Genomic DNA, 46,449 nt, shown 5'->3' with positions numbered 1-46,449 from the left:
ATTCACTTCTTAAACAACGTTTGGCTGCACTCTCTGCTGCCGAGCATTTGCAAAGTATTGTTGGTATTCGCCGTGGTCTGGAGCGTGAGTGTTTGCGCATTCAACCCAATGGCACTCTGGCTGCTACGTCGCATCAAGCGGCCTTAGGGTCTGCTTTAACACATCCGCTGATTACTACGGACTTTTCCGAGACGCTGCTTGAGTTTATCACTCCGGTTTCAACCGATATTGATACTACCTTGGCGCAGTTAGCCGATGTGCATACCTTTACGCTCAAGCAATTGGCGGCTGAGCGTCTATGGCCGCTGAGTATGCCATGTTACATAGCACATGAAGATGAAATTCAGCTGGCGCAGTATGGTAGTTCGAATGTCGGCCGGATGAAAACCCTTTATCGTCAGGGCTTAAAACGTCGCTATGGCAGCATGATGCAAGCGATAAGCGGGGTGCATTTTAATTTTTCGTTCCCAACGGGTTTTTGGCCACACTTCGCCACAATTTCTGGTCGGACAGCTGCTGATCAGGCTTTTATTTCGGAGCAGTATCTGGCGCTGGTACGCAACTACAAACGTATGGCCTGGCTGATTGTGTATCTGTTTGGTGCCTCGCCCGCTCTGTGCGGCTCTTTTATCAAAGGCCGGGAAACCAGGTACCCATTTCAGCCGCTTGGTAAGGGGACCTTGTATTTGCCTTATGCCACCTCGCTGCGGATGAGTGATTTAGGCTATACCAACAGCGCGCAGTCACGGCTTAAGGTCACTTACAACTCGCTGGATGAATACATAGCGGGCTTGCATCAGGCTATTACTATGCCATCTGAGGAGTACGCCAGCATTCCTTGTGATGCCAAACAGGGCTATCAGCAGCTGAACAGCAACATTTTGCAGATTGAAAACGAATTTTATTCCACCATCCGACCTAAGCGCACCACCGAAAGTGGCGAGCGACCAACCTGCGCGTTGGCTGCACGCGGGGTCGAGTACATCGAAGTACGGGCACTGGATGTCAATCCGTTCAGTCCGGTCGGTATCAGTGCCGAGCAAATGCGCTTCTTGGATGTATTTTTGTGCTATTGCCTGCTGCAAGACAGCCCGGATTTAAGTCATGAAGAGCAGTTGGTCACCGAGCAAAACCTGAAAAAAGTGGTCACTGATGGCCGCCGGCAGAATCTGGAGTTATTGCAGCAGGGCCAGCCACGGCTGATGCAGGATTGGGCCGAGGAGATTTTTGCCGATTTAACCGATGTTGCTGCTTGGCTGGATCAGGCTCATGGCGATAGCAGCTATCAGGATAGTATCCGCAGCTTTTATGTAAGCCTGCTGGACCCGGCTAACACCTATTCTGGCCGTTTACTTGGCGAACTGCTTAGCAGTGGGCAGGACAACGGGCCTTATGCATTGGCATTGGCCGAGCAGTACCGTGGGCAGTTGTTGGCGCGAAGCTATCAGTATTACGATGAACAGAGCTTGCAGGCGATGGCTAAAGAGTCGCATCAGCAGCAAGCTGCGGTGGAGGCGGCCGATACCTTAAGCTTCGAGCAGTACCTGGACGACTATTTTGCGCCTAAGCCGTGTTCATTGGAAAGTGAGCACTAAAAAAAAGCGGTCACCAGGAGAGGGGTGACCGCGATATAGGATTGAAATCCAGGGAAACGTAAAACTTGATTTGCATCCTTGCACTTTGTTAGAAGCGAAGGGATTTATAAAGTTCAGATGAATACAAAAATTTTTTTAATCGGTAGTACTTTTTCTGCAGCGTTGTTGCTGACAGGTTGCAGTACCCCGCCACCGCAAAATAGCAGCAACATCTGTGATATTTTTAAAGAGCATCGCTCCTGGTACAAAGCGGCTGCCAATACCCGCGATAAATGGGGGGTGCCTATTCATGTGCCGATGAGCATGATGTTTCAGGAAAGTAGTTTCCGGCATAATGCCCGGCCACCGATGCGCTACTTTTTAGGTTTTATCCCTTATGGCCGTGCCAGCTCGGCTTATGGCTATTCCCAGGCAAAAACCGAGACCTGGGCCGATTACCAGCGCGAAACCAATCGTCGTTTTGCCAGTCGTAGCAACTTTGCCGATGCCATCGACTTTATGGGCTGGTACATGGATAAAAGCCATCGCATCAATGGTGTTTCCAAGTGGGATGCTTACAACCAGTATTTGAATTACCACGAAGGATGGGGGGGGTATCAGCGCGGTACCTATCGTAATAAAACCTGGTTGATATCAGTGGCGCGGCGGGTTGATGACCGTGCTCAGATGTATGCAACTCAGTTGGCCAGCTGCGAGAAAGAGTTGCAACGGGGCTGGTTCCGCCGTTTGATTGGCTTTTAAATTGGCTTGACCGCAGCTGTTAAACTGGCTGCGGGAGCTGCACTTAGTGTTCGCGCCGTTTTTTCGATAGTGGAAACAGACGGATGGTTTTGATCATGTTGTCCTGTACCTCGACAATTTCCATTTTATAACCCGCCAGCCTGAGACTCAGACTACCTTGAGGAATTTCTTCTAAATACTCCAGCACCAGGCCATTTAAAGTTTTGGGGCCATTGGTCGGGAAATTCAGTTGTAACTCGCGGTTGAGATCGCGCAGGTTAATACCGCCTTCCACCAGCACAGTGCCATCCGGCTGAGCGATGATTTCCTCGTGATTGTCATCGATGATATCGGTGGTGAAGTCACCAACTACTTCTTCCAGAATATCCTCCAGCGTCACCAGCCCCTGGATATCACCGTACTCGTCCACCACCAGTCCGATACGCTCTTTAGAAGCCTGGAACTTAAGCAACTGAGTGCTCAGCTGTGTGCCTTCCGGTATGTAGTAAATATCTCGTACAGCGCGTAATAAGGTGGCTTTGGTGAGCTGTTTTTTTAGCAGAGGGCGCACCAAGTCGCGGGTATTGAGAAAGCCGAGCGCATCATCAATGGTATCGCGGTACAGCAGCAAACGGCTGTGCGGTGAGTTGGCGAGCTGTCGTACCAGTTGCTTCCAGTCATCATTTACATCCAGGCCGCTGATTTCATTGCGTGGGATCATGATATCTTCCACCGTGGCGTGCTCCAGATCCAACACACCGACCAGCATGCTCTGGTGCTGCTCTGGGATCAGAGCGCCAGCTTCATGCACCACTGTACGTAACTCTTCGGCACTTAAGCTGTTGCCTTTGTGCTGCTCGGCGCTGATGCCAAATAGCTTTAAAAAGGTGTTGGTGACTTGATTCACCAGCCAAACCATAGGGTACAGCACTTTTAGTAATGGCTTTAAAATCACCGAGCTCGGAAAAGCCACCCGCTCCGGGTGCAAGGCTGCCAGGGTTTTCGGGGTGACTTCAGCAAATACCAGGATCACCAGCGTCAGGCCAAAGGTCGCAATAGCAATGCCGATATCACCAAACAACCGCAAGCCAATAACCGTCGCGATGGCTGATGCCGCGATATTGACCAGGTTATTACCAATCAGTATCAGGCCAATCAGCCGGTCTGGCCGCTTTAACAGCTGGCTGACGCGCAGTGCGCCTTTGTTTTTTTCATTCGCCAGATGCTTCAGGCGGTACGGATTCACCGACATCATGCCGGTTTCAGAGCCAGAGAAGTACGCGGAGATAAAAATAAGTACACCAAGAATAATAAATAAGGTACTGGTTGCTATCGCGTCCAAATCTGGGTTACCTGTGTGGCCTAAGGGAGTGTGATTGCATAGTATGTACGGTGCGCTGGCAGATGTAAAACATCAAAAAGCACCACTTAACAGCACTTCCCGCACAAAGCGACTGCCAAAGTAAGCCAGCGTCAGCAGCAGACTGGCTACCAGTGTCAGGCTGATGGCGGTTTTCCCCCGCCAGCCCAACCGGGCATGGCCCCAGCTCAGCAGGGCAAACAGTACAAAAGCCAGCAAACTGAGCACATTTTTGTGCAGGTTTTGTTTGCCAAGCCAGTCGCTGGTAAATAGGGCACCACTCAGTAGGGTGATGCCAAGCAGTACGGTGCCAATCAGCAATAAACGGAACTGCAGGACTTCGGCTTGCATCAGCGGTGGCAATTGCGAGGTCATGCTCAGCGCTTTGTGTTTTAGTTTGTAGCTGATGTAGCTGACTTGCACACTGTACAAGGTCGCCAGAATTAAAATCACATAAGCAATAAAAGCCACCAGGATATGCAGTAATAACAGCGGGTTTTGATCAATCTGTAGTAGCTGGGTGCCTTGTGGCAGTAGCAATACAGCCAGTTGCACCAGAGCAGCACAGCCATAGACCACAGGTAGCAGCAGCACTAAAGGAGAGCGAAGAGCAGTCAGCGTCACTGCCATAGTAATCAACCAGCTGACTAAAGAGCTGACATTAAGCAGACTGAAGTTCTGGCCATCGCTGGTAAATAAAGCGGCCGATAAGGAAATCGCATGCAGAGCCAGGCCTAGACAGGCCGCGCTGAAGGTGAGCTTAAGCGCCGGTCCGGCCGGGTGAAATAAACGGCTGAGAATAGTGCCTGCCGCCAGTGCATAAGCCAGCATGGCAAATAATGGCAACAACAGCGAATGCATGCAAAACTTTCCCTGAATTACAGTCAGATAGCCATTGTATTGCAACTTGTGCTGAATACCAATGCCTAATTGGCTCTGTGGCTGACGCCGCTGCTGGACTCAGGTATACTGAGAGCAAGCAACGCAATCTGGATGGACACCATGTTTGAGAATTTATCAGACCGCCTGACCCGCACGCTGAAAAACATCAGTGGTCGCGGGCGTCTGACCGAAGACAATATTAAAGACACTCTGCGCGAAGTGCGGATGGCACTACTGGAAGCCGATGTGGCATTGCCGGTGGTACGTGACTTTGTGGCGCAGGTCAAAGAAAAAGCCGTTGGTCTGGAAGTGAGCAAAAGCCTGACCCCTGGCCAGGAATTTATCAAAATTGTCCGCAAGGCATTGGAAGATGCCATGGGCGAGGCCAACGAAGAGTTGGCGCTGAATACCCAGCCACCAGCAGTGGTTTTAATGGCGGGTTTGCAAGGGGCCGGTAAAACCACTTCAGTGGCAAAGCTGGCGCGTTTTTTAACCGAGCGCAAAAAGAAAAAAGTATTGGTGGTCAGTGCCGACGTCTATCGGCCGGCAGCGATTAAGCAGTTGGAAACGCTGGCCAAAGAGGTTGGGGTAGAATGTTTCCCAAGCGATGCATCGCAACAACCAGTCGCCATTGTGAATGCCGCTATTGCTCATGCCCGTACCCGCTTGTTTGATGTGCTGTTGGTGGATACCGCCGGTCGCCTGCACATTGATGATGCCATGATGCAGGAAATTCAGGCGCTGCATGCCGCGGTTAAGCCGATTGAGACTTTGTTTGTGGTTGATGCCATGACTGGTCAGGATGCGGCCAACACCGCCAAAGCCTTTAACGATGCTTTGCCTCTGACCGGGGTGATCCTGACCAAGGCTGACGGTGATGCCCGCGGTGGTGCGGCCTTATCCATCCGTCACATTACCGGCAAACCGATTAAATTTATTGGTATGGGCGAGAAAGTCGATGCGCTCGAGCCATTCCATCCGGATCGGGTAGCGTCCCGCATTCTGGGCATGGGCGATGTGCTGAGCCTGATCGAGGAAATCGAGCAAAAAGTCGATAAAGACAAAGCGGCCAAAGTGGCGCAGAAGATGATGAAAGGCAAAGGCTTTAGCCTGGAAGACTTTCGTGATCAGTTGGGCCAGATGCGCAATATGGGCGGCATGATGTCGATGATGGATAAATTGCCTGGTATGAAGAACCTGCCTGCTAATGTCGCCGGCCAGATGGACGATAAACAGTTTATCCGGATGGAGGCCATCATCAACTCGATGACGCCAAAAGAGCGCCAGTTTCCGGATCTGATTAAAGGCTCGCGGAAAAAACGTATTGCCGCCGGTTCGGGCACCCAGGTGCAGGACGTCAATAAGATGCTGAAGCAGTTTACCCAAATGCAGAAGATGATGAAGCAGATGTCGGGCAAGGGTGGCATGATGAAGATGATGCGTGGCCTTGGCGGCAAGTTGCCACCTGGGATGCTGCCGCCCCGATAAGCCGCGAAACTCCTTGCAATCGGGGCAAAAATCCGTACAATGCACCAGCCCTCCGAACCGTCGGAGGTGTTGTTATTTTTTAAAACCTGAACGAAAACTTAGAGGACGGTATGGTAACTATTCGTTTACAACGTGGTGGCGCGAAAAAGCGTCCTTTTTACCAAGTTGTGGTTGCGGACAGCCGTTTTTCCCGTGATGGCCGTTTTATTGAGCGTGTTGGTTTCTTCAACCCAATCGCCAGCGGCACGGAAGAAAAACTGCGTCTGGACCTGGAACGCGTCGAGCATTGGGTTGCACAAGGTGCATCTTTGAGCGAGCGTGTTGCTAATCTGGTAAAAACAGCTAAGAAAGCTGCGGCTTAATTTAGCACTGTCTGTGGAGTTGTCGCTTGAGTTCGAACGATGAACTAATTCTGGTTGGCAAATTTGGTGCGGTGTACGGCATCAATGGCTGGCTGAAAGTGAACAGCTATACGGATTTCCCGGAAGGGATTTTTGATTATACACCCTGGGTAGTCAGTGTTCAGGGGCGTCAACAACAAATGCAGGTTACCAGCTGGAAACGCCATAGCAATGGTTTGATTGCCAAGCTGGAAGGGATCTCGGACCGTGATCAGGCGCAGCGTCTGGTCAATGCCGATATTGCCGTACCAACCAGTGTATTGCCAGCGCTTGGCGAGGGTGATTACTACTGGAAAGACCTGATGGGTCTGGCGGTGGTGAATGAAGCAGGCTATCACCTCGGTGAGGTCAGCGACATGATGGAAACCGGTTCCAACGATGTGCTGGTGGTGAAAGCCAACCGCACCGATGCATTTGGTAAGAAAGAACGGTTGCTGCCTTTTTTAACCAATACGGTCATTAAAGACATTAACCTGACTGAGCGACGTATTGTCGTCGACTGGGATCCCGCGTTTTAATGCCGGAATCATGCAAGCTTTGGGTCGGGGTTATTTCCTTGTTCCCAGAGATGTTTCAGGCAATTACGCAGTATGGGGTGACCGGACGGGCTTTGCGCCATGGGCTCATTGATGTGCAGTGCTGGAATCCGCGGGATTTTACCACGGATAAACACCGCACCGTCGATGACCGACCTTATGGTGGCGGACCTGGCATGTTGATGATGGTACAGCCACTCACCGACGCTATCCGCGCTGCTAAAGCAGCAGCTGGGGGCAAGGTGCACACCATCTACCTTTCGCCGCAAGGACGGAAGCTGGATCAACAAGGTGTGCAAGAGTTGGCACAGCATAGCAAGCTATTGCTGGTTGCAGGGCGCTACGAAGGCATTGACGAGCGCGTAATAGAAACCGAAATCGACGAAGAATGGTCGATAGGGGATTACGTGTTAAGCGGGGGCGAGTTACCGGCCATGACATTGATTGATGCAGTGTCACGCTTGGTGCCTGGCGTGCTTGGGCATGATTTATCGGCAGAGCAGGATTCGTTTGCATCCGGTTTGCTGGATTGTCCGCACTACACCCGGCCCGAAGTGTTGGCAAACAAAGAGGTACCGCCGGTTTTACTGAGTGGTCACCACGAGAAAGTCAGACGCTGGCGTCTGAAACAGGCCCTGGGTAGGACCTGGTTACGACGGCCAGATATGTTAAATTCCCTGGCTCTGACTGAGGAGCAGCAACAGTTACTGGCAGAGTTCCAACAGGAACACCAGACGCTGCAGCAGAAAGACAGTTAACTCCAGGTAAAGAGAGATTGTTATGAGCAAAGTAAGCCAAAACATCATCAAGCAGCTTGAAGATGAGCAACTGAAGCAGGACGTACCTGCTTTTGCCCCGGGTGATACCGTGGTGGTTCAGGTACGTGTTAAAGAAGGCGAGAAAACCCGTCTTCAGGCCTACGAAGGTGTCGTGATTGCCAAGCGCAACCGCGGTCTGCACTCTTCTTTCACCGTGCGTAAAGTATCAAACGGTGAAGGGGTTGAGCGTGTGTTCCAGACACACAGCCCGTTGGTAGAAGGCATCACCGTTAAGCGTCGCGGTGCGGTACGTCGTGCCAAACTGTACTACTTACGCGATCGTTCAGGTAAATCAGCGCGTATCCGCGAAAAGCTTAACTAAGCACTTTTTGCTGTACTCAAAAAGGCTGGCCTGCAAAGGCCGGCCTTTTTTGTGGGCGCCATCCAGAGTAGACACCGCTTCGGGCCAGCCGATTTTTGGTGCAGCAGGCTTGCGTCGCCGACATGGCTCTGGCACTGTATTGCTATGCAAGCACCTCTTCCCACCCCACAACTACATTTATTGCAAGGCCAGTTGGAAACCATGCTGCTGCAAAGCAGTGGCACTGTTACTGAGCAGCAGCTGTTGCAGCGTCTGGGCTTGCAGCTAACTAATGCACCTTCGGATCCGCAGTATGCGTTGTTTCAGCGCCATTTTGTGCTGCAGCATTTATTGTATTGCATTCAGCAGCAATGGCTGGTCGATGAAGTGGCCTGGTTGGACATTGGTCTGGCGAAAGTCGAGCTTTTACCATGGCTGGATCAGCAACTGTCGGCACAGGATCAAGGTCGGGCTCAGTACTATCTGGACTGGCAGAACTTCTACCAGATGGATGCTGCCACTCTGGCGCAGCAATTGGATGATTTCTGGCAGCAGTTTGCCAACCAGGCTGTGGTCTCAGCGCCGATGTTCAGCCGACAGCAAGCTTGTGAATTGTTGCAGCTCAATTGGCCTTGCCAGCTGGCAGTCTTAAAGCGGCAATACCGAACCCTGGCGCTGAAGCATCATCCGGATCGTGGTGGGGATGCCGAACACTTTGTCCGGATCCGGCTGGCCTATCAGCAGCTTAAAACTGCTTTGCGTTAAATCGGCCTTCTTGCCTTCCGTATGTACACTAATCATTACGATTTTATTTTTAGGCTCTCCCTGTGAAAGCCTTGCAAATAATGGCTTTTATGGGGTTGAACTTAACTTCCTATCTGGGTACACTGCCCACTATGTAATTAATTAAATACAAAGTGTACTTTTAAGTTTACGGGTGGTTGGGTCTGCTCCGATGAGACGGCATCAGCAGCCAACCTGCCATACACTTAGAGGTGCTTTTTAGGAGCTTTGACTATGACCACCCGTGTAGATGATCTGCGCATCGCCGCAGAAAGACCTTTAAGTCCGCCCAATGTGTTGAAACAAGCCTTGCCGCTATCCGAGCAAGGAGCTGTCTTTGTGCAGCAGTCACGCCAGATCATTGCCGATATTATTCATGGTCGTGATCCCAGATTGTTGGTGGTGACCGGCCCTTGTTCTATCCATGATCCTGTATCCGCGATCGAATACGCTGAGCGCTTAAAAGAGTTGCAGCAGCGGTACAGTGATAGTCTGTACATCGTCATGCGGGTTTACTTTGAAAAACCGCGCACCACTGTTGGCTGGAAAGGTTTTATCAATGATCCCCATCTGAACGATTCCTTTGATTTGGAAACCGGTCTGACCTGGGGGCGTGAGTTGCTGCTGAAGCTGATAGATATGGAGCTGCCAACCGCTACTGAGGCGCTGGATCCAATCAGCCCGCAGTACATGTCGGATCTTATTTGCTGGGCTGCCATTGGTGCCCGTACTGTCGAATCGCAGACCCACCGCGAAATGGCCAGTGGCCTGTCGATGCCGGTTGGTTTTAAAAATGGTACCGATGGCAATCTTGGTATTGCCTTAAATGCACTGCAATCGGCGGCCAGCCCGCATCGCTTTATTGGTATGAACCAGCGCGGTGAAGTGGCCCTGGTCGAAACCCAGGGCAACCCGGATGGCCATATCATTTTGCGGGGTGGAAAAAAGCCAAACTATGATGCAGCCAGTATTGCTGAGGCGGTTACGGCTTTGAATAAACTGGATTTGGCTACCGCCATAGTGGTGGATTGCAGTCATGGCAACTCCAATAAAGATCACAACCGTCAGGGACTGGTTGCCAAAGAAGTGATTGCTCAGCGCCAGGCAGGTAATGCCGCCATTATTGGTATTATGCTGGAAAGTCATTTACATGCCGGGCGGCAGGACATCGTGAATGGCAAAGCACCTTTGTATGGTGTGTCAGTTACCGATGCCTGCATTGATTGGGAGACCACGGCTGAGTTATTGGCGGACTGTCATCTAAGCATGCAATCGCTGGTGGCTGCGGCATGAGTCAGACGCCAGAGCAACAGGCACTCACGCCGTTGCGTCAGCAGATTGATGCCATTGATACCGAGCTGGTGCAGCTGTTGGCCCGTCGCGCTCAGGTGACCGCCGAGGTAGGGCGGGTTAAACAGCAGTTTGGTTTACCTGTTTATATGCCAGCGCGCGAGCAGGCCTTATTGCAAGCAAGGCGAGAGCAAGCGCAGCAGCATGGCTTGTCAGCCGAGCTGATCGAGGACGTATTGCGCCGGGTGATGCGTGAATCCTATCAGACCCAGGAGCACAGCTTTGTTTGTTGCCGGCCAGGCGGAGGCAAAGTGGTGGTGGTCGGCGGCGCCGGCGCTCTTGGCAGCCGCTTTGTTAGCTTGTTTCAGCGCTCTGGCTATCAGGTTGAGGTGCTGGAAGCCGACGATTGGCCTAAGGCACCACAGCTATGCCAGGACGCAGCCCTGGTCCTGTTGGCAACGCCTATTACCCTAACGTGTCAGCTGATTGAGCTGTTACCTGAATTGCCAGCCGATTGCCTGCTGGCTGATATCACCAGCATTAAGCAACAACCGCTGGCTTGTATGCTGGCAAAGCATGCTGGTCCAGTGCTGGGGCTGCACCCGATGTTTGGTCCTGATGTCAGTAATCTGGTGAAGCAGGTGATTGTAGTGTGTGGCGGCCGCTTTGCGGAGCGCTCGGACTGGCTGCGTCAGCAACTGGTGGTCTGGGGCGCTGAATTGGTTGAGCAAAGTGCCGAAGTACACGATGAACGTATGCAGCTGATCCAGGGCATGCGTCACTTTACGTCCTTGGTGTATGGCGTGCATCTGGCTGAAGAAAACGCTGAGCTCAGCGAGTTGCTTGCGCTAAGCTCGCCAATATACCGGTTGGAGCTGGCGATGATAGGCCGTTTGTTTGCGCAAAATGCCGAGCTTTATGCCGATATCATGCTGTCTTCGGTTCAAACATCGGAGTTGCTTGAGCGCTACTTACAGCGTTTTTCGCAGGTGCTGAGTCTGGTACAAAGCGCCGATAAATCGGCGCTGATGGCCGAGTTTAATAAAGGCAAGGCCTATTTCGGTGAGCTGGCCGGCCAGTTCCTGGATGAAAGCCGGCAATTGCTGCAAAAAGCAACCGATGGCAGAAGCTAAGCTTATCAGGCTTAGATGTCTGTCAGTTGGTAAAAGTCACGGATCACGCGCCAGGCTTGTTCTGGCGTATCAACAAAGCTAATCAGTTTCAGATCGCTTGAACTGATAACTCCGGTCTCGACCAGCAAATCAAAGTTGATCAAGCGCCGCCAAAAGGCTTCATCGTACAACACCACAGGCACCGCTTCGGCCTTTTTGGTCTGCAGTAAGGTCAGGGTTTCAAACAACTCATCCAGAGTACCAAAGCCACCAGGAAAAGCCACCAGAGCACGAGCTCGCTGTAAAAAGTGCATCTTGCGAATGGCAAAGTAGTGAAACTGAAAGCAAAACTCCGGCGTAATATAGGGGTTGGGATGCTGCTCTTTTGGCAGCACAATGTTCAGACCAATGCTGGCACTGCCTGCTTCCATCGCACCTCTGTTAGCAGCTTCCATAATACCGGGGCCTCCGCCACTGATAATGGTTAACTTTTCTTGTGGCTTGCGTTGGCTGTGCTCAGCGACCAGATAGGCAAAATCCCGCGATGCCTGGTAGTAACGGCTATTGTTCAGATCGCGCTTGGCCTGTTGTACACGCTGTTGCAGCTTCTGGTCTGTAGGTGTGGCGTTAAGGGCGATTTCTGCTTGCTCAAGCGCATGCCTGGCATCTTCCGGAGCCAGAAAGCGGGCACTGCCAAACACCACCAGAGTAGCATCAATACCGTGCTGCTCAAGCACCAGTTGTGGTTTCAAGTATTCCAGCTGTAACCGTACATGACGCAATTCATCCTGCAACAAAAAGTTGTGATCGGCAAAAGCCAGGCGGTAGGAGGCATGATCCTGCAATTGACTAATGGCATCTACGGAATCCTGTGCACTATTAAAATGACGCCGATGCAACCCATTGTGGTGGTGATTGGACATAATGACTCCTGATAAGTGGTTGTTTTTCAAGCAAGCAAATACCCTAAAGAATGCGACCTGCTTTGATTTAAACTAAGATTAACGTGCATTGAGTTGTGTCACAATGATGCAATCACAACCAAAAGGATTGTAGCAGCCAGATGATGACCGATGGATTAATGGCGCTAGGCGCCCTTGGCCTTATTTTGCTGGGCATGGAATGGATGACACTCGGCCTGAAAAAAGCAGCTGGCAATAACCTGGTTACAGGCTTGCAGCGCTGGACCGGGAAGCCGTTCCATGGCTTGCTGATTGGAACGGGTGCCACTGTGGCGGTGCAGTCATCCACCGCGGTGACCGTCACCACGATTGGCTTTGTCAATGCCAACTTGCTGTCGTTGCGCAATGCTGCCTATGTGATTTACGGCAGCAATGTTGGCACTTCCTTTACCGGCTGGTTTGTTGCCCTGGTAGGACTGCAATTTAAAATTGATGCACTGGCACTGCCGCTGATTGGCATTGGGATCTTATTAAAGTCATTTGTGAAGCAACGGGGTTGGCAAGGCAGTGGTCAGGGCTTGGCTGGTTTTGGCTTGATGTTTTTGGGCATTGGCCTGTTAAAAGACAGCTTTGATGCGGCTTTTGTGAATATTGAGTTTGGCTGGTTGGTGCAGCTTGGCATCCTTGGCATCCTGTTGGCAGTGCTATTAGGGACCTTACTTACCACCATTATGCAGGCATCAGCGGCGGTGATCGCGCTGGTGATTACCGCCGTTGCCAGTGGCGTAGTGCCACTGAGTCTGGGTGCTGCTTTTGTCATTGGTGCCAACCTTGGTACCACCTCCACCGCTTTATTATCCGCTTTAACTGCCACAGCTAAAGCCAAGCGGTTGGCCATGCTGCATTTGATTTTTAATGTGCTTACCGCTGTAGTGGCCTTATTGCTGCTACAGCCTTTACTTTGGCTGTTGCTGTGGTTGCAGCACCAGTTGTTTGATGTACACCATGCGGCTTTTAGTCTGGCCTTGTTTCATACCTTGTTTAACCTGCTTGGTGTGTTGCTGATGTGGCCGATCAGTGATCGGTTGGTGCTGTGGTTAAATGGTCGTTTTCGTCGTCAGCCCAGTGACCGTTTGCGGATGCTGGATCAGTCCAGTTTGGCCATACCAGCGCTTGCACTTAAAACTCTGACCATGGAACAGCAGCAGGTGTTGCAGCAGTTATGCCGCTTGGCTGGTAGCATGGATCGTAAACCCGTGGAGCAGTCCGTGCTGGATGAGCTGCGTCAATCGCAACGTACCATTGCTCAGTTCAGCAGTCAGCTAGGCCAGCAGCCGCTGCAATCGGGTGAGTCCGATTTATTGAATGCGTTGGCAAAAAGTCAGCTGAGGGTCGAGCTCTTGTTGCAAATGCTGCCTCAGCTGGAACATCGCTTTGAGCATGACCGAGCCGGCATTCGGTTAGAGGCTGAGTTCTGGCGTCAATTGGCTACCTTGAATTTACCCGCTGGTGCCGGACAGATCTCTGGATTGTATCGCGAGATCAGTCGGTGGCGGGTTGAACAGAAACAACAGTTGGTAGCACCTGAGCAGTTAAATGCTGCTTTGCATAGTGGGCAGGGCGGAGAGTGGTTGCTGCGGCTGGCTGAGCTGCGCCGCTTTGATCATCACCTCACTAAGGCGATGTTGGGGGTAGCCCAGATCCAGCAACACTACGAGCGGCAGCAAGCGGCTGTCCCCACTGAAACAGAATCAGGAGAACTTCATGCCAGTTAATGCGCAACTCACTTTTATCGGCGGAGCCGGACAAGTCACCGGCTCTTGCTATTTGGTGGATTTAAACGATAAAAAAATACTGCTTGATTGCGGCATGGTGCAAGGCAGCGATCAAATCCGCGAGTGGCACAAGTTCCGTTTTCAGTTTCGGCCAAAAGATATTGATGCGGTGATTTTATCCCATGCTCATATTGATCACAGTGGCTTGTTGCCCTTACTGGTTGCCAAAGGCTTTCATGGCAAAATTTACTGCACCAAGGGCACCGCTGAGTTACTGCCGGTCCTGTTAAAAGACTCGGTGCATTTGTATTTGAAAGATCTGGAGTGGAAAAACAAACGAGCTGCGCGGGCCGGTAAAAAGGAAATACAACCGGTGATGCAGTTGAGCGATGCCGAACGGGTGGTGGATTTATGCGAACCTCAACCCTACAACAAACGGCTGGTGCCGATGCCGGGTATGGAACTGGAGTTTAACGATGCCGGTCATATTCTCGGCTCGGCCATTGTGCAGCTATGGCTAAAAGGCAAGCAAGGCATGCGGCACCTGGTATTCTCCGGTGATCTGGGCAATCCTGCCACTGTGCTGATGCACGATCCGGCGCAGATTGATCACGCCGATGTGGTACTGATGGAAAGTACCTATGGCGATCGCAATCATCAGGATGTGGAGCACACGGTAGCGGAGTTTGCGGCTGCGCTCGACGCCGCCTACGATGCGGGCGGCAATGTCTATATTCCAGCTTTTGCTTTGGGCCGTTCGCAGGAAATTTTGTACTATCTCGGTGTTTTGTATCATCAGGGCAAGCTAAAACAAAAAGTGGTGTTTTTAGACAGCCCAATGGCGATCAGCATCACTGAAATTTATGACCGCTTCTTTCACAGTATGGACCCAGATGATACCCGCATTCTGAAGCAGCAAAATGTGCGCGATCTTGCCTCTTTCCTGCCTATTCTGAAACTATCGGAAACGGTGGAAGACTCCATGGCCATCAACCGCTTTAAACAAGGGGCTATCATTATTGCCGGCAGTGGCATGTGCAATGGCGGCCGCATCGTTCACCACTTTAAGCACAACTTATGGAAAAACTCCAATCATCTGATTTTTGTTGGCTTTCAGGCACAGGGCACTTTGGGACGACGGCTGGTCGATGGAGAGCAGCGCATCAAGCTGTTTGGTCAGGATATTGTCGTTAAGGCCAAAGTACACACCATAGGGGGCTTTTCCGCCCATGCCGGCCAAAGTGAACTGTTGCAGTGGGCTAAGGCCATTGGTGGCCAGCCAAAGTTCTGGTTGGTGCATGGTGAAAGTAAGGCACAGCAGGTGTTGCAGCAGGAAATGGCTGCACAGGGTTTGGAAGTCGACATAGCGACGCAAGGACAACAAATCAGCCTTTAATGGAAACGGCAGGTTGTCCGATTTAAACGATGAAATATTTATGACGCTATTGCCAAAGTCGTTTGGGCTGGTTATTATGTGCGCACTTCGAAAGGCAAGACATCCGAAAGGGTGATCACGCAAAGCTTCAGATCTAACGGAAACGCAGTTTCCCATGATAGCTGGGCTGCCATTAAGCGTCGTCCTGACCTTAATGTGAACTGCAACAGCAGTAGTCATATCGACCTTTCGCAAGCACAAGCTAATCACCATTCAATGATGAATGGATTCTGACTAATTACTGTTTTGGAGCCAGAAAATGAAATTGAAATTTGTAGCTTTAGCGTCTGTTCTTGCAGCCACTGGTGTGTTCAGCTCACAGGCCCAGGCCGATCAACAGCTTGCTGTTTCTATCTGCTCATACGTTGCAGCGGATAGTCGCAACGATTTACGTAAAACTTTGAGTGATCACCGTCTGCGCCTGCGCAACGTCTACGACGGTATCCTGTGTGATGGCTTGCCACTGGTGCGTCACGCCATTCGCCACAACGCGAACGACACTGCGGATTTTATCATCCGTCAGTTGCCAGGTAGCCAAGTTGCTTCTTCTGGTGATATTGAATGGGCAGAAAGCAATGGTTTCTCTGGCTCACCGGTCATTGAAGCTATCCGCGCCCGTGCCAATAGCTAATTTTTGAATTCACCCTCCCTGTTTATTTAAGGCGCCTGATTGGCGCCTTTTTTTATACCCAAGTAATCGCAAGATGCGAGCTTCAAAGTCGCTGGGTGCCTTGCATTGAAAGCGACCAGCGGCTCCCGCTGATATCCGCATCTATATTGCAGCTTACGCCGGTACTTGCGTTGGCTGAATATCTTCACTGGGATAACAGCCCAGTACCTTGATAAACTTGGTAATACGGTTTAATTCTTCCAGCGCCCGGGTCATGGCATAATCGTTGGCATTGGCCAGCACATCGACGTAAAACATCTCTTCCCATGGGTTGCCTGGAATTGGTCGTGATTCTAATTTAGCCATGCTGATACCATGACGTTTTAATACCGTTAATGCATCCACCAGCGCTCCCGGTTGTTGCCCGGTAAACATAATGAAGGTGGTTTTGGCAGGAATGGCTTTGGCAACGGTCACTGCTTTGCGGGCGACTACGATAAAGCGACTGACATTGTCCTTTTGATTGGCCAGATCGCGTGCCAGAACTTCCAGGCCATAAATTTTACCGCCAGCTTCACCGCCAATAGCAACGATGGTTGGATCTTGCTTTTGCTGGACGCGCTGAAAAGCATCGGATGAGCTATCGCAATACTCGACCTTGATATTGGTAAGCCCAAGCAGGAACTGACTGCATTGAGCAATAACCTGGGGGTGTGCACAAATCTGGCGAATTTGATTCAGTGGCGCGCCTGACAAACCCAGCACACAGTGATCGATTGGATGCGTGAGCTCACCGACAATGGATAAACGGGTGTGTTGCAGCAAGTCATAGACTTCGTTGATGCTCCCCGAGGAGGTATTCTCAATCGGTAATACTGCATAATCGGCATGGCCGGTTTCAACCGCCTTGATGATCTCGTTAAAACTGTCGCAGCCAATATCAATGATTTGCTCTGCCCGGCGGGTAAAGTATTTTTGGGTAGCCCAGTAACTGTAAGAGCCCTGACCACCAAGATACGCTACTTTGACTGAGGGTCCCTGCATGCCACGGAGCTCGCCTTGTAGTTTGGCTTGCTGCTGTAGTACGGAGTCTTCGATGATCACATGAAACAAGCGGGTAACGTAGTGGGCATCCAGCTCTAATGCTTTGCCGCTCTCAATCAACCGTAGCAATAGCTCTTCTTCGCGCTGTTGATCACGGATGGGTTTATTCTGGCTGATCTTTGCTTCGGCAACCGCCAAAGCCAGTTTGCGGCGCTTTGCCAGCAATTGCAGCAACTCCTGATCAGTATGTTGGATTTGTTGTCGTACTTCAGTTAGTTCCATGACGGATCATCCTCGTTGCATTGTTGTTATTTGATAGCAAAAAAAAACCTCCCGTCGGGGGAGGTTTTTGGTGTTCTGCACGCGCGCAACACTACCTCCCAGGTCGGGTGGTAAAAAAACGAAAAAAGAGTGCGTTGGCATGATAGCGTTTCATTCTGTTTTTTTATCAGTCTGGATGGCTAAAGTCAACTGCTAATGTGCTGGTCGCAGCAGCAAACGGTATTTTTCCGGACCAGGCAGAAAAGCTAACTCCTGTTCGTGCAGCCAATAGTGATGATCGGCCCGATAAAATGGCGACAGCGGATGACCGGACTGACCCGTTGGTATCGTCAGTATGCCGAGCTGTTCAAAGCCGGGGGCAACCACCATACGTTGTGATTGACCAAAGCCAGGTCGCTGTACGCGCGGCATATGGCTATCACCGGCCAGTGGATCGGCGGGCATATTCAGGTAACGTCCAAGCAACGGCACGGAATTTGCCAATGGATGCCGAAAGCGCGCCCGGTTTTGCTGGCCCCAACTCAACTCATTTAATGTATGCTGTTCAACGGATAACTCAGCATAGCTTTGTAGCACAGCCGCTTGCAATAAATCATCCCAACTACCAAAAGCCGCTGGTAAGGTATCGTCCCGCCGTTGTTGCAGCATCTGCCAGCCAGGAGCTGCTAATGGGTATTTCAAATGGTAGCTGTACAATCCTTCAGACTCTAGATAAGCACTGAGTGGTGCGAACATCAACTGCAGCGTTTTTAGCCGAAAGGCACGCACCAGGGTATAGCCGATGGCATCGGTGGCGGCATAGTCACTGCTGGCCGCAACTTCCTGTTGATAGCTTTGCAGCTGATGCTGCTGGATAAACTGCGGGCTTAGCTGCTCGAGCAACAATTGTCGCCAGGGCCTTAGCATTTTTGCCTGATGATCCAACTGAATAGCGTGCAGATCCTGTTCAGTAAACTGCGTTTTGGCCAGCAAGCGTTGCTGAATCTGCCAGCCTCTGGCTCCCATGTCATAACCACCATTACCAAGCAGTTGATAAGGGTGGCCGCCGACTACCCTGGCATTGGCAGACCACAGCCGATGCAGCTCTGGATTGATTAATTTCGGGTGTTCATCAGCAGCCAGATAACCAAGCCAGCTATTATCGCCGGTACTCCAGTCCTGTGGTGTGTTCCAGTCAGTGATTTGGCGTCTTGGTATCGGGCCCATAAGGCCCCAGCCAATTTGTCCCATTGAATCCGCTACTAGTAAGTTTTGCGCTGGTATGCCCGCCATTGGAGCGATGCGAAGTGCTTCTTGCACCGTTCGGGCTGTCTCCAGTTGCATTAGCTGCATATTGACAGCTTCGCTATCATAAGCAACCCAGCGAAGTGCATAGCGCGGTTGCCCGGGTGCAGCCGGAAGCAATGGGCCCCATTGTGTTTCTTTAAGCCTAAGCTGAGTTGCTGCCTGGCCTTTGACTTCAATCACTTCGTCATACCAGATAAAATCTTGCCAACCATCAGGCGTAAGGTATTGTTGGCCGTCTTCACTCAGTTGCAGGGCAATCACATCGTGCCAATCGGCGGTGCTGTTGGTAAAGCCCCAGGCGATATGGCCATTGCTGCCTACCACCATGGAGGGTGCTCCAGGCAAGGTTAGTCCGGTAACACGTTCTGAGCCATGATCACTTGGCCAGTGCAGATCCGCTTTGTACCAGGTGGCAGGGACCTGGATGCCAAGGTGCATATCATCGGCCAGGATAGCACTGCCATGCTCGGTCAAAGCGCCAGCCACGGCAAAATTGTTGCTGCCAATATCGACACTGTCTTTGATGCCACAATCACGGCAGGCGGTTGCTTGTTGGCGCAGCACCTCTGGGTAGGGGGATAAGGGCATCGTTACTGCGGGCTTGGTGCTACCATCTATGGCGGCTTGATAGTCCTCATGATGCTGCTGCAAGAAAGCCAGCCAGTCCGCAGGAATGGCCTTGGCTAAAGCATCCATCGCCAGCTCATCGAAGCCATGTCCTCGTTGCAACTCAAGGTACATACTGAAAATGGTTAACAACGAGTCCTCCTCGCGCCATGGCTCAGGCTTGGCTTGCAACAGGAAATACTCAAAAGGGCGAACAGTCAATTGCTGCAAACCATCATTGACGCCCTGACTGTAGGCAGTGAGTAACTGCAGTTCTGGCAGGGGTAGTTGCAGCAAAATATCACTTGCCCGATTGCGAAAACGATGTTGCCGTAACTCCAGGTCGGCGCTCAGGGCAAGCGGCCCAAACAAGGCGGATAGTTCGCCGGCCGCATTACGACGCAGCAAATCCATCTGAAAAAAACGTTCCTGGGCATGGACAAAGCCGAGCGCATAAGCGGCATCTTGCCTTGTTTGTGCCTGGATTTGGACGTAACCGGTATGATCACGGCTGATCAATACCTCATCTGCTACCCGAACCAGCACTTCGCCCTGATACTGGGGCAAACTGGCACGCAGCAACCAATAAACTGTTATAACAGCGACCAGAACCAGCAGCAGTAAGCCACCAAATAGCCATTTTAACCAGCGCATGTGCTAAACTCTTTGATATTAAATCAGAAGGTTAGCATAATCTGGGAGTTGTGCATGACGGTGATGAAAAAAGTTTGGGATCCGGCGGTACGTTTTTTTCACTGGAGCCAATTAATGCTGTTGGGCGGGCTCTGGTATACTGGTACCGAAGGCTTGATGGAGTGGCATCAATTGTTGGCTTATACCTTGGCTGCGGTGCTGTTGGCACGGATTTGCTGGGGCTTTTATGGCAGTCAGAGTGCCCGTTTTAGTCAGTTTGCTGCCAGCCCGCTAAAAGCGGTCCGCTATTTACGTCGACCGGAGCCTGTAATGGGGCATAATCCGGCTTCATCTTACATGATTTTTGCTTTGTTGCTGTTGGTCTTATTGCAGTTTGTATCCGGCTTAATGACCACCGACCATATTTTTACCGATGGTCCTTTGGTCCGTTATGTCTCCAGTGATACGGTATCTTTAGCCACTCGCTGGCATAAGCTCGGTATTGATATTTTGTTGATAGCCGTGGCAGTGCATGTAGTGGCTGCTGTCTGGCATAGCTGGCGCCATCACAATGTGATTATGGGCATGCTGCATGGCAAGCTGAGTGCCCCTAACGATATGGGAGTGCCTACCCCCAAAGCTGGTTGGAGTTACTTTATTCTGGTTGTGATCTTTTGGCTGGCATTTTACTGGTGGCAAGGGGCGGATTTAATTCGGATGCTATCCTACTAACAAAGCGAAGGGGCCAACAAGGCCCCTTTTTGTTAAACCTCAAACGCTTAGTCAGCCCGGTAGTTGTCGTGACAGGCTTTGCAGTTATTCGCAAATTCACGGAAAGCACCCTGAATCGCGCGACGGTCACCCCCCTGAGCTGCTTCATGCAGTGCAGCCGCATCGGCGGCGAATTTCTCACCACGCTGGTTAAAGTCGTCCAGATTTTGCCAAAGCGCAGCTTTCACCTTGCCGCTGGCATGATCGGCTCCGGGGATATTAAATGCCTCCCAGGGCAACTGAGTTAGAGTGGCCAGTGCTTCAGCCCGGCGTTGAACCCGCTCCAGATCGTAGGGTACATTGCCGCGAAACATGTCGTTGATATCCACCAGATTAAAGCGAATCGTCTGGAAGGCTGCCTGACGGTAGCTTACCGCATCCTCGCCATTGACAAAGGCATTGGCTTGAACGCCCTGGCTTAATAAAACGCCCGAACAAAGCAAGGCGATTGAAATGAGAGCTTTTTTCATGGTAACTCCTGTTGGCTGGTTCTCTAGTATACTAAGGGACTTGTAGCAAAAAGTGTAGTATCTTAAAGTGTGGTCAGGATCTAACCACAGTTTTGGCCAGCAAAAACAACAACAGGCTCCTTTGTAGTGAAAGATCTGCATTTGCAAAAACCCACAGGAATACGTTCACTCAGCGTTAAATTAGCGCTGGTGGTATTTATTTGTACGCTTGGCGCAGGTATTGCGGTTTTGTCGGCTGTGTTGTTTTTGCAACGCGAGGTAGTATTGGAGCAAGAGCAAGCCAGTCTGGCTCAGATGGCTCAGCATACAGCTAAGCAAGTCGAGCAACTCATCACGCAAAAAGAAAAAAAAGCGCTGGCTGCCAATCAGCTTTTTACCCGCGCTTTGTCAGTAGATGTTAGTTCACCTGTGATGGCAATGCAGCCGCAAGCGGATGGCGCTGTGCGGATCCGTGATTCTTTCTCAGGAGCTTTTTTGCCTTCAGCACAGGTTGGCACATCAGCTGAGCGCTGGTTTTCAGCCAGTAAGGGCAGTTGGCCTGAGCTGGCTGCAATGATGCGGCAGGATTTCTTTAATTTCTACTTTATCAGTCACGATCATTTTATCCGCATCTCTCCGGCTGACTGGGCGCTGGAAGTCGAGGCGGAACACAATTTTGATCAGGACGTATTCTTTAGACTGGCAACTCCTGAAGAGAATCCAGCGCGCGTACCGCGCTGGACCCCCGTTTATTTTGATGACATCTGGCAACATTGGATGACCAGCTTGGTTGTACCTGTCTACCTTGATGATAGGTTCGTTGGAGTGACCGGAGCCGACTATATCCTTGACGATCTCTTTGCTGACCTGACCTCACAAGCTTTACTCACCAGGCAGTACCAACTGATGGTGTTTGAGCGATCTGGCAATCTATTACTTGCTCCCGGGCATCAACCACAGCGCGATGCCCGGATGAATACCTTACTGCAAGGCATGGAAATTTCAGATCCAGAGCTAAAAGCTTTTAAGCAGCAATTACTAACAGAGCCGGAACGTAATCAGTTTCTTAGCGCCAGTAGTGAGCAGTATTTATTGCAAGCGGCCCCCATTGAGCGCCTGGGATGGTTTTTGACCGTTTATCGGCCTAAAGCCGACACTTTTAAAACCTTGCAAAGCATTCAATCCAAAGTGTTCGTGCTTTTCGTGCTGATTGCTTTGATTGTGGCTGTACTGCTGCAATTCTTTATCTACCGGCTGGTGTTAAAGCGTCTGAACCGGGTATCGGATGCTATTGTCCGGCTAGGTAGGGGGGGCTACCATACCTTAAAGCTTGATCAGAGCAGTGATGAAATTGGCGTGCTGAATCGTGCTGTCGAAGGTATGTCGGGGGAAATTGCTGAGTTACTGGAAGGTTTAAATACCCGAATAGCTGAAAAGGAACAAGCCGAGCGCTCCACCAAGAAACTGACCAAAGCAGTAGCCTTTTCCAGCTCAGGTATTGTATTAACCGATGCTCAGTTGCGTATTGAATACCTCAACCCCTTTCTGGTGGATTTATTGCTTTTGCCTGCAGAAGAGGCTGAAGGTAAATCCATCACCGACTTAATCGCCACGGAAATGGCTTTCGTGCGTGAGGAAATGTTGCAAACCATTCTGTCACGCCACCATTGGCGCGGTGATATTTTGCTGGCACATCAGACTCAACAGTGCTGGATGTCGATGGCCATTGCGCCGATTCGAGATGAAAAAGGTACCGTGACCAATTACGTCTGTGCTTTGCAGGATATTTCATTTATCAAAGAAAGTCAGCAGAAGATGGAGCAGTTGGCCTACTTCGACGTCCTGACAGGCCTTGCTAATCGAGGGTATTTCCGTGAGCAACTGCGCAAGGCGCTGGCGATGTCGCAGCGTGGCCATTATGCCTTTGCATTGCTGTACTTTGATTTGGACGAGTTCAAACTGATCAATGATACCCTTGGTCACGATGCAGGTGATGAATTGCTCAAAGAGGTTGCGAAGCGGTTGATTAGCCGTTTGCGCGAAGAGGATACCATCGCCAGGCTCGGTGGCGACGAATTTGCAGTAATTTTAAGTGGCATTGAAAGCCGGCAACAGGCTGCTTTGATCGCAGAGAATTTGCAGCATTCCTTTGCTATGCCGGTTAAGTTGGGTTCACAAGAGGTTGCCATCAGTGCCAGCATTGGCATTACCATGGCACCGGAAGATGCTGGTGACGAGGAGCTGTTGCTTAAACATGCCGATTTAGCCATGTACGAGGCCAAGGCACGCGGTAAGAATACCTTTCATTTCTTCAGTCAGGATCTGAATGAAGCAGCAAAAGAGCGGCTTGAGCTGGAAAGCCAGCTTAGAGAAGCCATTCGCGAACACCAGTTTATGCTGTATTACCAACCTAAAATCGATTTGAACACCAATCATATTGTCGGCTACGAAGCCTTAATACGCTGGTTGCGACCGGATAATAAGCTGGTGCCACCAGCTCGATTTATCCCAGTAGCCGAAAGCACGGGTCTAATTGTACAAATTGGCGAATGGGTCCTTTGGGAGGGCTGTCGCTTTCTGGCGCGTCAATGCAGTCGCGGTCTAAATGTGGACCTGTCCATCAACCTGTCAGCCAGACAGTTTCGCGATAACAGCCTGGCAGAAACGGTGGAACGAATTTTAAAACGCACTGGGGTAGAGCCTAAGCGAATTATTTTCGAAATTACCGAAAGCATGCTGATGGGCGATACCGATGCGGCTATTCATCAGCTAAATCAGCTGAAAAGCCTGGGTGTCTCTTTATCTATTGATGATTTTGGTACAGGCTATTCTTCGCTGAGCTATTTGAAACGTTTCCCGGTCGATGAACTTAAAATTGACCGTTCGTTCGTGCAGGATATTCCGGACGACACCAACGATATGGATATTGTATCTGCCATTCTCGCTATGGCACAGCAAATGAATTTGCGGGTGGTGGCTGAAGGGGTAGAAACCATCGAGCAGGTCGCGTTTTTAAAGCAGCATGATTGCACTTTGGTGCAAGGCTATTACTTTAGTATGCCTTTGGCTGAGCAGGAGCTCAATCAACTGGAATTTACGATCAACTGATCCCAACATCAGGAACACAACAATGACGAAACAACTTCCCTGGGTTGGTATGGTGGCCGTTGCCCTGGCAGCGCCTGTCCTCTATGCCGCACAGACCACCCCGCAACTGGGGATCCGGGATAAAACTCCGAACCTGGTCGCACTCACCAATGCCACAGTCATAACCGAGCCAGGCCGCACGGTAACCAATGCCACTATTTTAATTCGTAATGGTGTGATTGAGTCGGTTCGCTCTGGCGGCTCAGTGCCAGCTGGCTATCAACAGCATGATTTAAGTGGCCACTATGTTTACGCTGGCTTTATCGATCCTTTCACCCAATATGGGGTAGAACAGGCAACAGCTGCTGGGGGCTTTCGCTTTGGTGAACCCCCTCAGTATCAGAATGAGCGTAAAGGTGGCAATGCCAGCAATGCTGCCATCCATGCTGAACGTCGTTGGGCTGATGAGTTCAAACCAAATGCAGGCCAGGCAAAACCGCTGATTGAGCAAGGTTTTACCACAGTTCAGGCGGCGCGGCATGATGGCATCTTCCGTGGTTCAGCCGTAGTGGCTTCTTTAGCTGAAGGTCTGCCTAATGAGGTGATCTTAAAAGCCAATGGCAAACAGTTTATGTCCTTTAGCAAGGGCAGCTCCACCCAGAGTTACCCTTCTTCGTTGATGGGCAGTATGGCGCTTATTCGTCAGACTTTATCGGATGCAAACTGGTACCAAAGTGCTTATGGGAAGACGGATTTGCGCTTTCATAGTCAGCCGATTGAATACAATGCAGCCTTGGCGGCGTTAGCTACTTTGCCTGAACAGGGCGTATTGTTTGAAGCCAGCGATGAGCAGTCTTTGTTGCGAGCCCACCAGTTGCTGGCCGAGTTTGGTTTGGAGCGGGTCGCTTTGCTTGGTTCTGGCCATGAATACAGCCGGTTGGAGCAGGTAAAAGCCAGTAACCGTACTTTAGTTTTACCGCTTAGCTTCCCTGCGGCGCCGGACGTGCACTATGTCGATGCCCAGTTGGATGTCAGCCTGGCAGATTTACGACACTGGGAGCGAGCACCGGCGAACCCTGCCGCTGTAGCTCAGGCGGGTGTTCGCTTTGCTCTGACCAGCCACGGCCTGGATAAAGTCGCAGACTTTTGGCCGAATCTGCGTCGTGCTATGCAGCATGGCTTAACTGAGCAACAGGCGCTCGCTGCCTTGACCACAGTACCAGCCGATTTGCTTGGCATTGCCAGCCAGCTTGGCAAGGTGCAACCGGGTTATCGGGCTGATCTCGTGGTTAGCCGTGGCAATCTGTTTGATGATGGCGCTATTGTCGCGACCTGGCTGCGTGGTCAGCCGGTGCTGCATCAGGCACCAGGCCCGGATTTTAGTGGTAGTTACTCGGTACAGCTAGCTGGTCAGCCAGCAGAGTTGACTCTGACTGGTCGCTCCGGGGCTTACAAAGGTGAATTGAAACTGGCGGATAAGAGCGTCAAGCTGGAGCATCTTCAGCAGCAGGGCCCTCAGTTGCAGTTCAGCCTTGCTTTAAAAGAACTGCTCGAGCGCAATGAGGTCATCCAATTCAGTGGGGTGCTGACAGACAATCAGTTAACGGGTCATTGGCTCGAGGCCAATGGTCAGCGCAGCGCAGTGCAATCCAGCCGGCAGCCTCTGCCTGCGAAAGAGACTGCGTCTGCTACTGAGGCCGCTCCTCTGATTTCACAGCTGACGTATCCAAATCGTGCTTTTGGGGTGGCGGAGCTTCCAAGGCAACAAAACCTGCATATTCGTAATGCGACTGTTTGGACAGCTGCCGATGCCGGTGTCTTAACGGAAACCGATGTCATTATCAGGGATGGCCGTATTCAGCGCATTGGCCAGGGCTTGTCTACGCCCAGAGGGTACAACGTGATTGATGCAACGGGCCTGCATTTGACGCCAGGTATTATTGATGAACACTCCCACATTGCTACTGCCCAGGGGGTCAATGAAGGATCGCATGCCAATACGGCTGAGGTACGTTTAGGGGATGTGGTGAACCCTGATGATATCAATATTTACCGCGGCTTAGCCGGTGGTGTGACCGCGGTTCAATTGCTGCACGGCAGTGCCAACCCGATTGGCGGTCAGGCGCAAATTCTGAGCTTGCGCTGGGGGCAGGATGCCGAAGGTATGAAGTTTAAAGACGCGCCGCCCAGCATTAAATTTGCACTGGGTGAGAACGTCAAGCAATCGAACTGGGGCGCTCAATTTAGCAGCCGCTATCCACAAACCCGGGTTGGGGTGGAAACCTTTATTCGTGATCAATTCCAGGCAGCGAAAGAGTATCAGGCCAAATGGCAGGCCTATGAACGCTTATCACGGCGTGACAGGGCCCAGGTAGCGCCACCTCGGCGGGATTATCAGCTGGATACTCTGGTTCAAATACTCAATGGTGAGCGTCACATCCATACCCACTCCTACGTTGCATCTGAAATTTTGATGCTGATGGAGCTGGCTGAAGAGATGGGCTTCCGCATTCAGACCTTCACGCATATTTTAGAAGGCTACAAAGTTGCCAGTGAAATGAAGGCTCATGGTGCTTCTGTTTCATCCTTTGCCGACTGGTGGGGTTTTAAAATGGAAGTGAATGATGCCATTCCAACCAATACCTGCCTGATGCACGAGCAAGGACTGAATGTCAGCGTAAACTCGGATGATCCGGGCTTGTTGCGCCGTCTCAATCAGGAAGCAGCCAAGTCAGTGATGTATTGCGATATGGATGAACACGAAGCCTTGAAAATGGTCACCATCAACCCGGCCATGCAGCTGAAAATTGCCGATCAGGTTGGATCGATTGAGACCGGTAAGCGGGCGGACTTTGTGCTGTGGGATGGTCATCCGCTGTCAGTATACAGTCAAGTGCAGCAAACCTGGATCGAAGGGGCTCGTTACTTTGATCGTGCCAGCGATATCGCGAAGCGCGAACAGCTGGAGCAGGAGCGCTTACAACTGATCCAAAAAGTACTGACAGCCGGTGACTCAGCGCGTCAGGGCACTAGCGTAGGGTATAAAGACGAGGACCCAATCTGGCATTGTGATGATCACGAAGACTGGCTGCAAATCCGCTTTGGTCATCAGCGCTACCATCAGCATGGTCACCATGGTCACCATCAAGGACATCATCATGCAGGAGCACACCAATGAAGATGCAGACAATTTTCTCTAAGCTTTGTGGCCGTTTGCCGGCTCTGTTCGTAGCGATGACAGTGGCGCTGCCTGTGCTGGCTGTTAATCCGGTGCCAGGTACCCCTCAGCAGCACCCTATCCTATTGCAAAACGCTTTGGTGCATACGGTGGTCGACGCTGAGCCGAAGGTACAGGATGTATTGCTGGTCGATGGAAAGATTGCTGCCATTGGTCCGCAATTGCAGGCACCAGCAGATGCCGAACTGCATGACTTGACCGGTAAGCACTTGTATCCAGGTTTGATTGCGTTGATCAACCAGCTGGGTCTGATTGAGGTAGAAGCTGTGCGTGCCACCCGGGATGATCGGGAGACCAGCAACACCAATCCGGATTTACGGGTAGAAGTGGCCTTTAATGCCGACTCTGTGGTGATCCCAACCATTCGTAGCAATGGCTTTAGCCACAGCCTGATTTATCCATCCGGTGCCATGATTACAGGCCGTTCTGCTTTGATGCAACTCGATGGCTGGAACTGGCAGGATGCTCTGGTGCAATCCGATGTTGGGCTGCATATTAACTGGCCTTCTATGACTATTCGAACCGGTTGGCGCGCCAGTCAGAGCCCGGAAAAGCAGCGGGAGCAGCAGCAACAGCAATTGCAGCAGTTGAACCGCTACTTTGAACAGGCCCACGCTTACTTTAAAGCGGAACAGGCAGGTTTGAATCATGGCCTGGACTCGCGCTGGCACCGGATGCTGCCCTTTTTCAAAGGTGAGTTGCCGTTGTTTGTGCATGCTGATGATCCACGGCAAATCCGCCAGGCGATGTTGCTGGCAAAGCACTATCAGGCACGATTGGTGATTGTTGGTGGTCGTGACAGCTGGCGTATGGCCGATGAACTGGCCACGGCCAATGTCGATGTGATTTACACGGCTCCCTTTGGTTTGCCGACCCGAGGCGATGAAGCCTATGATCAGGCCTTTGCGGCACCAGGGATTTTGCGTGATGCCGGAGTACGACTTGCGTTATCACTGGATGGTTTCTGGGATACCCGCAATCTGGTGTTTGCCAGTGGTCATGTCACCCGCTATGGCTTGAGCCAGACTGATGCATTGAAAGCCTTAACCCTGGATGCAGCCCGCATTGTCGGGGTGGCCGATCGTTTAGGCTCTATTGAAGTGGGTAAAAGCGCCAGTTTGGTGGTGTCCGATGGTGATATTTTTGATTACCTGGGACACCGGGTTGAACGGATGTGGATTGATGGCCGACCGGTTGATCTGGATAACCGTCATAAGCAGCTGCATCGGCGCTATCAACAGCGTTATCAACAATAAATTGCTTCCACAAAAAAGGGTGCCATAGCGGCACCCTTTTTTCGAGAACTGTTGTGTTTAACGCTGGCGAAATTGCAATCTGCGTTTAATCGCCAGGCCAGTCAAGCCAACCAAAAGTAAAAAAGTGGTGGCTGGAGCCGGCACGACAAAGGTGACACTATCGGTATCCGCAATAAAAGACATCTTGCCGGTAACACCAGCACTGTCAAACTCAATCCGCATACTGCTGTATAAATCACCATAGAACTGCCCATTGAGCCAGGCCTGATTGCTGTAGGTAACACTTTCAGCGGAAAACTGTGCCCAACCAAAAGCATCATCATTGAAGATGAAATCATCTTCAATGGTATAAGGGCTACCAAACTCACTTCCTGGCGAGCCTGCATTATCCGTCTTAATATCAAAGACGGCCCCGGCAGACCATGCATTCAGTGTCAGCGATGTGGCGGCCAAATCAGTAGAAAACAAGAATGGGTTAATGAATGTATCGCCAAACAGCGAGAGAGACCAACCTGTTCCAACAGCGGCAGCATTGGCACCATTAAAAACCACCTGCTCACAGCTACCTGTTGTAAAACAAGCCGTCACCTTCATACCATCCAGGTCCAGATGATTGCTAAAGTCACTGACACTGCTGATGTTATAAATAGTACCTGTGTCTACCTGAATAGGAGTTGCAATGGCTGTTGCACTAAACAAGATGGCAACGGCGGAACCTAAAACAGCTGATTTGTTAAAACCCATAGTTGGCGTATCCTTTTACTGATTACTGAACTGCGAAGGTACTGAGCATCCCTGAAACCTTCAGTGGTTAAAATTAATGCAAGATTCATTCCTCAAATAATTACTTAAATAAAATCATAATATTATAGTGACTTCCGTGGTGGCGGCTTTTGTTTTTTCAGCTTTGTGTAAAAAAAGCAGACACTCAATTGCCTGATTCGTTTAACCACCTGCCCAAACAGTAGTGTAGCCCAGTTTGTGTAAAGCAGCCTCTACCTGAGCGCGTTGATCGTTTTGCAACAAAATAGTGCCATCTTTGACGCTGCCGCCACAGGCGCAAAATTGCTTTAATGCTTTACACACTACTTGCAGTTCATCTTGGCTGCCTGCCATGCCACTGATTAGAATGACAGCTTTACCACCACGCTTTTTAGTCTGACGTTGCAGTCGAAGCTTACCATCGGCATAAGCCTGGCCCTCAGCCTTCACTGGTTTTTCTGCCACTATTTTACCGCTATCGGTACTGTACACCAGATCCTCTCCGGCAACGGGGGCCGGGTTGATGTTTTTGCCGGCTTGTTGTTGCCAGTCGGCTAAGGATAAGGTTTTACGGTTCATGCTTGCTCCGCGTGATGTCTGGCTTTAAATCTAGTTGGCATTTTGCCATTTTTTGCCTAGAATGGCGCATTATTATTTTAGAAATCTGGATGTCTAAATTGTCTCAGCATAATCCATTGATCCGTCAATACATTCAGCAAACGGGCTTAGATACGGTGTGGCAGCTGGATGATCACGAAATTGAGCGGGAAGTACAGTGGCTGGAACACTTTCTGGATGAGGCTGTTCGCCCTGAAGTTCGCTGGGCTTACCTTGTTCCTGAACTCGGTGAGGGCGGGGCTTGTTCACTCTTTGGTCAGTTAGCTGACCAACCTTATGATTTAACCGCCATCCTGGGTGGGCAGAAACCAGAGACCGAGCAGGCTTTACAGTTACTGCAGTTATTCTGTCAGGCCTTTGAAACCCGCACCGGTATGGAGTGGTTTGGTATTTATCAGGCCCGATCCAATCGGGAGCAGCAAACGGTGTTGGTCAAGCTTGCTTATTATGGTGCCCCCTCCCGGGCTGAGTTTCCGTTAACGCCGGAATTTGCCCGCATGAGCAATAACAGCACCGTTGGGTTGACGGGGAAGGCGCGGGTGATTAACGATATCCCTGAGTACCTGGCGCAGGGCGGTGATTACTACACTTGCGATCCTAAAGTTTTAGCCGAAGCCTGTTTGCCTCTGTTTGACCAATCAGGCAGAATAGTTGGCATTATTGATGCCGAAGCTTTTCAAAAAGACGTCTTTAACCCTGCTGCCCTGGCCTTGCTGATTGCCATTTGCTTGATGGTACCGGCTTATTTGCCTGCAGCAGACTAACCATGCAGTGATAAAAACAGGTGAGCACTATGTTTTCTCAGTTACAGCCAGTGGCAACAGATCCGATCCTTGGCCTGATGGCTGCTTATCAGCAGGATCCAAACCCAGATAAAATTGATTTGGGTGTTGGGGTGTACAAAGACGAGCAAGGGCACACGGCTGTACTCAAGTGCGTGAAAAAAGCCGAAGCACTGCGCCTGGCCAAAGAAGACAGCAAAACCTACATTGGCATGGCTGGCGATCTGAATTTTAATCGGCACATTGAGCAGTTGGCGTTTGGCAAGGAGCATCCGGCTTTATTGGCTGGGCGCTTGACCACAGCCCATACCCCGGGCGGTACCGGTGCTTTGCGGGTTGCAGCTGAGTTTATTAAACGGGCCAATCCTTCTGCCACGATCTGGGTAATGACACCAACCTGGGCCAATCACATTTCGTTGTTTCAGGCGGCTGGTCTTAAGGTCAAAGAATACAGCTACTACGATTACAACAACAAAGGCTTGCTGGAAGAGCAAATGTTTGCCGAGTTGGCAGAGGTGGAGCCTGGTGATGTAGTTTTACTGCATGCCTGCTGCCATAACCCAAGCGGTCTGGACCTGACCTTTGCGCAGTGGCAGCGTTTTACCGAGCTTGCTAAAGAACGTGGCTTTACGCCGTTGGTGGACATGGCTTATCAGGGCTTTGGTGTTGGCCTGGAGGAAGATACTGCAGGCCTGCGTCACTTAGCTGCCGAAGTGCCGGAGCTGATTTTGTGCAGCTCGTGCTCAAAAAACTTTGGTTTGTACCGTGAGCGCATCGGTGCCTGTACCTTGCTGACTGAGCACAGCAAGGCTGCTGAAACAGCCCGCTCTGTGTTATTGAGCGTGGTGCGCAGCATTTACTCGATGCCACCAGCACATGGTGCCATCATCGTAAGCCATATTCTGGATAGTCAGGAGCTGACCGCGCTTTGGCATCAGGAGTTGGCTGAAATGCGCAACCGGATTAATGATTACCGTCAGTTGATTGTGGATAAATTCAAAGCTGAAGGCATTGCGCAGGATTTCAGCTTTATTACCCGCCAGCATGGCATGTTCAGCTTCCTGGGCATCAATAAAGCACAAATCGACCGGTTGCGTGATGAGTTCAGCATTTACATGGTGGGTTCCAGCCGCGTCAGCATTGCTGGCCTGAATCACAGCAACATCGATTATTTTGCCAAATCGGTAGCCAAAGTACTGAAGTAAGCGATTCTTCGCTTTAAAAGGCCGCAGTTACTCCTTTATTGGTAGTGGTGCGGCTTTTGTTTTTCCGGCAAATGATCATACACTTAGCTTAGTTATTCTATCGTGGACACCTTCACATGCCTGCTATCACTCAGTTGATGAGTCGTAACCCGGTCAGCGTCTCACCCGATGATACCCTGGCGGTGGTGAAAGAAATTTTCGATCAGGTGAAATTTCATCATTTGCTGGTGGTGGATAATAAACAGTTAATGGGCGTGATTTCTGATCGGGATTTGTTTAAAGCCTTAAGCCCGAATCTTGGCACTGCCGCTGAGACCACCAAAGATTTGGCAACACTGAAAAAGCGGGTGCATCAGGTGATGCATCGGCAGCCCATTAGTTTGTCGGTAGGGGCTGATGTGATGGATGCAGTGCGTCTGTTCAACCGCGAAGGCGTGTCCTGCATTCCGGTGGTGGATAGCTTTAACCGGCCGCTTGGCATCTTAAGCTGGCGCGATATTATGCAGGCACTGGAAAAGAAACAGCCACGCCCGGAGTAGAGCGTGGCTGAGGGGAAGGGCTTAGATCTTCTTGTACTTGATACGATGCGGCTCAAGTGCCTGGGCACCCAGGGTTTCTTTCATCCAGGCTTCGTAATCCGAGTAGTTTCCTTCGAAGAAATTCACCTGGCCTTCATCACGGTAATCCAGGATATGAGTGGCAATGCGGTCGAGGAACCAGCGATCGTGCGAGATCACCATGGCACAGCCCGGGAAGTCCAGCAAAGCGTTTTCCAGCGCCCGCAGGGTTTCCACGTCTAAGTCATTGGTTGGTTCATCCAGCAGCAGCATGTTGCCACCAGCGCGCAGCAGCTTGGCTAAATGCACCCGGTTGCGCTCACCACCGGACAAATCGCCGATGAATTTCTGCTGATCGTTGCCCTTAAAGTTAAAGCGACCGACATAAGCCCGGCTTTGCAGCTGGAAATTGCCAATCTGCAAAATGTCCTGGCCGTCAGAGATTTCCTGCCAGACGGTGTTTTTGGCATTCATGCTGTCACGGAACTGCTCGACCGACGCCACCTGAACGGTATCGCCGAGCTCAATGCTGCCGGAATCCGCTTGCTCGGAGCCGGTGATCATCTTAAAGAGGGTTGATTTACCGGCACCGTTCGGGCCGATAATGCCAACAATGGCGCCCTTAGGGATGCTGAAACTTAAATCTTCAATTAACAAACGATCGCCAAAGCTTTTGCGCAAGTGGCTGACTTCCAGCACCTTGTCACCCAGGCGCGGGCCCGGTGGAATAAAGAGCTCGTTGGTTTCATTACGCTTTTGAAAGTCGGTATTTTGCAACACTTCAAAGCGGGCCATCCGCGCCTTGCTCTTGGCATGGCGGCCTTTCGGGTTGGTGCGAACCCATTCCAGTTCCTGTTTAATGGAGCGCTGACGGGCTTGCTCGCTGCGCTCTTCCTGGGCCAACCGCGCTTCTTTTTGCTCCAGCCAGGACGAGTAGTTGCCTTCCCACGGAATGCCATAGCCTCGGTCCAGCTCCAAAATCCAGCCGGCGACATTATCGAGGAAATAACGGTCGTGGGTAATGGCCACTACAGTGCCGGGATAATCGTGCAGGAAGCGCTCCAGCCAGGCCACAGATTCGGCATCCAGGTGGTTGGTTGGCTCATCCAGCAGCAACATATCCGGCCGCTCCAACAATAAGCGGCAAATAGCCACCCGGCGCCGTTCGCCACCGGATAAATGCTCAATGCTGGCATCCCAGGCAGGCAGACGCAGGGCATCGGCCGCCCGCTCCAGTGTATTGTCGAGGTTGTGACCATCTTTGGCCTGGATCAGCGCTTCCAGCTCGCCTTGTTCTTTCGCAAGTGCATCAAAATCGGCATTCTCGTCGGCATAAGCGGCATAGACTTCATCCAACCGGCTAAACGCCTGCTTCACATCGGCCACCGCTTCTTCGACGATTTCGCGCACGGTTTTGCTGGTATCCAGCACTGGTTCCTGTGGCAAATAACCAATTTTGGTGCCGGCAAGTGGCCGGGCTTCGCCTTCAAAGTCCTGATCGACCCCGGCCATAATGCGCAGCAGGGTGGATTTACCAGCACCATTTAAACCCAGCACGCCAATTTTAGCGCCGGGGAAAAACGACAGGGAGATATCTTTTAAAATGGTTTTTTTCGGCGGGACTACTTTCGAGACCCGATGCATGGTGTAAATGTACTGTGCCATAACGTCCACATCATTGGTTGCAATTGCAGGGATTGTACGTGATTTCAGACAGGGCGTGAAGTCACAACCAAGCCGATAACACTGGCACTTTGCCCCTGATTTCTGTTCTAATAGGCGGTATTGATGTCAACTTTGTGAAGCCTTATGTCTGAAGCACAGCACGATCCGAAATATCAACAGTTTGTGGAAGCCGCTAAAACCAATGGTGTGGTCTATGCGTTGGCAGAGGGTGAAGATTTGCTGGTGGTGGAGTCGGTTGAATTTGAAGAGACCGATGTGATCCCATTTTGGTCCTCTGAAGCCGATGCCAAAGCGCATTGCAGCGATGAATGGGCCGATTATCAGCCCGAAGCCATCCCACTGGATGTGTTCTGTGATGGCTGGTTAAAAGAAATGTACGACGATGGTCTTTTAATTGGAACCAACTGGGACAGCGAGCTGAATGGCCCGGAAGTGGAGCCGACGGTTTTGCTGGCAGCGCTTCGTCTGGTACAATAAGCGGTTGTTTTGCGCCTGTAGCTGCTTCCGATTGAACCAGCCGCAGGGCGCCGCTGTATAAAGGGGCAGATTCCCCTTGTTTTGGAAAAGCTATGTTATCTGAAGAAGCCATTCGCGTTCGCAGCGCACTTGAGAAAAAAGGTCTGGAAACTCCGATGCTGGAGACCGGGCTAAGCCGCGATCAGAAGTACCAGAAAATTTCAGCCTTGATGAAAGACGTGGTGCAAACGCTAGGTCTGGATTTGGCGGACGACAGTCTGGCCGAAACACCACATCGTATTGCTAAAATGTACGTCGATGAAATTTTCTCCGGCCTGGATTATCGCAATTTCCCGAAAGTCACTCAGATTGACAATAAAATGAAGGTCAAAGAGATGATCAAGGTACGGGATATCGGTGTCTCCAGCACCTGCGAACATCACTTTATTACCATTGATGGCACTGCCACTGTGGCTTACATTCCAGAGAATAAAGTCATTGGCCTGTCGAAAATCAACCGTATCGTACGCTTCTTTGCCCAGCGCCCTCAGGTGCAGGAGCGCTTAACCGAACAAGTGCTGGTGGCGCTGCAAACTTTGTTGGAAACCGACAATGTCGCGGTTAGCATTGAAGCAGTGCACTACTGCGTCAAAGCGCGCGGCGTGATGGATGCGAATTCCAAAACCCAGACCACAGCCCTCGGCGGCTCTTTCCGGGAAGATGCCCGCACCCGCGCGGAGTTTTTCTCGCGGTTGAGTTAATCCATGACTGGAAACTTAAATAAAGAAGGCAGCCGGTTGGCTGCCTTCTTTTTGGTGGCGGCTTTTCTCAGGCGCTGGAGCGTGCTTTGTACTGCTTGTGTTGCAAATAGCGCGCAGAAAACTCTGGCACTGGCATCGGCCGCTGAAAGTAATAGCCCTGAAAACAGCCACAGCCCATCTGGGTGAGTGCCTGCAACTGAGCTTGTTCTTCCACACCTTCGGCAATGACACTCAGGCCAAGGTTGTGCGCTAGTGAAACAATACTGCGTGCAATCAGCGCATCGTTAGGATTGCTTAGTAGATCCCGTACAAAGCTACGATCAATTTTCAGTGTTTGCAGGGGCAAACGTTTCAGATAGGCCAGCGATGAATAACCGGTACCAAAGTCATCCAGCGAAAAAGTGAGTCCCTGACTGTTCAGTCGCATCATGATATCGGCGACCTCACTGGCATTGTCTATCAACAAGCTTTCGGTCAGCTCCAGATGCAGTAAGTGAGGATTAAAGCGATAGCGCTGCAGACAATTAAGCAGGTCGCTGACAAAAGAAGGATCGCTAAACTGGCGTGAGCTGATATTGATGGCAAGTTGCAGTGATTGACTTAGTGGGTTGCTATGCCAACTGGCAAGTAATTGGCCTGCTTGCTCAATCAACCATCGCCCTATAGGGACAATCAGGCCGGATTCCTCGGCCAGTGGAATAAAGGTATCAGGCGGCACCAGGCCATGCTCTGGATGGTGCCAGCGCAGCAGAGCTTCGGCCCCGGTTAATTGCCCGGCCTGATCAAATTGTCCCTGCAAAAACAGCTCCAGTTGCTGCTGTTCGACGGCATCGCGTAAATCCAGCGCCAACCTGGCTTCGGTGCGCTGCTTCTTGGCAAGCTCAGGGGTAAATACCTGGTAATTATTCTTACCCCGCAGTTTGGCATGCTGCACTGCTGATTCAGCGTAGTGCAACCATTGATCAGGCCGCATACCGGGGCTTAGTAAACAGATACCAATGCTGACGGTCAGGCGGCAGCCCTGACGCTGACACCGGATGGGGTTGGCCAGCAGATTGAGTATTTGCTCTGCCTGCTCACACAAGGCTGGCAGCACTTGGGTATCATGGGTAGATAACAAAGGCCAGATAATGGCAAATTCATCACCGCCGACCCGTGCCAGCTGCTGCATTGAGCCCAATTGTTGTTTCAGGCGTTTGGTCAGCTCCAGCAGGACCTGATCACAGAAAACATGGCTGGTTGCGTCATTGAGCTGTTTAAAAGCATCGATATCCAGCAAGACAAGGCCATAGCTCATCGGGCTCTGGTGGCTGCTGCGAACGGTGTCGGCCAGGGCGTTTAAGAACGCTTGTCGATTGGGGAGCTGGGTCAGCGGATCGCGTTGTTGCAATTGTTGCAGCATTTTGCTTTGCTGCTGTTGAGCGGATAAATCACGCAATACGCCCAAAAAGCGTTTGCCATCCTGGTCGCTGATTTCGCTGACTCTAAGTTCAATTGGGATCAGCTGACCATCTTTGTGTTTGGCTTCCAGCTGACGTTTGTTGCCAACAACTTTCGGTATCTGATGTTGCTGGTACTGCTCCAGATAGCTGTCGTGTCGCTTTGCATGCGACGTGGGCATGATCAGGGCAATGTTCTGGCCTATCGCTTCGCATTCACTATAGCCAAGCAGTAGCTGCGCCGAGCGATTAAAGCTGAGAATTTTGCCGGACTGATCGGTGCTGATTACCGCATCCATCATATGATCCAGCAACTCCCTGGCTTCTTTATCGGATTGAAGGCGTTGTTGTTCGGCTTGCTTTTGTATGCTTATATCGTATAAAAAACCGCGCCACAACGTGTACTCTTGATCCAGTTGCTCCGGCTCGGAATGGGCGGCCAACCAGACCCAGTGTCCCAGGCGATGTTTTACCCGATATTCGCAGTGAAACATGCTCAGGTTGCAGCGTGAATGTTGAATATCTGTTTGCACGCGTTTGCGATCGTCTGGGTGCATGCGATCAAAAACTAACTCCGGTTTGGCACTCAACTCGCTGGCGCTGTAGCCTAAGATGGCTTCAACTTGATCACTGATGGCCGGCAGGCTATAACGCCCTAAACTATCAGCTTGAAATAGATAAAAAGCACCTGGGGTTAGTCTGGCGTATGATTCCAGCATGCTGCACCTCCTTGAAATGACTGGCGGCTAAAGCCGCCAGTGGGTTGCCTAGGCGGCGGATAAGCGGAACTGATGGGTCAGTTCCTGTTGCTCCAGCCCCAGTTGGCTCAGAGTGCTGCTGGTCTTGGCGGTTTCTTCAATGGCGACGGAGGATTGCTCGGTGGCTACCTGAATATTGGTCAGGCTGCGGTTGATTTCTTCTGCCACCGTGCTTTGCTGCAGTGCTGCAGCGGCAATTTGTTGGTTCATTTGCTGGATATTCTGGATATCCTTTAAGATGTTTTCAATGGCCTCGCTGGCATCATCAGTGGACTCAAACACTTCATTGGCCCGTTCGGTATTGGCCTGCATGGCTGTCATAGCGAGCTCGGCTTTACGTTGCAGGCGTTGAATGACTTCATTAATTTGCGTGGTCGAAGCCTGCGCCCGAGTCGCTAGCTGCCGTACTTCATCAGCTACCACTGAAAAGCCGCGACCCGCTTCACCAGCCCTGGCGGCTTCGATGGCTGCATTTAGCGCCAACAGATTGGTTTGTTCGGTGATGTTGGTAATCACATCCAAAATGGAACCGATGCTGTCGGCTTCGTCTTTGAGCTCGGCAATCGAAACGGCCGATTGATTGACATCTTTTGCCAACTGCTTGATACCCGTCATGGTTTTATCCAGGATCTGATTGCTGAGTTCGGCCTGTGTTGCTGAGTTGGTTGCTGCCATGGATGCTTCTTCCGCACTACGGGCAACTTCCTGCACTGTAGCTGTCATTTCATTCATGGCGGCGGCAACCTGCTCGGTTTCGACTTTTTGCTGACTTACCCCGGCGCTGGTTTGCTGAGAGATCACCGCCATTTCCTCGGTTGAGCTGGCTAGTTGAGTAATGCCACTGGACAGGCGAAGAATCAGCTGACGCAGACTGACCGTCATGCGTTGCATCGCATTGGTTAGCTGGCCCAGCTCATCCTTACGATCACTGCTTAGATCCGTAGTTAAGTCACCGGCGGCAATTTTATCCGCTACTGCAACGACCTGTTGCAGTGGACGCACGATTAACCGAGTGATCACCAGGGCTGCGACCAGGCCAATCAGCAGGGCCAGTAAGCTGGCGCTTATCAACATCCAGCGAACCTGTTGTTGTTGCTGTTGCATTTGTTCCAGCTGACGCTCAAGTGAACTTTCAGCACCAGTGACAACATTACGGGCTTGTTCAGTCATTTGCTGCTCAGAAGCATTGGTCGCATCCACTAAGCGGCGAAACTCGGTAAATTCGCTGCGGTACTGGTTAAGTTGACTGCTTGCCAGCGTTAATTGCTGACCAAGACCACCGTTAATGCCTGTTTGCTGCAACTGACTTATCAGTTGATCGAGCTGACTGAGTTGTTGCTGCAAAGCCTGATAATCCTGCTGTGATTCAGTTAATACAAAGGTGCGTTCCAGTCGGCGTGCTTCGAGCAAGGTGCGGGCCGCTTCACTGGCGAGTAGCGACAGTTGCAGTGCTTCAATACTGGCCTGATCGCCCTGACGCTGAATTTCATCCAGCGCTCTGCTGTTAAAGTCCTGCTCCAGTTGATTGAATACTTGCAATGCCTGACGGGCGCTTTGCTCCATTTGTTGTTGACTTTGCTGGCTGCGTTGTTCCAGGCTGGTATAATTTTGCAGCTCCTGTTGGTAGGCCCTGGCTTCCTGTTGTAGCGTTTGCATTAATTGAATGCTTTCTGATGTGGTAAAGGCGCTCAGCGATTGCTCAGCAATCTGCAGACTTTGATTGATCAGGGCATTGGCATCTTGAATATAGGCTTCATCCTGGCGCAGCATGAAGTTCTTTTCCTGCTGCCTGGCTTCACCAACTAAAATGCTGATGGTTTTCACCTTATTTAGCAGGGCAAAGCGTTCATTCAAGCTGCCAAGTGCCTGCAAACTTAACCAGCTAATGCCAACTAAGATGGCAAGAACTAAGCCAAAGCCACAGAGCAACTTCTTTTGTACACTCATATCCATAAAGACCTGGTTTATATTACGCATTCTTGCTATCTCCAGTGATTGTTCAGATATTTTTACTATTCTGCACACCAATCGGTTCTGAAGTAGATCGAAAAATAATCAAAAAAGGTACTAAAATACAGTCAGGATGATGATTTTATTAGGAAATAAATAATTAGCTATTTATTATCTATTTTTTCGAACGAGGAGGATGCTTTCAGCCAGCACGGATTGCATCAATGCTGGCTGGTAGGGGAGGCCATGTGTTGTTGCAAAAATGCGGTGGCGGCTTCAGCTGGCATGGGGCGACCATAGTGGTAACCCTGAATTTCATCACAGCCTAGTTGTTGCAATAAGCTTTGATGCTCAGCGGTTTCCACTCCTTCAGCAATGGTTTTTAAGCCCAGGCTTTGTGCCATCCGGATAATGGCAGTGACAATGGCGCGATCTTCTTTATTTTCCAGCAGTTCACGTACAAAAGACTGATCGATTTTTAGCTTGTTCAGATGAAATCGTTTTAAATAGCTGAGCGAGGAGTAGCCGGTACCAAAATCATCAATCGCAATCCAAATCCCTTTCTGGCGAATGGCATCGACTGTTTTGATGGCTTGCTCAGCATCCTCGACCATGGCACTTTCGGTGATTTCCAGTTCAATGCAGTGGGCTGGCAGCTTGGCCAGCTCAAGTTGGGTGCTGATGATATTAAGTAGCTCAGGCTGACGAAATTGAACAGGTGATAAGTTGATGGCCATCACCAGCTTGGTATAGCCTTGCTGGAACCATTTTTTTTGCTGTTGAATCGCATGCTGCAATACCCACTCACCGAGCTTGATCATCAAACCGCTTTGCTCGGCTACCGGGATAAACTCTGCTGGTGAAATAAAACCCAGCTCCGGATGTTGCCAGCGTAGTAGGGCTTCAAAGCCAGTAAGTTTGTTGCTTTTGAGGCAGAGCTGAGGTTGATACACCAGCTGCAGTTGATTGTGCTCAATAGCTTGTCTGAGCGCATTTTCCAACTGCAACTGTCGGTTGAACTGGCTTTGCATACCGGCTGTAAAGAAACAGTATTTGTTGCGGCCATCTTCTTTGGCTTTGAACATGGCGATATCGGCGTGCTTGTTTAGCTCAAAAAAGTTATCCCCATCGTTCGGGTAGATAGCGATGCCAATCGAGGCAGAGATACTGAGTGGATCTCTGGCAAATTGATAGGGCGTTTGCATGGTTTCAAGAATTCGCTTGGCCAACCTGCCTGCAGCTTCCTGATTGGTATCTGGTAGCAGCAAAATAAATTCATCGCTGCTAAGGCGGCTGAGAGTATCCTGGCTGCGGGTCATGGTTTGCAGGCGCTGGGCAGCCTGTACCAAAATTTCATCACCGACCTCGTGCCCAAGCGCATCGTTGATCTTTTTAAAACGGTCCAGGTCAATAAATAGCATGGCTATTTGGTGGCTGGCGCGTTTGGCTCGTTGAATGGCTTGTTCGGTCCGGTCAATCAGTAAAGTACGGTTTGGTAATTGAGTCAGGGAGTCAAAATGCGCCAGCAAATTGAGCTTTTCCTGATCTTGCTTGTAATTGCTGATATCGCTGAACAGGGCGACATAGTGGCTAAGCTGACCTTTCGTATCCCGGATTTGTGAAATACTTAACCATTCTGGATAAAGCTCGCCATTTTTGCGGCGGTTCCAGATTTCACCCTGCCAGTTCCCATGGCGTTGGATGGCTTGTTGCATGGCCTGATAAAAATCTTTGTTGTGTTTGCCCGAGGACAGCAACTTGGGCGTTTTGCCAATGACTTCATCACCGCTGAAGCCACTTATGGTGGTGAAGGCTTTGTTGACCAATAGGATGGTATGGTTTGGGTCTGTCACCAGCATACCTTCGGAGCTTTGCTCAAATAATTGCTCCAGCAGCTGCAGCCTCATCTCAGCCTGCTTTTGTGTACTGATATCAATATGAGTGCCAACCGTAATTGCGGATGGGCTGCCATCCTCGTTCCGCAGGGTGCGGCCACGCGATAAAATCCATACCCAGTGACCATCTTGATGGCGCATCCGGAACTGACTTTCGTACATGCCATCAGGCTGTTGCAGATAGTCAATGAACGCCTGACTGGCAGGGGTCACATCATCTGGGTGCAGCAAGTCCAGCCAGGCAGCCGACAGATTATCCTGGCCAGACTGATCGAACTGATCCCTGCGTCGTCCCAGCATACTAAAGTATTCCTGGCTGCACTTTAGGAAATTTCGGCTATGATCGTATTCCCAGCCACCGGTATTGGATGCCTGCACAAAAGACCGGTAACGTTGTAGCGCGTTTTGTAACTCTTCGGTTCGCTCAGCTACCTGATGTTTAAGTAAGCCGCGCTGACTGCGCAGTTGCAGGTAGAATAAGGCAAAGCTATAGAGCAGCAGGCTGGAGAAAAGCGCAAACATAACCTCAAGCCAGAAAGTTAGCCGTTCTTGCAAAGTAGCCTGATAGTGCATCTCCAATTGCCAAGAGTTGTCAGCTAATGCCAGTGTAAATGCAGTACTGCCTGGAGGCAGATTAGCGTGCTGCCGTATGATTTGACGGCGTTCATCGGCATCGTAACGCCACAGCTGGTAGGCATAGTGGCTCTGTTGGAAATAATCACGGTGCAGGCTATCCAGTATTGGATCAAGCCGCAAGGTGACATTGATAAATCCCTGGAAGCTAGCTCCATCCGATTGCTGAAACAAAGGCAAGCGTGCCACTACACCCTTGCCGCCTTGTACCAAAGGGAAGGGCCCGTTCAATCTTAGCTTACCAGCTGCTTTAGCACGCTCTGCCTCTTTGCTTTGCTCCGGGTGAGCAAATAAATCAAAGCCAAGTAGCTGCTGATTGCCTTCTAAAGGGTAGACATCGTGTATTACTCCATCTGGAGCCAGTGAAATCGCAAGAATATCAGGATAGTAACTCAGCAGCTCTCTGGCATAGGCTTTAAACTCGATTTGCTCTGCGCCAGCCTGGTTGATGCCGGCAGCTATAGCATAAGCCGCAGTGAAGCTGCGTTCCAAACGAAGTTGCAACTGATTCAGAAATGCCTGGGCTGTCTGGTTCATTGTCAGTTGCTGACGTTGGCTGCGCTGGGTATCCAGGTACCAAACAAAAGCGCTGTTCAGCAGCAAGGCTGCCAGTAAAGTGGCAATGGCTAACGGATGATATTTATGCCGCGACAGTTTGCGCAGCGTATTCATGGTGTTGTGATCTTCATGGGGACTAATGCGATTATCGGTAATGATAAGGTGTTCATTGCTTGGTGAAAGTTTTGTTGGTTTCGCTCAGTATTATAGACCAATCAAGCATTTAATGCTGGTAAAAGATCCATTTGCACTAGCGGTGCGTATCAGCCAGACTAAGCGGATAGCAGTTTTTTTTAGGAGAGCATAATGAAACAATGGTTATTGGCAGTCGCTGTGACTGCGGCCTTCAGTGGCCCAGCCCTGGCAAGTCAATGCGGCGCTGTGTTAGGCCACTCTATGCAGCAGCTCAATACCCGTGAAACGGTCGATTTGTGCGAGCAGTTCAAAGGCAAAACCTTATTGGTGGTGAATACGGCCAGTAAGTGCGGTTTCACCCCACAGTTTGAAGCTTTGCAACAATTGCATGATAGTTACAGTGATAAGGGTCTGGTGGTGCTTGGTTTCCCATCCAATGACTTTCGCCAGGAGCACAGTGATGAAGCGCGCACGGCTGAGGTGTGCTACTTAGATTATGGCGTACAGTTTCCAATGTTTACCACGACCTCGGTGCGTGGTAGCAGTGCCAATCCGGTATTTCGCGCCTTGATCGATAAAAGTGGCAAGCAACCCTCCTGGAACTTTAACAAGTACCTGGTGAGCGCGGACGAGCAGACGGTGCTGCACTTTGGTAGCCGTACCAGCCCGACCGATGCCAGCTTTATTGCCGAGCTGGAAAAGCTTTTGGCGCAAGGCGGTTAAGCTTTATTGATCCTGGCTGACAGTAAAGCCTTCATCAACAGCGGTAGCGTGATGCGTTGCCGCTTCTCGTGCCAGTTCATCACAGCGCTCATTTTCCGGATGGCCAGAGTGGCCTTTTACCCAGTGCCAGTTGATCTGATGGCGCTGACTAGCGGTGTCGAGCCGTTGCCATAGATCCTGATTTTTCACTGGTTTTTTCTGGCTGGTACGCCAGTGGTTGCGTTTCCAGCCTGCCAGCCATTGAGTAATGCCAAGTCGCACGTACTGGCTATCGGTAAACAACTCAACCTGACATGGCGACTTCAGGGTTTCCAGCGCAACAATGGCAGCTAGCAGCTCCATTCGATTGTTGGTGGTTTGCAAAAAGCCAGCACTTAATTCTTTTTGATGCTGTTGATAGCGCAGTACGATGCCATAACCACCAGGACCAGGGTTGCCAAGGCAAGAGCCATCTGTAAAGATGGTGACGGTTTTTTGCATACAGATGTCCTTGAATGAGTTGGCTTCGCAGGCAAGTAGCGCAGAGCAGAGGCTTAGTTGTTATAATTTACCGTAAAAGCGATGGTAGCGGAACCTCAGATGGCAAAACGTCAAATAGTACTCGATACAGAAACAACCGGTATCAACCCTAAAGAAGGGCATCGAATCATTGAGATTGGCTGCGTGGAACTGGTGAATCGGCGTTTTACTGGCAACAATTACCATGTCTATATCAACCCGGAGCGGGACATTGAGGCTGAGGCTATTGCGGTGCACGGTATTACCAATGAACGCTTGATGCACGAGCCGAAGTTTCGTGATATTGCCAATGACTTTTATCAATACATTCAAGGGGCTGAGCTGGTTATTCACAACGCAGCCTTTGACGTTGGTTTTATTGACCACGAGTTCAGTATGCTCCGGCCAACCTTGCCACCTGTGGCTGGCTACTGCGCTATTCTGGATACCTTGAAGCTAGCGCGGGATCTGCATCCAGGTCAGAAAAACAATCTGGATGCACTTTGCCGTCGCTACGATATCAACAACAGTCATCGCACCTTACACGGGGCTTTGCTCGATGCTGAGATCCTGGCGGATGTTTATCTGCGGATGACCGGTGGTCAGGTGAGTCTCAATCTGGCGTCAGAGCAGCAAGACGATAGTCGTGGTGAACGGCAACCGATACAGATCCGACGGAATGGAGCCTTGAAAGTGATTGCTGCCTGCGAGCAGGAATTGCAAGCGCATCAGGAGCATTTGCAGCTTATTGCCAAAAAATCTGGAGCTGTGTTATGGCCAGAGCACTAAATTGTTTGCTATGCCTGCTGGTATTGTTGAGTTGGACGGTATCTGCTCAGCCGGATCCGGAGTCGGAACCAGAGCTAACTATGGAGCAGCTGGAGCAGCTGGAGCTTAGTTTTCCAGAGCTGCTGGAGGATACTCCTTTTGATGTTGGCTTTGAGATGTTGCAGCAACTGCCAACCCGCAACCAAATTTCGCTGTTTGAAAACCGCTTTCGAATTGATGGCGAAGTAGATGATATTACCTTACTGATGTTTCGCCGGCCCGGTTCTCCTTCTGTGATTCTGGTGCGGCCGGATGGCAGCAAGATCAATGTTCGTAATGCTGAAGAGCAGCAAGTAGAATGGCATGCCAGTCGTAACTACGATTTGATCAATATCCCCCGACCGATGGCGGGTCCGTGGCAGGCGCTAGGGCGCATTTTAGCGGAAAGCCGAATTATGGTGCTAAGCGATATTATTCTTGATGTCGATCCCTTGCCCGAGCACCTGATGAGTGGTGAAACTCTGAAGGTGACAGCTCGTTTGCAAAACGCTGGTGAGCCAATCAATGCGCGGGATTTTCGGGAAATCCTGACACTGGATGTGATTTTTATCAGTACCAACAACCCGGAGCACGACAATTTTGGTCGTGGCATTGTACAGGTAGCTCAATTTCGGGATGACGGCCGGGGCTTTGATGAGCGTGCCCGGGATGGAGTTTTTACCGGTGAGTTTCAGCTAAATTTTGCTGCCGGGGAGTGGATCCCTAAATACTTGGTTAAAACACCGCTCTACATCAGGGAAGTAGAGCAGGCTCCGGTCTTAATTCATCCTTTACCGATTAAAGCGGAGCTAACCAAGGCGGAGCACACGGATGCGAAGCATCAGCTTAACTTTGTAGTAGTGAATGAAAAGGTCAAGGCCCAAAGCCTTATTGTGCAAGGGCGGGTGCGTTACCCTGATGGCGATACTGAATCCTTTAGCTTGCAGCGACCTGAGTTTGGAGCCCATCGTTTGCAGCTGGATCATCGCGGCTACGGTAGCTACATGATTGAAGCCCAGGCATTTGGTGAATTATACAGTGGTCGCGAGTTTATGTTGACGCTGCCAAACGTGGATTTTTCGGTAAATCTCGAAACCTTTCAGGCTCCTGAGCTGGAGCGTCTGCCTGAGGAGATCCTGGCAGAAGAAGCCGCCAGAAGAGAGTTGGAACAAGTACCGACATTTCCTTGGGGCTGGGTTATCAGCGTGAATGTTTTCATTTTATCGATAGGTGGTTTTTTTATCTGGCTCATGCTCACCGGTAAATCAATACGTGATTTGTTACCAAAGAAAAAAGCCGCAGTGGCAGCTGACAACAGCAAATCGAAAAAAGACGGTGAGCCTAAACAGCAAGGCCCTGCCGCAAAAAATGACGATTTGGACGATATTCTCGACTTATCCTTACCGGATGATTAAGCTTTGCGCAATTGCGGCCAAAAAGGTGTTGACGCAGAAAACCCGAACCCTTATCATTCCCGCCGCACTGCAACATCCCTGACAAGATGTGCTTTGCACCTTGGTTTGGAGCGGTAGTTCAGTTGGTTAGAATACCGGCCTGTCACGCCG

At 50.8% G+C, this 46,449-nt stretch carries 38 protein-coding genes and 1 riboswitch; of the genes, 25 read left to right on the top strand and 13 right to left on the bottom strand.

Going from position 1 to position 46,449, the window contains the following annotated elements; all coding sequences use genetic code 11:
* Both gshA and JJU14_RS10510 read left to right on the top strand, forming a co-directional pair.
* The coding region (gene gshA / locus JJU14_RS10515; protein WP_366914892.1) for a glutamate--cysteine ligase at positions 1-1,595 on the top strand (1,595 nt) is incomplete at its 5' end.
* A gap of 117 nt (positions 1,596-1,712) precedes the next feature.
* Positions 1,713-2,336: a hypothetical protein gene (locus JJU14_RS10510; protein ID WP_228613293.1), complete on the top strand. Its 624-nt coding sequence runs from the start codon at positions 1,713-1,715 to the stop codon at positions 2,334-2,336.
* A gap of 43 nt (positions 2,337-2,379) precedes the next feature.
* On the opposite strand, the gene JJU14_RS10505 is transcribed toward JJU14_RS10510, so the two are convergent.
* Positions 2,380-3,657, bottom strand: coding sequence for an HlyC/CorC family transporter (locus tag JJU14_RS10505; RefSeq protein WP_228613291.1), 1,278 nt, complete (start codon positions 3,655-3,657; stop codon positions 2,380-2,382).
* A gap of 72 nt (positions 3,658-3,729) precedes the next feature.
* On the bottom strand, positions 3,730-4,536 hold the full coding sequence (gene ccsA / locus JJU14_RS10500; protein ID WP_228613289.1) for a cytochrome c biogenesis protein CcsA: 807 nt from the start codon (positions 4,534-4,536) through the stop codon (positions 3,730-3,732).
* A gap of 141 nt (positions 4,537-4,677) precedes the next feature.
* Here ccsA and ffh point away from each other — a divergent pair, with 141 nt between their 5' ends.
* The 8 genes from ffh (at position 4,678) to tyrA (ending at position 11,307) form a co-directional block, all read left to right on the top strand.
* Positions 4,678-6,045 carry a signal recognition particle protein gene (gene ffh, locus JJU14_RS10495; protein ID WP_228613287.1) on the top strand — a complete coding sequence of 456 codons (1,368 nt, stop codon included), beginning with the start codon at positions 4,678-4,680 and terminating at the stop codon, positions 6,043-6,045.
* Between the two features lie 110 nt (positions 6,046-6,155).
* On the top strand, positions 6,156-6,407 hold the full coding sequence (gene rpsP / locus JJU14_RS10490; RefSeq protein WP_228613285.1) for a 30S ribosomal protein S16: 252 nt from the start codon (positions 6,156-6,158) through the stop codon (positions 6,405-6,407).
* Between the two features lie 26 nt (positions 6,408-6,433).
* Positions 6,434-6,964, top strand: a complete 531-nt coding sequence (rimM, locus tag JJU14_RS10485; protein WP_228613283.1) for a ribosome maturation factor RimM — start codon at positions 6,434-6,436, stop codon at positions 6,962-6,964.
* On the top strand, positions 6,964-7,740 hold the full coding sequence (gene trmD / locus JJU14_RS10480; protein ID WP_228613281.1) for a tRNA (guanosine(37)-N1)-methyltransferase TrmD: 777 nt from the start codon (positions 6,964-6,966) through the stop codon (positions 7,738-7,740). The genes rimM and trmD overlap by 1 nt, the downstream gene beginning before the upstream one ends.
* A 22-nt stretch (positions 7,741-7,762) precedes the next feature.
* Complete coding sequence (gene rplS / locus JJU14_RS10475; protein ID WP_228613278.1) at positions 7,763-8,122, top strand: 50S ribosomal protein L19; 360 nt, start codon at positions 7,763-7,765, stop codon at positions 8,120-8,122.
* Positions 8,123-8,266: 144 nt separating this feature from the next.
* Positions 8,267-8,866 (top strand): DNA-J related domain-containing protein, encoded by a 600-nt coding sequence (locus tag JJU14_RS10470; protein ID WP_228613276.1) that lies wholly within the window; start codon positions 8,267-8,269, stop codon positions 8,864-8,866.
* Between the two features lie 252 nt (positions 8,867-9,118).
* Positions 9,119-10,177: a 3-deoxy-7-phosphoheptulonate synthase gene (locus tag JJU14_RS10465; RefSeq protein WP_228613274.1), complete on the top strand. Its 1,059-nt coding sequence runs from the start codon at positions 9,119-9,121 to the stop codon at positions 10,175-10,177.
* The gene (gene tyrA, locus JJU14_RS10460; protein WP_228613272.1) at positions 10,174-11,307 is read left to right on the top strand and encodes a bifunctional chorismate mutase/prephenate dehydrogenase; all 1,134 of its coding nucleotides are present in this window, start codon (positions 10,174-10,176) and stop codon (positions 11,305-11,307) included. Before JJU14_RS10465 ends, tyrA begins: the two co-directional genes overlap by 4 nt.
* 11 nt (positions 11,308-11,318) lie before the next feature.
* On the opposite strand, the gene JJU14_RS10455 is transcribed toward tyrA, so the two are convergent.
* On the bottom strand, positions 11,319-12,209 hold the full coding sequence (locus JJU14_RS10455) for a TIGR00730 family Rossman fold protein (RefSeq protein ID WP_228613270.1): 891 nt from the start codon (positions 12,207-12,209) through the stop codon (positions 11,319-11,321).
* A gap of 140 nt (positions 12,210-12,349) precedes the next feature.
* On the opposite strand from JJU14_RS10455, the gene JJU14_RS10450 reads away from it, so the two are divergent.
* The 3 genes from JJU14_RS10450 (at position 12,350) to JJU14_RS10440 (ending at position 16,029) form a co-directional block, all read left to right on the top strand.
* The gene (locus tag JJU14_RS10450) at positions 12,350-13,963 is read left to right on the top strand and encodes a Na/Pi symporter (RefSeq protein ID WP_228613269.1); all 1,614 of its coding nucleotides are present in this window, start codon (positions 12,350-12,352) and stop codon (positions 13,961-13,963) included.
* Positions 13,953-15,359, top strand: coding sequence for an MBL fold metallo-hydrolase (locus JJU14_RS10445; protein WP_228613267.1), 1,407 nt, complete (start codon positions 13,953-13,955; stop codon positions 15,357-15,359). Before JJU14_RS10450 ends, JJU14_RS10445 begins: the two co-directional genes overlap by 11 nt.
* 83 nt (positions 15,360-15,442) lie before the next feature.
* A riboswitch (cyclic di-GMP riboswitch) is annotated at positions 15,443-15,533 on the top strand.
* 124 nt (positions 15,534-15,657) lie between these two features.
* Positions 15,658-16,029, top strand: coding sequence for a DUF3718 domain-containing protein (locus JJU14_RS10440; RefSeq protein ID WP_091337817.1), 372 nt, complete (start codon positions 15,658-15,660; stop codon positions 16,027-16,029).
* A gap of 153 nt (positions 16,030-16,182) precedes the next feature.
* Here the strand turns inward: JJU14_RS10440 and JJU14_RS10435 are convergent, their stop codons facing one another.
* Positions 16,183-17,334 carry a chorismate mutase gene (locus tag JJU14_RS10435; RefSeq protein ID WP_228613265.1) on the bottom strand — a complete coding sequence of 384 codons (1,152 nt, stop codon included), beginning with the start codon at positions 17,332-17,334 and terminating at the stop codon, positions 16,183-16,185.
* Between the two features lie 192 nt (positions 17,335-17,526).
* Positions 17,527-19,881, bottom strand: coding sequence for a penicillin acylase family protein (locus JJU14_RS10430; protein WP_228613263.1), 2,355 nt, complete (start codon positions 19,879-19,881; stop codon positions 17,527-17,529).
* A 54-nt stretch (positions 19,882-19,935) separates the two neighbouring features.
* Here JJU14_RS10430 and JJU14_RS10425 point away from each other — a divergent pair, with 54 nt between their 5' ends.
* Positions 19,936-20,592 (top strand): cytochrome b/b6 domain-containing protein, encoded by a 657-nt coding sequence (locus JJU14_RS10425; RefSeq protein WP_228613261.1) that lies wholly within the window; start codon positions 19,936-19,938, stop codon positions 20,590-20,592.
* Between the two features lie 47 nt (positions 20,593-20,639).
* Here JJU14_RS10425 and JJU14_RS10420 read toward each other — a convergent pair whose 3' ends face one another.
* A complete protein-coding gene (locus JJU14_RS10420; RefSeq protein ID WP_228613259.1) occupies positions 20,640-21,101 on the bottom strand; it encodes a cytochrome c in 462 nt (153 codons plus the stop codon).
* A 126-nt stretch (positions 21,102-21,227) separates the two neighbouring features.
* Here JJU14_RS10420 and JJU14_RS10415 point away from each other — a divergent pair, with 126 nt between their 5' ends.
* Genes JJU14_RS10415 through JJU14_RS10405 form a run of 3 tightly spaced genes read left to right on the top strand, consistent with a single transcriptional unit; the run spans position 21,228 to position 28,661 of the window.
* Positions 21,228-24,188, top strand: a complete 2,961-nt coding sequence (locus tag JJU14_RS10415) for an EAL domain-containing protein (protein WP_228613257.1) — start codon at positions 21,228-21,230, stop codon at positions 24,186-24,188.
* 49 nt (positions 24,189-24,237) lie between these two features.
* Positions 24,238-27,345 (top strand): amidohydrolase family protein, encoded by a 3,108-nt coding sequence (locus JJU14_RS10410; RefSeq protein WP_228613297.1) that lies wholly within the window; start codon positions 24,238-24,240, stop codon positions 27,343-27,345.
* Positions 27,342-28,661 (top strand): amidohydrolase family protein, encoded by a 1,320-nt coding sequence (locus JJU14_RS10405; protein WP_366914891.1) that lies wholly within the window; start codon positions 27,342-27,344, stop codon positions 28,659-28,661. The genes JJU14_RS10410 and JJU14_RS10405 overlap by 4 nt, the downstream gene beginning before the upstream one ends.
* A 57-nt stretch (positions 28,662-28,718) precedes the next feature.
* Here JJU14_RS10405 and JJU14_RS10400 read toward each other — a convergent pair whose 3' ends face one another.
* Positions 28,719-29,405, bottom strand: coding sequence for a PEP-CTERM sorting domain-containing protein (locus JJU14_RS10400; RefSeq protein WP_228613255.1), 687 nt, complete (start codon positions 29,403-29,405; stop codon positions 28,719-28,721).
* Positions 29,406-29,606: 201 nt separating this feature from the next.
* A complete protein-coding gene (locus JJU14_RS10395; RefSeq protein ID WP_228613253.1) occupies positions 29,607-30,002 on the bottom strand; it encodes a translation initiation factor in 396 nt (131 codons plus the stop codon).
* A gap of 89 nt (positions 30,003-30,091) precedes the next feature.
* On the opposite strand from JJU14_RS10395, the gene JJU14_RS10390 reads away from it, so the two are divergent.
* The 3 genes from JJU14_RS10390 to JJU14_RS10380 all read left to right on the top strand — a co-directional run bounded on the left by JJU14_RS10390 (position 30,092) and on the right by JJU14_RS10380 (position 32,567).
* Entirely contained in the window at positions 30,092-30,805 is a 714-nt protein-coding gene (locus JJU14_RS10390) for a GAF domain-containing protein (protein WP_228613251.1), read from the top strand.
* 29 nt (positions 30,806-30,834) lie between these two features.
* Positions 30,835-32,028, top strand: a complete 1,194-nt coding sequence (locus JJU14_RS10385; RefSeq protein ID WP_228613249.1) for an amino acid aminotransferase — start codon at positions 30,835-30,837, stop codon at positions 32,026-32,028.
* A 116-nt stretch (positions 32,029-32,144) separates the two neighbouring features.
* On the top strand, positions 32,145-32,567 hold the full coding sequence (locus JJU14_RS10380) for a CBS domain-containing protein (protein ID WP_228613247.1): 423 nt from the start codon (positions 32,145-32,147) through the stop codon (positions 32,565-32,567).
* Positions 32,568-32,588: 21 nt separating this feature from the next.
* Here JJU14_RS10380 and ettA read toward each other — a convergent pair whose 3' ends face one another.
* Positions 32,589-34,250 carry an energy-dependent translational throttle protein EttA gene (ettA, locus tag JJU14_RS10375; RefSeq protein ID WP_228613245.1) on the bottom strand — a complete coding sequence of 554 codons (1,662 nt, stop codon included), beginning with the start codon at positions 34,248-34,250 and terminating at the stop codon, positions 32,589-32,591.
* Positions 34,251-34,394: 144 nt separating this feature from the next.
* Here ettA and JJU14_RS10370 point away from each other — a divergent pair, with 144 nt between their 5' ends.
* Together JJU14_RS10370 and folE are read left to right on the top strand one after the other, a co-directional pair.
* Entirely contained in the window at positions 34,395-34,748 is a 354-nt protein-coding gene (locus JJU14_RS10370) for a DUF2750 domain-containing protein (protein ID WP_091337782.1), read from the top strand.
* 92 nt (positions 34,749-34,840) lie between these two features.
* The gene (gene folE / locus JJU14_RS10365) at positions 34,841-35,488 is read left to right on the top strand and encodes a GTP cyclohydrolase I FolE (protein WP_228613243.1); all 648 of its coding nucleotides are present in this window, start codon (positions 34,841-34,843) and stop codon (positions 35,486-35,488) included.
* Positions 35,489-35,555: 67 nt separating this feature from the next.
* Here the strand turns inward: folE and JJU14_RS10360 are convergent, their stop codons facing one another.
* From JJU14_RS10360 to JJU14_RS10350, 3 genes are all read right to left on the bottom strand, one after another.
* The gene (locus JJU14_RS10360) at positions 35,556-37,646 is read right to left on the bottom strand and encodes a bifunctional diguanylate cyclase/phosphodiesterase (protein ID WP_228613241.1); all 2,091 of its coding nucleotides are present in this window, start codon (positions 37,644-37,646) and stop codon (positions 35,556-35,558) included.
* 48 nt (positions 37,647-37,694) lie between these two features.
* Positions 37,695-39,662, bottom strand: coding sequence for a methyl-accepting chemotaxis protein (locus JJU14_RS10355; RefSeq protein WP_228613239.1), 1,968 nt, complete (start codon positions 39,660-39,662; stop codon positions 37,695-37,697).
* A 194-nt stretch (positions 39,663-39,856) separates the two neighbouring features.
* A complete protein-coding gene (locus JJU14_RS10350; protein ID WP_228613237.1) occupies positions 39,857-42,835 on the bottom strand; it encodes an EAL domain-containing protein in 2,979 nt (992 codons plus the stop codon).
* Between the two features lie 192 nt (positions 42,836-43,027).
* Between JJU14_RS10350 and JJU14_RS10345 the strand changes: the two genes are divergently transcribed.
* On the top strand, positions 43,028-43,579 hold the full coding sequence (locus JJU14_RS10345) for a glutathione peroxidase (protein ID WP_228613235.1): 552 nt from the start codon (positions 43,028-43,030) through the stop codon (positions 43,577-43,579).
* Positions 43,580-43,582: 3 nt separating this feature from the next.
* On the opposite strand, the gene rnhA is transcribed toward JJU14_RS10345, so the two are convergent.
* Positions 43,583-44,059 carry a ribonuclease HI gene (rnhA, locus tag JJU14_RS10340; protein WP_228613233.1) on the bottom strand — a complete coding sequence of 159 codons (477 nt, stop codon included), beginning with the start codon at positions 44,057-44,059 and terminating at the stop codon, positions 43,583-43,585.
* A 99-nt stretch (positions 44,060-44,158) separates the two neighbouring features.
* Here rnhA and dnaQ point away from each other — a divergent pair, with 99 nt between their 5' ends.
* Entirely contained in the window at positions 44,159-44,866 is a 708-nt protein-coding gene (gene dnaQ / locus JJU14_RS10335; protein ID WP_228613231.1) for a DNA polymerase III subunit epsilon, read from the top strand.
* Complete coding sequence (locus JJU14_RS10330; RefSeq protein ID WP_228613230.1) at positions 44,851-46,299, top strand: TIGR03503 family protein; 1,449 nt, start codon at positions 44,851-44,853, stop codon at positions 46,297-46,299. Before dnaQ ends, JJU14_RS10330 begins: the two co-directional genes overlap by 16 nt.
* Positions 46,300-46,449: the final 150 nt, after the last annotated feature.

Source organism: Alkalimonas sp. (assembly GCF_020831925.1).
Taxonomy (GTDB): Bacteria; Pseudomonadota; Gammaproteobacteria; order Enterobacterales; family Alteromonadaceae; genus Alkalimonas.
The sequence above is the reverse complement of the archived record's forward strand: the minus strand, read 5'-3'. Positions and strand labels throughout refer to the sequence as shown.

What these genes read in the sequence shown, in the direction of transcription:
- JJU14_RS10510 (WP_228613293.1), top strand. Translation starts at nt 1,713, where the DNA reads ATGAATACAAAAATTTTTTTAATCGGTAGTACTTTTTCTGCAGCGTTG.
- ccsA (WP_228613289.1), bottom strand. Translation starts at nt 4,536, where the DNA reads ATGCATTCGCTGTTGTTGCCATTATTTGCCATGCTGGCTTATGCACTG.
- ffh (WP_228613287.1), top strand. Translation starts at nt 4,678, where the DNA reads ATGTTTGAGAATTTATCAGACCGCCTGACCCGCACGCTGAAAAACATC.
- rpsP (WP_228613285.1), top strand. Translation starts at nt 6,156, where the DNA reads ATGGTAACTATTCGTTTACAACGTGGTGGCGCGAAAAAGCGTCCTTTT.
- trmD (WP_228613281.1), top strand. Translation starts at nt 6,964, where the DNA reads ATGCCGGAATCATGCAAGCTTTGGGTCGGGGTTATTTCCTTGTTCCCA.
- rplS (WP_228613278.1), top strand. Translation starts at nt 7,763, where the DNA reads ATGAGCAAAGTAAGCCAAAACATCATCAAGCAGCTTGAAGATGAGCAA.
- JJU14_RS10470 (WP_228613276.1), top strand. Translation starts at nt 8,267, where the DNA reads ATGCAAGCACCTCTTCCCACCCCACAACTACATTTATTGCAAGGCCAG.
- JJU14_RS10465 (WP_228613274.1), top strand. Translation starts at nt 9,119, where the DNA reads ATGACCACCCGTGTAGATGATCTGCGCATCGCCGCAGAAAGACCTTTA.
- tyrA (WP_228613272.1), top strand. Translation starts at nt 10,174, where the DNA reads ATGAGTCAGACGCCAGAGCAACAGGCACTCACGCCGTTGCGTCAGCAG.
- JJU14_RS10455 (WP_228613270.1), bottom strand. Translation starts at nt 12,209, where the DNA reads ATGTCCAATCACCACCACAATGGGTTGCATCGGCGTCATTTTAATAGT.
- JJU14_RS10450 (WP_228613269.1), top strand. Translation starts at nt 12,350, where the DNA reads ATGATGACCGATGGATTAATGGCGCTAGGCGCCCTTGGCCTTATTTTG.
- JJU14_RS10445 (WP_228613267.1), top strand. Translation starts at nt 13,953, where the DNA reads ATGCCAGTTAATGCGCAACTCACTTTTATCGGCGGAGCCGGACAAGTC.
- JJU14_RS10440 (WP_091337817.1), top strand. Translation starts at nt 15,658, where the DNA reads ATGAAATTGAAATTTGTAGCTTTAGCGTCTGTTCTTGCAGCCACTGGT.
- JJU14_RS10435 (WP_228613265.1), bottom strand. Translation starts at nt 17,334, where the DNA reads ATGGAACTAACTGAAGTACGACAACAAATCCAACATACTGATCAGGAG.
- JJU14_RS10430 (WP_228613263.1), bottom strand. Translation starts at nt 19,881, where the DNA reads ATGCGCTGGTTAAAATGGCTATTTGGTGGCTTACTGCTGCTGGTTCTG.
- JJU14_RS10425 (WP_228613261.1), top strand. Translation starts at nt 19,936, where the DNA reads ATGACGGTGATGAAAAAAGTTTGGGATCCGGCGGTACGTTTTTTTCAC.
- JJU14_RS10420 (WP_228613259.1), bottom strand. Translation starts at nt 21,101, where the DNA reads ATGAAAAAAGCTCTCATTTCAATCGCCTTGCTTTGTTCGGGCGTTTTA.
- JJU14_RS10410 (WP_228613297.1), top strand. Translation starts at nt 24,238, where the DNA reads ATGGTGGCCGTTGCCCTGGCAGCGCCTGTCCTCTATGCCGCACAGACC.
- JJU14_RS10405 (WP_366914891.1), top strand. Translation starts at nt 27,342, where the DNA reads ATGAAGATGCAGACAATTTTCTCTAAGCTTTGTGGCCGTTTGCCGGCT.
- JJU14_RS10400 (WP_228613255.1), bottom strand. Translation starts at nt 29,405, where the DNA reads ATGGGTTTTAACAAATCAGCTGTTTTAGGTTCCGCCGTTGCCATCTTG.
- JJU14_RS10395 (WP_228613253.1), bottom strand. Translation starts at nt 30,002, where the DNA reads ATGAACCGTAAAACCTTATCCTTAGCCGACTGGCAACAACAAGCCGGC.
- JJU14_RS10390 (WP_228613251.1), top strand. Translation starts at nt 30,092, where the DNA reads ATGTCTAAATTGTCTCAGCATAATCCATTGATCCGTCAATACATTCAG.
- JJU14_RS10385 (WP_228613249.1), top strand. Translation starts at nt 30,835, where the DNA reads ATGTTTTCTCAGTTACAGCCAGTGGCAACAGATCCGATCCTTGGCCTG.
- JJU14_RS10380 (WP_228613247.1), top strand. Translation starts at nt 32,145, where the DNA reads ATGCCTGCTATCACTCAGTTGATGAGTCGTAACCCGGTCAGCGTCTCA.
- ettA (WP_228613245.1), bottom strand. Translation starts at nt 34,250, where the DNA reads ATGGCACAGTACATTTACACCATGCATCGGGTCTCGAAAGTAGTCCCG.
- JJU14_RS10370 (WP_091337782.1), top strand. Translation starts at nt 34,395, where the DNA reads ATGTCTGAAGCACAGCACGATCCGAAATATCAACAGTTTGTGGAAGCC.
- folE (WP_228613243.1), top strand. Translation starts at nt 34,841, where the DNA reads ATGTTATCTGAAGAAGCCATTCGCGTTCGCAGCGCACTTGAGAAAAAA.
- JJU14_RS10360 (WP_228613241.1), bottom strand. Translation starts at nt 37,646, where the DNA reads ATGCTGGAATCATACGCCAGACTAACCCCAGGTGCTTTTTATCTATTT.
- JJU14_RS10355 (WP_228613239.1), bottom strand. Translation starts at nt 39,662, where the DNA reads ATGCGTAATATAAACCAGGTCTTTATGGATATGAGTGTACAAAAGAAG.
- JJU14_RS10350 (WP_228613237.1), bottom strand. Translation starts at nt 42,835, where the DNA reads ATGAATACGCTGCGCAAACTGTCGCGGCATAAATATCATCCGTTAGCC.
- JJU14_RS10345 (WP_228613235.1), top strand. Translation starts at nt 43,028, where the DNA reads ATGAAACAATGGTTATTGGCAGTCGCTGTGACTGCGGCCTTCAGTGGC.
- rnhA (WP_228613233.1), bottom strand. Translation starts at nt 44,059, where the DNA reads ATGCAAAAAACCGTCACCATCTTTACAGATGGCTCTTGCCTTGGCAAC.
- dnaQ (WP_228613231.1), top strand. Translation starts at nt 44,159, where the DNA reads ATGGCAAAACGTCAAATAGTACTCGATACAGAAACAACCGGTATCAAC.
- JJU14_RS10330 (WP_228613230.1), top strand. Translation starts at nt 44,851, where the DNA reads ATGGCCAGAGCACTAAATTGTTTGCTATGCCTGCTGGTATTGTTGAGT.